The organism is Streptomyces sp. NPDC006235, from assembly GCF_040613735.1.
Lineage (GTDB): Bacteria > Actinomycetota > Actinomycetes > Streptomycetales > Streptomycetaceae > Streptomyces.
Genome location: NZ_JBEXSR010000022.1, coordinates 1 through 56757, shown reverse-complemented (window position 1 = coordinate 56757; position 56757 = coordinate 1). Strand labels below are relative to the sequence as shown.

54 protein-coding genes (1 of these 54 only partly in view) are annotated in these 56757 nt (G+C 71.5%); 27 read left to right on the top strand and 27 right to left on the bottom strand.

Annotated elements, in window-relative coordinates; translation table 11 throughout:
• On the top strand, positions 1-1466 hold the 3' portion of the coding sequence (locus tag ABZ192_RS24625) for a response regulator (RefSeq protein ID WP_356926609.1). The gene continues 244 nt to the left of window position 1, outside the view; the window shows 1466 of its 1710 coding nt (coding positions 245-1710); its start codon lies off the left edge, out of view; the stop codon is at positions 1464-1466.
• Here ABZ192_RS24625 and ABZ192_RS24620 read toward each other — a convergent pair.
• The 22 genes from ABZ192_RS24620 to ABZ192_RS24515 form a co-directional block, all read right to left on the bottom strand.
• Complete coding sequence (locus ABZ192_RS24620; protein WP_356926608.1) at positions 1425-2423, bottom strand: beta-ketoacyl-ACP synthase III; 999 nt, start codon at positions 2421-2423, stop codon at positions 1425-1427. The genes ABZ192_RS24625 and ABZ192_RS24620 overlap by 42 nt on opposite strands.
• Positions 2420-3712, bottom strand: coding sequence for a cytochrome P450 (locus ABZ192_RS24615; protein WP_356926607.1), 1293 nt, complete (start codon positions 3710-3712; stop codon positions 2420-2422). The genes ABZ192_RS24620 and ABZ192_RS24615 overlap by 4 nt, the downstream gene beginning before the upstream one ends.
• On the bottom strand, positions 3709-4953 hold the full coding sequence (locus ABZ192_RS24610; protein ID WP_356926606.1) for a nucleotide sugar dehydrogenase: 1245 nt from the start codon (positions 4951-4953) through the stop codon (positions 3709-3711). Before ABZ192_RS24610 ends, ABZ192_RS24615 begins: the two co-directional genes overlap by 4 nt.
• An 11-nt stretch (positions 4954-4964) precedes the next feature.
• A complete protein-coding gene (locus ABZ192_RS24605; protein WP_356926605.1) occupies positions 4965-6752 on the bottom strand; it encodes a cobalamin-dependent protein in 1788 nt (595 codons plus the stop codon).
• A 3-nt stretch (positions 6753-6755) separates the two neighbouring features.
• Entirely contained in the window at positions 6756-8324 is a 1569-nt protein-coding gene (locus ABZ192_RS24600) for a class I adenylate-forming enzyme family protein (RefSeq protein WP_356926604.1), read from the bottom strand.
• A gap of 26 nt (positions 8325-8350) precedes the next feature.
• Positions 8351-9313, bottom strand: coding sequence for a pseudouridine-5'-phosphate glycosidase (locus tag ABZ192_RS24595; RefSeq protein ID WP_356926603.1), 963 nt, complete (start codon positions 9311-9313; stop codon positions 8351-8353).
• Positions 9310-9720 (bottom strand): PaaI family thioesterase, encoded by a 411-nt coding sequence (locus ABZ192_RS24590; RefSeq protein ID WP_356926602.1) that lies wholly within the window; start codon positions 9718-9720, stop codon positions 9310-9312. The genes ABZ192_RS24595 and ABZ192_RS24590 overlap by 4 nt, the downstream gene beginning before the upstream one ends.
• 47 nt (positions 9721-9767) lie before the next feature.
• Positions 9768-10409: a 4'-phosphopantetheinyl transferase superfamily protein gene (locus ABZ192_RS24585; protein WP_356926601.1), complete on the bottom strand. Its 642-nt coding sequence runs from the start codon at positions 10407-10409 to the stop codon at positions 9768-9770.
• 46 nt (positions 10410-10455) lie between these two features.
• Complete coding sequence (locus ABZ192_RS24580) at positions 10456-11928, bottom strand: MFS transporter (RefSeq protein ID WP_356926600.1); 1473 nt, start codon at positions 11926-11928, stop codon at positions 10456-10458.
• 96 nt (positions 11929-12024) lie between these two features.
• Entirely contained in the window at positions 12025-13554 is a 1530-nt protein-coding gene (locus tag ABZ192_RS24575; RefSeq protein ID WP_356926599.1) for an AMP-binding protein, read from the bottom strand.
• 1 nt (position 13555) lies between these two features.
• Positions 13556-13780 carry a hypothetical protein gene (locus ABZ192_RS24570; protein WP_356926598.1) on the bottom strand — a complete coding sequence of 75 codons (225 nt, stop codon included), beginning with the start codon at positions 13778-13780 and terminating at the stop codon, positions 13556-13558.
• A complete protein-coding gene (locus ABZ192_RS24565; protein ID WP_356926597.1) occupies positions 13777-14796 on the bottom strand; it encodes a transglutaminase domain-containing protein in 1020 nt (339 codons plus the stop codon). The genes ABZ192_RS24570 and ABZ192_RS24565 overlap by 4 nt, the downstream gene beginning before the upstream one ends.
• 5 nt (positions 14797-14801) lie before the next feature.
• Positions 14802-15077, bottom strand: a complete 276-nt coding sequence (locus ABZ192_RS24560) for an acyl carrier protein (RefSeq protein WP_356926596.1) — start codon at positions 15075-15077, stop codon at positions 14802-14804.
• On the bottom strand, positions 15074-16780 hold the full coding sequence (locus ABZ192_RS24555) for an AMP-binding protein (RefSeq protein WP_356926595.1): 1707 nt from the start codon (positions 16778-16780) through the stop codon (positions 15074-15076). The genes ABZ192_RS24560 and ABZ192_RS24555 overlap by 4 nt, the downstream gene beginning before the upstream one ends.
• Positions 16777-18108 (bottom strand): Gfo/Idh/MocA family oxidoreductase, encoded by a 1332-nt coding sequence (locus ABZ192_RS24550; protein WP_356926594.1) that lies wholly within the window; start codon positions 18106-18108, stop codon positions 16777-16779. The genes ABZ192_RS24555 and ABZ192_RS24550 overlap by 4 nt, the downstream gene beginning before the upstream one ends.
• 5 nt (positions 18109-18113) lie before the next feature.
• Entirely contained in the window at positions 18114-19217 is a 1104-nt protein-coding gene (locus tag ABZ192_RS24545) for an Ldh family oxidoreductase (RefSeq protein ID WP_356926593.1), read from the bottom strand.
• Complete coding sequence (locus tag ABZ192_RS24540) at positions 19217-20551, bottom strand: M20/M25/M40 family metallo-hydrolase (RefSeq protein ID WP_356926592.1); 1335 nt, start codon at positions 20549-20551, stop codon at positions 19217-19219. The genes ABZ192_RS24545 and ABZ192_RS24540 overlap by 1 nt, the downstream gene beginning before the upstream one ends.
• Positions 20548-21426, bottom strand: a complete 879-nt coding sequence (locus tag ABZ192_RS24535) for a sugar phosphate isomerase/epimerase family protein (RefSeq protein ID WP_356926591.1) — start codon at positions 21424-21426, stop codon at positions 20548-20550. Before ABZ192_RS24535 ends, ABZ192_RS24540 begins: the two co-directional genes overlap by 4 nt.
• The gene (locus tag ABZ192_RS24530; protein ID WP_356926590.1) at positions 21423-22562 is read right to left on the bottom strand and encodes a DegT/DnrJ/EryC1/StrS family aminotransferase; all 1140 of its coding nucleotides are present in this window, start codon (positions 22560-22562) and stop codon (positions 21423-21425) included. Before ABZ192_RS24530 ends, ABZ192_RS24535 begins: the two co-directional genes overlap by 4 nt.
• Positions 22559-23698 carry a DegT/DnrJ/EryC1/StrS family aminotransferase gene (locus ABZ192_RS24525; RefSeq protein ID WP_356926589.1) on the bottom strand — a complete coding sequence of 380 codons (1140 nt, stop codon included), beginning with the start codon at positions 23696-23698 and terminating at the stop codon, positions 22559-22561. The genes ABZ192_RS24530 and ABZ192_RS24525 overlap by 4 nt, the downstream gene beginning before the upstream one ends.
• Complete coding sequence (locus tag ABZ192_RS24520; RefSeq protein ID WP_356926588.1) at positions 23695-24801, bottom strand: Gfo/Idh/MocA family oxidoreductase; 1107 nt, start codon at positions 24799-24801, stop codon at positions 23695-23697. The genes ABZ192_RS24525 and ABZ192_RS24520 overlap by 4 nt, the downstream gene beginning before the upstream one ends.
• A 264-nt stretch (positions 24802-25065) precedes the next feature.
• The gene (locus ABZ192_RS24515) at positions 25066-25713 is read right to left on the bottom strand and encodes a ScbR family autoregulator-binding transcription factor (protein WP_356926587.1); all 648 of its coding nucleotides are present in this window, start codon (positions 25711-25713) and stop codon (positions 25066-25068) included.
• A 107-nt stretch (positions 25714-25820) separates the two neighbouring features.
• On the opposite strand from ABZ192_RS24515, the gene ABZ192_RS24510 reads away from it, so the two are divergent.
• Complete coding sequence (locus ABZ192_RS24510; RefSeq protein WP_356926586.1) at positions 25821-26804, top strand: ScbA/BarX family gamma-butyrolactone biosynthesis protein; 984 nt, start codon at positions 25821-25823, stop codon at positions 26802-26804.
• Positions 26801-27643 carry an NAD(P)H-binding protein gene (locus tag ABZ192_RS24505; protein ID WP_356926585.1) on the top strand — a complete coding sequence of 281 codons (843 nt, stop codon included), beginning with the start codon at positions 26801-26803 and terminating at the stop codon, positions 27641-27643. The genes ABZ192_RS24510 and ABZ192_RS24505 overlap by 4 nt, the downstream gene beginning before the upstream one ends.
• A 67-nt stretch (positions 27644-27710) precedes the next feature.
• On the opposite strand, the gene ABZ192_RS24500 is transcribed toward ABZ192_RS24505, so the two are convergent.
• Positions 27711-28874 carry a cytochrome P450 gene (locus tag ABZ192_RS24500; RefSeq protein WP_356926584.1) on the bottom strand — a complete coding sequence of 388 codons (1164 nt, stop codon included), beginning with the start codon at positions 28872-28874 and terminating at the stop codon, positions 27711-27713.
• A gap of 615 nt (positions 28875-29489) precedes the next feature.
• Here ABZ192_RS24500 and ABZ192_RS24495 point away from each other — a divergent pair.
• The 11 genes from ABZ192_RS24495 (at position 29490) to ABZ192_RS24445 (ending at position 41328) form a co-directional block, all read left to right on the top strand.
• Positions 29490-30242 carry a DsbA family protein gene (locus ABZ192_RS24495; RefSeq protein ID WP_356926583.1) on the top strand — a complete coding sequence of 251 codons (753 nt, stop codon included), beginning with the start codon at positions 29490-29492 and terminating at the stop codon, positions 30240-30242.
• Positions 30243-30540: 298 nt separating this feature from the next.
• Positions 30541-32010 carry an amidase gene (locus tag ABZ192_RS24490; RefSeq protein WP_356926582.1) on the top strand — a complete coding sequence of 490 codons (1470 nt, stop codon included), beginning with the start codon at positions 30541-30543 and terminating at the stop codon, positions 32008-32010.
• On the top strand, positions 32004-32663 hold the full coding sequence (locus ABZ192_RS24485; RefSeq protein WP_356926581.1) for a thermostable hemolysin: 660 nt from the start codon (positions 32004-32006) through the stop codon (positions 32661-32663). The genes ABZ192_RS24490 and ABZ192_RS24485 overlap by 7 nt, the downstream gene beginning before the upstream one ends.
• Positions 32650-34191: an AMP-binding protein gene (locus ABZ192_RS24480; RefSeq protein ID WP_356926580.1), complete on the top strand. Its 1542-nt coding sequence runs from the start codon at positions 32650-32652 to the stop codon at positions 34189-34191. Before ABZ192_RS24485 ends, ABZ192_RS24480 begins: the two co-directional genes overlap by 14 nt.
• 21 nt (positions 34192-34212) lie before the next feature.
• The gene (locus ABZ192_RS24475) at positions 34213-35142 is read left to right on the top strand and encodes a TauD/TfdA family dioxygenase (RefSeq protein ID WP_356926579.1); all 930 of its coding nucleotides are present in this window, start codon (positions 34213-34215) and stop codon (positions 35140-35142) included.
• Between the two features lie 89 nt (positions 35143-35231).
• Positions 35232-35873 carry a class I SAM-dependent methyltransferase gene (locus tag ABZ192_RS24470; protein WP_356926578.1) on the top strand — a complete coding sequence of 214 codons (642 nt, stop codon included), beginning with the start codon at positions 35232-35234 and terminating at the stop codon, positions 35871-35873.
• On the top strand, positions 35870-36013 hold the full coding sequence (locus tag ABZ192_RS24465; RefSeq protein ID WP_356926577.1) for a hypothetical protein: 144 nt from the start codon (positions 35870-35872) through the stop codon (positions 36011-36013). The genes ABZ192_RS24470 and ABZ192_RS24465 overlap by 4 nt, the downstream gene beginning before the upstream one ends.
• A gap of 66 nt (positions 36014-36079) precedes the next feature.
• The gene (locus tag ABZ192_RS24460) at positions 36080-37159 is read left to right on the top strand and encodes an alkene reductase (protein ID WP_356926576.1); all 1080 of its coding nucleotides are present in this window, start codon (positions 36080-36082) and stop codon (positions 37157-37159) included.
• 27 nt (positions 37160-37186) lie between these two features.
• Entirely contained in the window at positions 37187-38266 is a 1080-nt protein-coding gene (locus ABZ192_RS24455) for a class I SAM-dependent methyltransferase (RefSeq protein WP_356926575.1), read from the top strand.
• A gap of 175 nt (positions 38267-38441) precedes the next feature.
• Positions 38442-39977 (top strand): FAD-dependent oxidoreductase, encoded by a 1536-nt coding sequence (locus ABZ192_RS24450; RefSeq protein WP_356926574.1) that lies wholly within the window; start codon positions 38442-38444, stop codon positions 39975-39977.
• 202 nt (positions 39978-40179) lie between these two features.
• Positions 40180-41328: a transposase gene (locus tag ABZ192_RS24445; protein ID WP_356926573.1), complete on the top strand. Its 1149-nt coding sequence runs from the start codon at positions 40180-40182 to the stop codon at positions 41326-41328.
• A gap of 46 nt (positions 41329-41374) precedes the next feature.
• On the opposite strand, the gene ABZ192_RS24440 is transcribed toward ABZ192_RS24445, so the two are convergent.
• Positions 41375-42034 carry an HD domain-containing protein gene (locus ABZ192_RS24440; protein ID WP_356926572.1) on the bottom strand — a complete coding sequence of 220 codons (660 nt, stop codon included), beginning with the start codon at positions 42032-42034 and terminating at the stop codon, positions 41375-41377.
• Positions 42035-42247: 213 nt separating this feature from the next.
• On the opposite strand from ABZ192_RS24440, the gene ABZ192_RS24435 reads away from it, so the two are divergent.
• From ABZ192_RS24435 to ABZ192_RS24425, 3 genes are read left to right on the top strand one after another with little or no spacing between them, the layout of a single operon-like run.
• A complete protein-coding gene (locus ABZ192_RS24435; protein ID WP_356926571.1) occupies positions 42248-42967 on the top strand; it encodes an MOSC domain-containing protein in 720 nt (239 codons plus the stop codon).
• Positions 42948-44138 (top strand): cytochrome P450, encoded by a 1191-nt coding sequence (locus ABZ192_RS24430; protein WP_356926570.1) that lies wholly within the window; start codon positions 42948-42950, stop codon positions 44136-44138. Before ABZ192_RS24435 ends, ABZ192_RS24430 begins: the two co-directional genes overlap by 20 nt.
• Before the next feature lie 21 nt (positions 44139-44159).
• Complete coding sequence (locus tag ABZ192_RS24425; protein ID WP_356926676.1) at positions 44160-45098, top strand: nucleoside hydrolase; 939 nt, start codon at positions 44160-44162, stop codon at positions 45096-45098.
• An 82-nt stretch (positions 45099-45180) separates the two neighbouring features.
• On the opposite strand, the gene ABZ192_RS24420 is transcribed toward ABZ192_RS24425, so the two are convergent.
• Positions 45181-45897: a class I SAM-dependent methyltransferase gene (locus ABZ192_RS24420; protein ID WP_356926569.1), complete on the bottom strand. Its 717-nt coding sequence runs from the start codon at positions 45895-45897 to the stop codon at positions 45181-45183.
• 233 nt (positions 45898-46130) lie between these two features.
• Positions 46131-46808 carry a TetR/AcrR family transcriptional regulator gene (locus ABZ192_RS24415; protein WP_356926568.1) on the bottom strand — a complete coding sequence of 226 codons (678 nt, stop codon included), beginning with the start codon at positions 46806-46808 and terminating at the stop codon, positions 46131-46133.
• A 255-nt stretch (positions 46809-47063) separates the two neighbouring features.
• On the opposite strand from ABZ192_RS24415, the gene ABZ192_RS24410 reads away from it, so the two are divergent.
• From ABZ192_RS24410 to ABZ192_RS24395, 4 genes are all read left to right on the top strand, one after another.
• Positions 47064-47786: a M50 family metallopeptidase gene (locus tag ABZ192_RS24410; RefSeq protein ID WP_356926567.1), complete on the top strand. Its 723-nt coding sequence runs from the start codon at positions 47064-47066 to the stop codon at positions 47784-47786.
• Between the two features lie 93 nt (positions 47787-47879).
• Positions 47880-49196: a 3-phosphoshikimate 1-carboxyvinyltransferase gene (gene aroA / locus ABZ192_RS24405; protein WP_356926566.1), complete on the top strand. Its 1317-nt coding sequence runs from the start codon at positions 47880-47882 to the stop codon at positions 49194-49196.
• Positions 49197-49213: 17 nt separating this feature from the next.
• Positions 49214-50224: a ribosome small subunit-dependent GTPase A gene (gene rsgA, locus ABZ192_RS24400; protein WP_356926565.1), complete on the top strand. Its 1011-nt coding sequence runs from the start codon at positions 49214-49216 to the stop codon at positions 50222-50224.
• Between the two features lie 148 nt (positions 50225-50372).
• Complete coding sequence (locus tag ABZ192_RS24395; protein WP_020275082.1) at positions 50373-50696, top strand: multidrug efflux SMR transporter; 324 nt, start codon at positions 50373-50375, stop codon at positions 50694-50696.
• A 7-nt stretch (positions 50697-50703) separates the two neighbouring features.
• On the opposite strand, the gene ABZ192_RS24390 is transcribed toward ABZ192_RS24395, so the two are convergent.
• Entirely contained in the window at positions 50704-51312 is a 609-nt protein-coding gene (locus ABZ192_RS24390; RefSeq protein ID WP_356926564.1) for a TetR/AcrR family transcriptional regulator, read from the bottom strand.
• Between the two features lie 466 nt (positions 51313-51778).
• On the opposite strand from ABZ192_RS24390, the gene hisN reads away from it, so the two are divergent.
• The 6 genes from hisN to ABZ192_RS24360 all read left to right on the top strand — a co-directional run bounded on the left by hisN (position 51779) and on the right by ABZ192_RS24360 (position 56658).
• Positions 51779-52579 carry a histidinol-phosphatase gene (gene hisN / locus ABZ192_RS24385; protein WP_356926563.1) on the top strand — a complete coding sequence of 267 codons (801 nt, stop codon included), beginning with the start codon at positions 51779-51781 and terminating at the stop codon, positions 52577-52579.
• 198 nt (positions 52580-52777) lie between these two features.
• Positions 52778-53170: a CBS domain-containing protein gene (locus ABZ192_RS24380; protein WP_356926562.1), complete on the top strand. Its 393-nt coding sequence runs from the start codon at positions 52778-52780 to the stop codon at positions 53168-53170.
• 142 nt (positions 53171-53312) lie between these two features.
• On the top strand, positions 53313-53729 hold the full coding sequence (locus tag ABZ192_RS24375) for a Fur family transcriptional regulator (protein ID WP_010047623.1): 417 nt from the start codon (positions 53313-53315) through the stop codon (positions 53727-53729).
• Between the two features lie 141 nt (positions 53730-53870).
• Entirely contained in the window at positions 53871-54638 is a 768-nt protein-coding gene (locus ABZ192_RS24370; RefSeq protein WP_356926561.1) for an ABC transporter ATP-binding protein, read from the top strand.
• Entirely contained in the window at positions 54635-55498 is an 864-nt protein-coding gene (locus ABZ192_RS24365; protein WP_356926560.1) for an ABC transporter permease, read from the top strand. Before ABZ192_RS24370 ends, ABZ192_RS24365 begins: the two co-directional genes overlap by 4 nt.
• Positions 55495-56658, top strand: coding sequence for an ABC transporter substrate-binding protein (locus tag ABZ192_RS24360; RefSeq protein WP_356926559.1), 1164 nt, complete (start codon positions 55495-55497; stop codon positions 56656-56658). The genes ABZ192_RS24365 and ABZ192_RS24360 overlap by 4 nt, the downstream gene beginning before the upstream one ends.
• Positions 56659-56757: the final 99 nt, after the last annotated feature.

Genomic DNA, 56757 nt, shown 5'->3' with positions numbered 1-56757 from the left:
CCGTCTCCGACGAGGAGGCGGACGCCGTCTGGGTCATCAGATGCATGACGGCGCTGGAGGACGCGGTCTGGGAGCGCATCGAGGTCAGCTCCGCCGGCTACGACAGCTATCTCCTGCGGGAAGTGCGCACGGTCGACTCCGCATCCCGGCGTGCGATGGTCCGCGAGGTGCAGGACCGGCTCGACGACCATCTCAGCGCCGCACTGCGGCAGGTGGAGGTGTGCGCCGCCATGGCCACGGAGGGGTCGTACGGTCTCCAGGCAGAGTTGTCACTGGCGCAGAAAGCCCTCAGCGAGACCCTCGACTCCGTGCGCCACATGGCCACCGGGCTGCGGCAGCCGGCCGCGACCTCGCTCGAGAGCGCCATCAACGCGCTGGTCCAGGCCATGGAGCTCACCCAGGCCACGGTCCGCGTACAGATCACCGGCGATGAGACATGGGTCTCGCCCACGGCGCTGGACGAAACCCTTCTGGTCGTCCGCGAGTGCCTGCGCAACTCGCTGCTGCACGCCCGGGCACGCACCCTCGTCATCTCGATCGACATCGCTCCGCTGGAGATCGGGGGACACGTCGAGGACGACGGGATGGGCTTCGACGTGGAGCACGTCCTGGTCGACGGGGATGCCAGCGGCCTGGCCTCCGTCACGGAGCGGGTCGAGCGCCTCGGCGGGCGCCTGCTGGTCAACAGCACCCCCGGGGGCGGCACGCGGACCAGCTTCCGCCTGCCCAACAGGATCGCGCCGGCGGCGTCCGGCGAACGGGACCTCACCCGCGTGATGCTGGCGGACGACCACACCCTCCTCCGGTCGGCGATCGGCAAGATCCTCGGTTCCGCCGACGGGATCTCCGTGGTCGCGGAGACCGGTTCGGGACGGCACATCGTCGACCTGGCGGAACGTCATCGGCCGCAGGTCCTCCTGCTGGACGTCGACATGCCGGACTGCGACGCCCCCTCCGTCATCGCCCGGCTGCGCGAGCGCATGCCCGAGCTGCGGGTTCTGATCCTGAGCATGAACGACGACCCGCACCTGATTCAGGAGCTGCTCGGGCTCGGCGCACACGGCTATCTGCACAAGGGAGTGCGCAACCAGTCGCTGGTGTCGGCGATCCAGGACGCGGTCGCTCACCCCACCCTCGTGACCGTGGCGGTTCCCAGCCAGAGCCTCAGCCTGTTCCCGCCCACCGAGGCCCCGGTGTCCGGGAGCCTGTCGCCGCGGGAGGTCGAACTGCTCACCCGCGTGGCGTCCGGCCTGACCAACCGCCAGATCGCGCATCGGCTCGGCATCACCGAGGGAACCGTGAAGCGCCACTTGCGCAACATCTTCAAGAAGCTCGATGTCACCTCCCGGATCGAGGCGGTCAACCGGGCCACGGAGAGGGGGCTGTTGCGGCCCCCCTCTCCGGGCGGCCTGCGCGCCGCGCGTTCACGGCAGCCGGATCACCTGGGCCGCGTAACTGAGACCTGATCCGAAGCCCAGCAGCAGGGCAGGCCCACCCCCCTCCGCTCCCTCCGCCCGCAGCCGTTCGAGGGCCAGCGGAATGGAGGCCGCGCTGGTATTGCCCATGTCCACCACGTCGCGGGCGACCGCGACATGGGCGGGCAGTTCCAGCGCGGACGCGACCGTGTCGACGATCCGCAGGTTCGCCTGGTGGGGCACGAACGCGACGAGTTCGTCGGGGGTCACCTGCGCCCGCTCCAGTGCCTCCCGGGCCACCGCCGGGACCTGTGTGACGGCCCACCGGTACACGCGGGGGCCGTCCATGCGCATGAAGGGACGGTTCACCGCCGGATCGGCGCTCTCCAGCCAGGACTCGTGCTGCGCGATCAGTCCGGTCTGTGATCCGTCGCTGCCCCAGACCACCGGCCCGATCCCCGAGGCGTCCTCCGCCGGCCCGACCACCGCGGCTCCCGCACCGTCCCCGAACAGGAATGCCGTGGAGCGGTCCTTGGGATCGATCAGGTCCGACATCCTCTCGGCCCCGATGACCAGCGCGTACTCGGCCGAGCCAGAGCGGACCAGGTCCCTCGCCAGCGCCAGGCCGGTGCTGAACCCGGCGCAGGCGGACATCACGTCGAAGGCGGCGGCGTCCGTGCCCAGGGCGTGCGCGACGTGTGCCGCCGCGGCCGGTGTCTGGTACAGGTACGACATGGTCGCCAGCACCACGACGGACACCTGCCGCGCCTCGACCCCCGCCTCGACCAGCGCCTTCGCCGCCGCCTGCTGCGCCATGTAGGGGATGGTCTCGGCGGGGTCCGCGAACCGGCGGCTGCGGATCCCCGAATGGCGCTGGATCCACGCGTCACTGGAGTCGATCGCCTCGCAGATGTCGGCGTTGCCGACGACGGTGGCGGGCCGGTAGGCGCCCACGCTCAGGATGCGCGCGCCGGTACGCGCGCTCCCACCGGAACGTCCGTGTGTCATGCCTGCCGCCCTCCTGTCCGGGCGACCGGCACGTGGCGCGGGGCCCGGAAGGCCAGCGACGCCAGGTACGGGGGACGGGGCGGACCCGCCCACCGCAGGTCGGGGAACCTGCGCACGGCCTGGCGCAGCACGGCGGCGCCTTCCGCACGGGCCAGTTCCGCGCCCGGGCAGCGGTGCACCCCGATACCGAAGGCCAGGTGACCGCGGAGGTTGGGGCGTTCCGGACACAGCCGCTCCGGCTCGGGGAACACCTCCGTGTCCAGTCCCGTGCTGGTGAGGAGCAGCAGCAGCTCCGCCCCGGCGGGCAGGTCGACACCGCCCAGCGTCACCGGGCGGGCGACCACCCGCCGCCAGGCGGTCAGGGGGGCGTCGTAGCGGAGCACCTCCTCCAGCCAGGCGGGGACCCGCTCCACGTCCTCGGCCAGCCACTGCCAGGTGCCCTCACCCTGGAGGGCGCGCAGGAAGGCGGAGCAGGTGAAGAAGCCCGTCGTCGCGTGGCCGGCCACCAGGACGGTGTAGAGGACCGAGGCCGCCTGATCGGTGCCGAGCGGGGACCCGTCGGGCAGGCGGTGTCGGCGCAGGGCCATGAGCAGGGAGCCCTCGGGCACGTCGGTGCGCTGGACGATCTCGGTGAGCCAGCCGAAGAACGCCGCCACGGTGTCCGCGAGATCACGCTGCCGGTCGGGGTCGGGCCGGCCCCAGAACAGTTCGATGGACGCGGCCGTCCACTCGTACAGGGTCTCCACGTCCAGCGTGTTCCTGATGCCCAGAACGTGGAGCACCACCCGGATCGGGACACTGCGGGCGACGGTCTGCGCGATGTCGGCCCGGCCCGTGCGCGCCAGTTCTTCGTCCAGTGCGTCGAGTTCCTCGGAGACGATCCGCTCGATGTCCGGCAGGGCGGACCGTACCCGTGCGGCGCTCAGCAGCCGCATGGCGAGGGCACGCAGCCCGGCGTGGCTCGCCTCGCTGTTGTTGAACAGGGCCGGCGGGAGGTCGAAGTCGGCCTTGGCCAGCCTGCGCAGGGCCGGGAGGCGCAACTGGGTGATGGCGTCGAGGGTGTTGTCGTTGCGGAAGGTCTCGGGCTCCAGGAGCACGCGTCGTACATCCGCGTAGCGGCTCACCAGCCACAGGCCGGTGATCTCGTCGTAGTGGACCGGGTGGTCCTCGCGCAGGGCCTGGTAGGTGGCGTAGGGGCAGGCGGCGAACCCCTCGTCGAGGAGGTCCGTCCGGGTCGGGGGTGGGGTCGGGGCCGGGGTCGGGGTCGGCGGGTATACGGACGGCTTCATATGGACTCCACGGTTTCGCCGCGCTTGAGCCGGTTTCGGCAGTCCAGTACGTAGGGGGCTTCGGCGTGCAGCAGGTCGTAGTCGATCCCCTGGTGGTCGGTGAGCAGGATCACCGCGTCCGCGTTCCGGAACTCCTCCGCGGTCGCCTCCACGCGCTTCACCGCAGGGATCAGCGGGAACGCGTCGGAGACGTACGGGTCGACGGCGCGGACCTCGGCCCCGAGGGGCAGCAGGAGTTCGGCGACGCGGAGCGCCGGGGACTCCCGGTAGTCGGAGATGTTCGCCTTGTACGCCAGTCCGAGCAGCAGCACCGTCGATCCGTTGACGGCCCTGCCGCGGCGGTTGAGCCCGTCGGTCAGCCGCTGGACGACCTGGGCCGGACGCCGGTTGTTGACCTTCTGGGCCAGTGCCCAGAACTGCAGTTCCTCACCGGTCTGCTGCTTCAGGCGCCAGGACAGGTACTCCGGGTCGATGGGCAGACAGTGCCCGCCCACGCCCGGCCCGGGGGTGAACTTCATGAAACCGAAGGGCTTGGTGGCGGCGGCCTCCAGCGACTCCCACACGTCGATCCCCAGGACGTGGGCGGCATCGGCCAGTTCGTTGACGAGGGCGATGTTGACCGCCCGGAAGGTGTTCTCGATGAGCTTGGTGAACTCGCCCTCCTTCGTCCCCGACAGGGGGACGATCGTGTCCACCAGCCCGGCGTAGAAGTCCTGCACGGCACACAGCGACCGGGGGCCGATGCCCGTCACGACCTTGGGAGTGTTGGCGAAGTTCCACTGCGGGTTGCCGGGATCGATGCGCTCCGGGCTGAAGCCGAGGAAGAAGTCCTCCTCTCCCCTCAGGCCCGAGCCCTTCTCGAGGAGCGCGAGCACGACGTCCTCGGTCGTCCCGGGGTACGTGGTGGACTCCAGGATGACCGTCGCTCCGCGGCTGAGGTGCGCGGCGATCGTGGTGGCCGCCTGCTCGACATGGCTCAGGTCCGGAGCGCCCGCCCGTAACGGGGTGGGCACCGTGATGACCGCGACGTCGAAATCCTCCAGTGCGGCGGGGTCGCCGGTGGGCACATAGCGCCCGGTCCGCAGCACCGCTCGCAACTGCTGCGAGTCGATGTCCTCCACGTACGACTGTGCCGCGCTGAGCTTCTCCAGACGTTCACCGTCGATGTCCAGCCCGATGACCGTGTGGCCCGCCTCAGCGGCTCTGACTGCCAGGGGAAGCCCCACGTACCCCTGACCCATGACAACGACCTTCACGATGACCTCACAGACTCGAGTGAAGTGAAGGAATCGAGCACATCGACCGGCCACCCCGTTTCGTCGAACCAGCGGCCGCCGATGTCCCGGTTGATGGGGAACGCCTGGTTACGCACCCCGGAGAAGAGAACCTGGTTGTTGCGGCGCAGAATGTCGTCGCCGAGCTCGTCGAGTGCCGCGGCGCGCGCCTTGGCGTCAGTGATGCAGTCGGCCTCGTGCACGACGTCGATGAATTCCAGCGCATCGTCGATGGAAGCGTTGTAGTTGCGCACCCAGGCGCCCGGCAGGAAGCGCAGTTCGGCCTTCGCTTCCATCAGCCGGCGCACCGCCTTGAATCCGACGTGCACAAGGTCCCGGCGGCTGAGCCAGCGCGTCTCGTAGTTGATCCGGTTGATGAGAGAAGCCCGCTCCATCCCCCGGCGGTGTTCCTCGGCCGTCCGGTAGAAGATTCGGTAACCGTGCTGGTCGGGGTTCTCGAAGAACGTCGACGCCGGGTCGAGGAACGGAATCATGGGACAGAGCATCGGGTTCACCCGCAGGCCCTGGAACTTGGTCAGGAGGTGATGGCAGTAGTCCACCGTCTCCATGACCGAGCGTTCGTCCTGTTCCGGCATTCCGATGAAGTACCAGACGTCGATCTGGTGGATCCCGATGTCCAGTGCGCGGTAGATCCACTCCTCCATCTCCTCATTGCTGAACACCCCGCGTCCGGCCAGTTTGGCCACCCGCGGGTCGTGGCTTTCCGGGGAGAGGGTGATGGAGGTGTGCGCGTTGGCCTCGGCCATCCGCTTGAGGGTGTGGTCCGAGGTGAGCCGGAACTGCTCGTAGCTGATGGACTTGAAGCGTGATTCGGCGACCCGGTCGAGGAAGAACTCCATTCCCTGCCTGGTCTCGTTGTACGAACCCACCGAATAGAAGTGGTAGTTGTCCGCGCCCTCGACACGGCCCATGGTCTCGAACTCGTACGCGACCTCCTCGGGCACCTTGCGGGCCATCGACGGCTTCTTCTTGAAGATCCGGCGGAACGCCTCCCGGGAACCGCCGCACCAGCCGCAGTTGTAGGCACAGCCCGCGTTCTGGGTGGAGAGGACCTCCCGGATGCCCGACCCGACCGACGTGTCGGGCCCCGTCGTCCAGTCCACCCCGCAGGAGAAGGTGGCGGGCAGGTGCGAGAAGTCGTTGTCGTGCACGTCCCCGTCGCGTGACTTCCACAGCAGGTTCGGGATTCCGCGGTAGTCGCTGCGGCCGTGCCGGACCGCCTCCATGAGCGCCGCCATGGGCTCGTGCGTGTCGTAGCCGCGCATCACCATGTCGATCTGCGGCATGCGGATCAGCTCGTCCGCGTAGTACGTGGACGACGTCCCGCCGAAGAGGATCGCGATGTCGGGGCGCAGGGCCTTGATGCGCCGGGCCACCTCGAGGCTGCCCTGGACGTGCACCATCCAGTGCAGGTCGATGCCCACCACCGGGGCGTCCAGCGCCTCGATGACGCTGTCCATCGGAAGGTGCGGGTAACGCAGCAGCAGGGAGCTGAGGTTGAGCAGCTTGACGTCGCTGCCGCGGTCGCCGAGGAAGCGCTGGAGGGTCTTGAAACCGATCGGGAAGTACTCGTACAGCGGAGTGATCGGTACGTCGCCCGACGTGCCCAGGAACGGGAAATAGATGTCCCTGCGGTCCCGGAAGTCGAAGACGGCCGGCGCGTGCAGGAAGAGGATGTCGGCCCGCAGCGGCGGAAGCGTGCCGGGGCGGGAAGCCGGCGCGGTGCCCTGGACGGAAGCAGGCATCGGTCACTGCTTCCCGGAGGCTGTGCCGGGCGAGACCGCGGTGCGTTCGGCGAGCGACTGGGCGAGGAGCAGGCGCCGCACCTTCCACGAGCCGGTGAAGGGGATCTCCTCCCAGCGCAGTTCGTGGACGGGCGCCGAGGCGACCCCCAGCTCGCCGGCGGCCCGGTCCCAGGCGGCCCGGTCGAGCGGTGAGCCGTCGCGCACGCACACGGCGGCGGCCAGGGTGTCCGGGGTCGGCTTGACCAGGACCACCTCGCACAGCTCCGGAAGCGCCTCGAGCAGGGTGTCCTCCGCCTCCAGCAGGCTGGTCACTCCGTCGGCCCGGTCCACGACGCGGTCGAGCAGCTCCAGCTCGCCGTTGTCGAGGAGGCGGCCCACGTCCTGCATGGCCCACCAGGCCTCGCGGTCCGGCGCCGCGGTGTCCACGTAGCCCCGGCTGAGCCCTTCGGTGCGCACCTCGATGCTGCCGGCCGTGCCGGGCGGCACCGGCTCGCCGTCCTCGCCGACCACCCGCACCTCGGACACGCCGGGGATCGGCGCGCCGACGTTGCGGCTGGAGATCTCGTTCAGGTCGGCCCGCGTGATCACGCGCAGCGTGGTGGGACCGGTCTCCGTCTGGCCGTAGCCCTGGAGGTAGACGGCGTCCGGCTGGTCCGAGGCGTTCAGCAGGGCCCGGACGGTGCGCGGGTGGATCGCGTCGAAGGTGCTCACGAACCGCTTCACCTGGGCGAAGGGGCGGCCGGGGTCGTCCGTGAGCGGCTCCCAGCGCAGGAGGAGATTGGGATGGGACTCCACGCTCACCGGCCGGTGGGCCAGCAGGAGGTCCCGGATCCGGTCCATGTCGGGGTCGGCGGCGGCCACCAGCGGGGTGCCGGTGATCAGGTTGCCGAGCAGCGCGGAGGACGCCCGGATGTGCGTCGGCGAGATGCACCGGAAGGAGAACTCGGTCTGCCGGCCCGTCTGCTGGGCGACGCGCAGGGTGGGTGCGGCGTGCGCGTACAGCGAGGCGGTGGACTGCGCGATCAGTTTGGGCAGGCCGGTCGTACCGGAGGAGTGGGTGATGATCACCTCGTCGCCGTCCGCGGGGCGGTGCGGGCGATGGGTCCGGCCGCCGGTCAGCGGCCGTATCCACGCCGCCTCGGTCCCGTCGACCGACCAGGCCGACGCGGTGAGCCGTGCGGCCTCCTCCCCGACGGGGGCGAGGCGGTCGGCGCCGTACGCGTCGGTGAGGAGCACCGGTTCGCCCAGCCGCTCCAGGAGCGCGAGCAGTTCCCGGACGCCCATGCGCGCCGACAGCAGCGCCGGGACCGCGCCGATGCGGATCGCGGCCGCGGCCAGCGCCTGGACGTCGATGTGGTCGCGCTTCACCACCGCGACCCGGGTCCCCGGCCGGACCCCGGCGGTCCACAGCCGGTCGGCGAAGTCACCGACGAACTCGGCGAGTGCGGCGTGGTCGAGGGCCTCCTTGCCGGTTCCCGCCCACGGCGAGTCGGCGATCAGCGGAGTGTCGGGGTGCTGGTCGGCGGCGAGGAACACGGCCTCGCTGAGGTTGATCGGTGTCGTGAGGTTCACGCTGTTGCCCCTTCGATGGGGAGACGTCAGGACGAGGTCTGTTCCTTTGCCGCACCGGCCGCGCGTCGGCCGGCCAGGGCTGCGGCGACCTGGCCGGCCAGCCCCGCGGAGTTCAGCAGCACCGCGCGGTTGGCGGTGGCGCTGCGCCCGCCTGTGGCGGCACCGACGTGCTTCATGAGGTAGGGCGTCAGGGAGGGGCCGCGTACGCCGTCCCGCTCGGCGGAATCCAGGGCCTGACGGATCACCCGGTCGTGTTCGGCGGGGTCCAGGGCGTCCGCGGCGGGGATCGGCGAGGCCACCAGCAGGCTTCCGCCCCGGCCCAGCCGCCAGTGGTACTCGGCAGCGGCGGCGATCCGGTCCGCCTGGTCCAGACGGTGCGGCACGGGGAAACCGCTGGACGGGCAGTAGAAGGCCGGGAATTCGGAGCAGGCGTGCCCGATGACCGGGACGCCCTGGGTCTCGAGGTACTCCAGGGTGGCGCCGATGTCCAGGATGCTCTTCACCCCGCCGCACACGACGACGGCACGGCTGCGGGCCAGTTCGACCAGGTCCCCGGAGACGTCGAACGACTCTCCGGCGCCCCGGTGCACCCCGCCGAGTCCGCCGCAGGCGACCACGCCGATGCCGACCCGGTCGGCCACGGCGAGGGTGGAGGCGAACGTCGTCGCGCCGAGGCCCCCGCCGGCCAGGACCGGGCCGAGGTCGCGGTTGCCCACCTTGGACACCCGCTCGGCCGTCGCCAGGCGCTCGGCGGTGTCCGGCTCCAGGCCGACCCGGACGGTTCCGTCCAGGACGGCGACCATGGCGGGAACGGCACCGGACTGCCGTATCGCCTTCTCCACCTCGGCCGCCGCCTCCAGGTTCTGCGGGTGCGGCAGACCGTGGGCGATGACCGAGGACTCCAGAGCGACGACCGGGGTGCCCGCCGCCAGGGCTTCGCGCACCTCGGGCGCCAGGACGAGCAGGTCCGAGGGGGCCGCGGTGCTCATGGGTTCACCTTTCGCATGATCTGGGTGGCCGCTCCCCGGCAGCACACGGTGCCGTTCTGGAGCACCCGTACCGCGACGGACGCGTGGCGGTGGGTCAGTTGCGTCGCCTCGGCCTCGATACGGGCGGGGCCGGGCATGAGCGGGGCGAGGAACTCCAGGGTGAGCTCGCCGGTGAGGAAGTCCCGGTCGTCCGGCAGGATGGTGAGCATGACCAGGCCGGCGTACTGGTCGACGAGCGCGGCGGTGTACCCGCCGAAGATCATGTTCTCCTTGACGGCGAACTCCTCGGAGCACGAGAAGTCGACGGCGACCCAGCCCGGTCCCCACTGGTCGCAGTTGGGCAGCCGGAGCTTCTCGATCCAGGGGGGACCCTGCGCGGTGCCCGCCACGATGTGGTCCAACAGCACACGGCGGGCGGTTTTCCGGTCAGCTTCGGGAAACCCCGCGGGGGGCTTCACGCCAAGGCCAAGGACAGTGCTGTCCACCATTCACCTACCTGTGTCGAGACCACACACACAGTGCGGTCGGTGGTGGTGCCGGGCGTCGCCGCCGACGGCGAGCACGCCGCGGCACGCGGTCCCAGGGGCACCAGGGGCAGGGCCCGGGGCCTGAAGCTCCGGCCCGATCGAGCCGAGGTCGCCTTGTACGCCGCCTCCTTGGCGGCGAACACCCGCGTCGGGTCGAGCCACGACGGCTCCCTGCGCAGAGCCGCCAGTTCCTCCTCGGTGCACAGCAACCGCATCGCCCGGGGCGGCAGCTGATCGTGGAGCTCCAGGTCCACCCCCAGGCCCGCGAGCCGGGGGGCGGTGGCTCCCCCGCGCCACGCGACGCCGACGGCGTACCGGCCGCGGTGCGTGAGGGACACCACCGTTCCCGCGGGCGCCCGGGGGGCTCCGGAGACGGTTCTCGCCAGGTCTCCGGGGGCCACTCCCAGCGCCCGCAGGGCGGTGCTCAACGCCCTGCGGCCGCCGGCCCGTTCGGCGGCGCGGGGCCAGGTGGGGACGGCTTCCGCACGGCTGCCGGCCGGTGCCTTCAGCGGGGGCCCGCCGAAGGGGAGGACACAGACGGCGAGCCGTCCCCCTGCGAGCTCGCACACCCGCACGCCAGGTCCTCGGCTCCGGCGGGGTCCCGCGCTCACGGGCTCATCCGGCCTTGGCCGACTCGGGCTTGGGCAGCTTGGCGATGAGGCCGGCCGACACCAGGAACACGACGACCATGACCACCAGGCCGATCGAGAAGCCGTTGGCGAGCTGCTCGGTGGTCGCCTCCTCCAGGGAGTCCCCGGGGACCGCGGCCAGCATGGCCAGGCCGATCACCGCGATGCCGACGGCACCGCCGATCTGCTGGCCCGTGGACAGCAGCCCCGAGGCGGCCCCGGCCTGCGAGGAACGGATGCCGGCCAGCACCGTCGACAGCAGCGGCGCCAGTACGAGCCCGAGGCCGCAGCCGGTGACGAACAGCGGCGGGATGATCCACAGCGACAGCGTCCAGTCCTGGACCAGCAGCACCGGAATGATCATGAGGGCGCTACCGACGGCGGATGCCAGCGCTCCGTACAGGGCGACCTTCCGGCCTCCGTGCCGCGCGATCAAGCCCTTGGACCGGGTGGAGGTCAGGAAGGAGCCGAGGGAGTACGTCACCATGGTCAGCCCCGTGTACAGCGCGGACTCCCCGATCCCGTACTGCAGCAGGTAGGAGAAGTAGAGGAAGAACGAGTACAGGGCGCTGAAGAAGACGAAGTACAGCGTCACGCCCAGCCGGAAGACGCGGTCCCGCCACAGCTCCGGCGGCAGCAGGGGCGTTCCCCCGCGCCCGGCGATCCGGCCCTGCTGGACCAGGAAGGCCCAGCCCAGCGGCACGGTCGCGGCGAGGAGCACCCAGGACCACACCGGCCAGCCGTGGTCCTGTCCCACGGTCAGCGGCGTCATCAGCGCCACGAGCAGCGCGCTGAGCAGGATGATGCTCGAGACGCTGACGCGGCCGGCGTCGGCGTTGCGGGCGACCGGTACCAGCTTCGGGGCGAGCAGCAGAGCGACCAGCCCGACCGGCACGTTGATCAGGAACACCGCACGCCAGCTCGTTCCCGCGATGTCGAGAGCCACCAGCAGACCGGACAGGATGGGCCCGACGATCGTCGCCATGCTGATCACGGCGCCCAGCGCGGCGAAGCCACCGGGCCGGCGCTCCGGTGTCAGTACGGTCTGGATCGTGGCGATCACCTGCGGGTACAGCACCCCGGCGCTGAGTCCCTGCACGATGCGCGCACCGATCAGCAGCTCCGGTGAGGGCGCGAGGCCGCAGGCCAGCGAGCTCAGAGTGAACAGGAGCAGACCGGTCATGAACATCGCGCGGCGTCCGGCGATGTCGCCGAGCCTGCCGCCGGTCACGAGGAGCGTCGCGTAACCGATCTGGTAGCCGGCGACGACGAGCTGGATGTCGGCGAGGTTCGCGCCCAGGTCGTCCTGGATGGCGGGGGCGGCGGTGTTCACGATGGACACGTCGGCCAGCACCATGAAAGCCGCGGTCAGCACGAGAGCCACGGCGCGGCTCGCGGACTTGTCCGCGTCTGGTGGCGGTGAGGGCACCGGTGTGGGGGAGGTAACCCTTTCGGACATGGATTCTCCTCGTGGAGCGGATGTGCGTGGAGCGGAAGTGCTCGCGGAGAGCTGTGCGGAGCGGAAGCCCCTGAGGGACCGCGGGTGGTCGGGCTGTTACACGGGCGTCCCCGCCCTTCGTCCCTCGTCCTCGGCGAGGATCTCGGCGGCCCGGTCGCGCAGCTGACGCCGCAGCAGCTTGCCCGCCGGGTTGCGCGGAATGCGCTCGACGGTCAGGAAGCGGCTGGGCCGCTTGTAGCTGGCGAGTTCGCGCACGGCCAGGTCGAGGAGCTCCCGCTCGTCGTAGGCCTCCGGATCGGCCGGCTGCACGAACGCCCAGGGGGTGTGCCCCCAGGCCTCCGAGGGAGCGGCGACCACGGCGACGTCGGCGACGTTCGGCGACGTCCGCAGGACGCGCTCGATCTCGGCCGGGTAGACGTTCTGGCCGCCCCGCAGGATGAGGTCGGTGCGCCGGTCGACGGTCCAGATCCGCCCGTCCTCCTCCAGGTAGCCGAGGTCGCCGGTGTGCAGCCAGCCGTTCCTCAGCGTCTCGGCGGTGGCGTCGGGGCGGCGCCAGTACTCGCGCATGGTGCCCTCGCCGCGCAGGCAGATCTCGCCCACCTCGCCGACCGCCGCCGGCCTGCCGTCCTTGGTGCGGACCACCGCGTCCACGCCGAGCATCGGCACCCCGGCACACCGGGCCCCGGGGTGGCGCGGGGGCGTGGCGGGGCCGTCGGAGCGGCTGGTGATGACGGGACCGCCGGCCTCCGTGAGCCCGTAGACGTTCAGCAGCGGGCGCCCCAGTTTCCCGACCGCCTGGTGGTGCAGACGCTCCGGCATGGGCTCGGCGGTGTGGACGATGAGGCGGACACTGCTCAGGTCCGCGGTCTGGAGGTCCTTCGTCTGCACCAGGAGCCGGATCATGCTCGGCACCATGAGGACGTGTTCCACCCGCCACTCGGCGAGCGCCGTCAGACACGCCCGGGGCGTGAAGCGGTCGAGCACGCAGACGGTCCCGCCGGCCGCGAGGTAGTCCAGGGCCATGACCATGCTGCCGTGGAAGAGCGGGCTGGCGTTGAGGTACACCGTCCCGACGGCCGGCCGGACGTCCCCGAGCCAGGACAGCGCCTGCGCCTGGAGCGACCGGTGCGTGGTCAGCACGCCCTTGGGGTGGCCGGTGGTGGCCGAGGTGTGCAGGATGGCGAACGGATCGTCGAGTCCGACCGGGGCGAGCCGCGGCGTGCCGCCGAGCTCCGCGGCCATGGCGGGCACGTCCTCGATCGGCCAGGCCGGCAGATCCGGAGCGAGCCCGGCCAGACGGTCGAGACTCGACTTCTGGGCGACGGCCAGGCTCGGCTCGACGTAGTCGACGATGTACGAGACCTCGGCGTCGGCGAGATCGGCGTTGACGGGGACCACCACGACGCCCGCCGCGGCACAGGCGAGGTAGGTCACCAGGACCTCCAGCCGGTTCTGGCTCATGACCAGCACGCGGGCGCCGCGGGGTAACCGGGCGGCCATGCGGTCGGCCAGGCCGTGCACCTCGGCCCTCAGCTCCCGCCAGGTCAGCTCACGGCGGATGTCGCGCAGTGCGACGGCGTCGGGGGCCAGGCTCGCCTGGCGGGTGAGGATCCTGTCCAGCCACATGTCAGCCGACCTCCTTGGCCAGGAGCCGGTCGATGCCCTGGAGGGTGCCGGCCAGGGCGAGTTCGTCGTCGTCGAGGGGACGCCCGACCTCTTCCTCGCACCGCAGGGCGATCCGGATCACCTCGCCGGAGTTGATGCCCGCCGTGTGGAACTCCTCGGCGTCGCCGATCCGGTCCAGCATCAGCGGGTTGTCGAGACAGCTCGCCACCAGTTCGCGTGCGTTCACGTGCCTTCCTTCCACGGTCGTGCGCTGACACCGGCCAGGGCCCACAGCGGAACCGGCTCTCCGTCCGCGCGGACGATCAGCGGCGCCGCCTCGTCAACGGCACAGGGCAGCAGCCGGTTGAAGCGGCTGCCGCGGCAGGCCTCGCGGAAGGCGTCACTCCCGCCGGCCCGGCCGACCAGATGGGAGAAGACGGGGTCCAGCACCTTCCAGCGCCCGTCCTCCTCGACCTCGCACCACGTGTGGTCGCCGCCCACGAGCCCGAGGATGTAACCGCGCCGGGTGCGCGCGGTCAGCCCCGACGCTCGCAGCTGCGCGGTGATCCGGCGGCTGGCGACCACGCAGTCGGCCATGCCGAGCGTCCATGCCCGGTCCTGGTCCGAGCGCAGCGCCTCGGCGACCGCCTGGTACGTGACGGCCCCGCTGTCCAGGGCGTCGAGTACGGCGTCGTAGGCGGAGCGGATGCGCGGGTCCCGTACCCGGTCCTCGGCCCCGGTCAGCCGTACGACGATCCGGTAGCCGCCGTCCTGGTATCCCTCGGCCGCCGGCTGTGTCCCGTCCCGCTGCGAGCCGTCCGGTGCCCCGAGGACCTCGAGGAGTTCCGTGCCGGGGGCGCCGGCGTCCGGCACCGCGAGGCGCAGCTCCCCCAGTTCCCTGGCCACCGGGCCGGTCATGGTGGGCGGCTGGACGGTCACGTTCCAGGTCTGCGGCCGGAACCAGGTGTCCGGGGACGACTGGCCGAAGCGGAGCAGGAACCGCCAGGCCATTTCCGGAACGGAGGTGGCGCTGCCCGAGAGCAGGGCCGCGTTGGTCAGGTCGGTGTAGTCGAACAGCACGCCCCGCCCGGCGTCCCGCACGTGCGGGAGACCCGATTCGGCCAGCCCTGTCAGGAGCTCGGCCGCGATGCCCAGATGGACGGCGGCGTCCGCGACGTCCGTGTCGTAGCGGGCCAGGTCCTGCGGCACCGGGCGGAAGCCCGTGGTCGCCGGCGCACCGGCCGCGGTGTCGGTCGAGGCCATGCCGGTCACCCCTCTGCCGACTTCGCGATGTTCCCGGCCAGTTCCCGTGCCGTGCCGGCCTCGAAGAGCATCTCGTCGGGGACCGCGATGCCGCAGGACTCCTCCACGCGCACCACGGCGCGCAGCAGCTTCACGGACTCCATGCCCGGCAGGGAGTTGAGCGGCGCGTCGGGGTCGATGCTGTCGGGGGTGACGGCCAGGACCTGTGCCAGCGCCTCCACGACGGCCTTCTCGACCTCTGCCTGCCTGTCCACGCCCGCCTTGTCGGCCTGTCGGTTCATGCCTTCGCTCCTTCTGTCCCCGCACGCTGCGGGTCGGTGATCCGGCCCTGGAGGTACATCTGTTTCGCCTGCTGCCGCTTGACCTTTCCGGAACTGGTGAACGGGATGGACCGGGGGGCGACAGAGACGACGTCGACGGAGTCGAAGCCCAGCCGGGTCACGATCTCCTTCTTGATCCGCGCGACCAGCTCGGCGGCTTCGTCGCCTTCGAGTGACGTTTCGAGCAGGACGGCGATGCGCTCGTCGCCGGCGGTCCCGGCCGGGTCCGTCACGCCCATGGCGGCGCAGTGCCGTCGGTCGACGCCGGGGATCTGCCGGACGATCTCCTCGACGTCCTCCGGGTAGTAGTTCTGGCCGCGGATGACGATCATGTCCTTGAGCCGGCCGACGATGTAGAACTCGCCGTCCAGGGCGAAGGCGAGGTCACCGGTGCGCAGCCACCCGTCGGTGGTGAACGGCTGCTCCTCGGCAGGCAGGTTGAGGTAGCCGCCCATGACCGCCGGGCCGTGCAGCTGCACCTCGCCGACCGTTCCGTCGGGCACCGGGCGGTCGCCGTCGCCGACCCGGACCCGCAGCCCGGGAACGGCCCGTCCGACGCACACCACCGCCCGGGCCTCGGTGGCCTCCGGCCCGACCTGCCGGATCGACTCCCCCGTGCCCAGGGCGTACCGGTCGACCAGCACGCTCTTGGGGCGGCTGTGCAGGTCCGAGTACGTGGCCACGAGCGTCGCCTCGGCCATCCCGTACGAGGGCAGCATCGTCTCCGGGCGGAAACCGTAGGGGGTGAACGCCGCCTCGAAGCGGTCGATCGTGCGCTGGTGCACCGGTTCCGCGGCGTTGTAGGCCACCCGCCACTTCGACAGGTCCAGCCCCTCGGGGGCGCCGTCGGCGATGGCGTCGACCATGTAGTCGAAGGCGAAGTTGGGCGCGGGCATCGCGGTGGCGGGGGACGCCGAGAAGCCGGCCAGCCAGCCCTTGGTGTCGCGGACGAAGTCCGAGGGCCGCCACAGGCAGACGGAGGAGCCGCGGGCGAACGCGCTCAGCATGAGGAACAGGCCCATGTCGTGGAACAGGGGGACCCACTGGCCCATCACGTCGTCCTCGGCGCTCCAGTCGACGCCGTCCGCGAGCGAGGCCAGCCCCGCCGCCACGTTGGCGTTGGTCAGCGCCACCCCCTTGGGCGCGGAGGTGCTGCCCGAGGTGTACTGGATGACGGCCAGGTCGTCGCTGCTACCGGGTCCGCCGAGGTCCCGGGACACCGGCCCGGCCGGCACCTCGGTGATGTCCACGAAGGGCACGTCGGGCAGGGCGTCGGCCAGCCGGGAGGCGAAGCGGTCCGTCGTCCGGTCGACCAGCACCGCGGCAAGACCGGCGTCGGCGGCGATCTTGCGGACGTGGGCCTGGTAGGTGTCGAAGCCGGGGAACGCCACGGGCAGGGCGATGGGGACTGCGGCCCCGCCCAGCCGGGCGGCCGCCAGCAGCCCGCGGACCCACGGCTCGCCGTTGGCCATGAGGAGACCGATCCGGGGCCTGTCCGTCCGGCTGAGCCGGGGCAGCAGTCCGCCCGCCGTGCGCTCGGCGTCGGCGAGCACCCGCTCGAAGGGGTGGTGCGTCACCTCCCGCATCGGGGTGTGCAACACGGTGTCCGGCCGCACGACTTCACTCAGATCGGTCCACAGCGACCTCGCCGGCATCGACGTCATGACGCCCCTTCCTTCTCCCTGAATTCGACCCGGCTGCCGACGCGCAGGCCGAGCTCCGCGGCCGTCAGCTGCCGCTCCGTGCGGATGAGGATGTTGTAGTGATTCGGTGCGTGGCACTCGTCGAAGCCGACGACGGTGCCCACGGCCCGGCCCTCCACGAAGAAGGCGTCGCCCTGTTCGACGACACCCGACCTGTCGAACACCGCGAAGCCCAGGAAGCCCACCCGGTTCACCTTCTCGCCGGGCCGCTGCGGGCTCTCGACCGTCGTCACCAGCTCGTGGACCTCGCCGGCCGGCACACACCGCGAGCCCCACTGCGCGAGGTGCATCCCGCGGTCGTCCCGGGAGTGGTACATCAGCTTCACCATCCGCCCGGCGAACGGGTCCTTGCTGGGACCCGGCATCCGGGGGCGGGCCTCCTTGCGCCGCGCGATGCGGTAGGCCTCCTCGACGAGGGCGACGACAGCGGTCCCGTCCTCCCCGTGCGCCGTGCCGCCGTCGACAGCGGCGCGGAAGGCGGCGAGGATCCCCTCGTACTCGTGGGCCAGCGAGGACTTGAAGCCCGTGAACCCCTCCAGCATGTCCGCCCTGAGGACGCTGCCGTCCTTCAGGCTCACCTCGACGTCCTTGGCCTCTCCCCCGGGCAGCGCCCAGTCCAGTTCCACGGTGACGGGCACGCCGCCGTCGATGGCACGCAGCCGCAGTTCGCCCCAGTACTCCACTCCGGAGCGCAGGTCCCCGATCGTCGCGTCCTCCGTGACGAGGTCGCCGAGGAGGAAGCGGGCGGTGTCGAGGGCGTTGGGCCCGTTGTCGATGACGCAGCCACCGCCGCAGCGCTCGGCGTCCAGATACCACTGGTCGGAGCCCATGTGCTCCTCGATCTTCTCGTGGTAGCGCAGCCGCACGGACCCGATGGCCGACGCCTCGGGCAACTGCTCCTTCAGCCGCCCCACATGGCGGTTGTAACGCCGGTGGAAGGCGGTGAAGAGGACCGCTCCGGTCCGCCGCGAGACCTGCTGGAGCCTGCGCGCGTCCTCCAGAGCGACGGTGAGGGGCTTCTCGCAGCACACGTGCACTCGGCGTTCCAGCGCCGCCGCAATGACCGGCGCGTGGAGGTCGTTCGGGAGGGTGACGACCACCGCGTCGACGGTGCCGGAGCCGATCAGCTCCTCGTACGAGGCGAAGGCGGCCACCCCGGTGCCGGCGTACGGTGCCAGCTTGTCCTCGTCGAGGTCGCACACGGCGGTCAGGTCCCACGCGGGATCGGCCGCCACGGCTTCGAGGAAGAAGGGGGCGATGCTGCCGAGCCCTATCACGCCCAGACGCATCGTGGTCACCCCTCGCCGCCCGCGGGAGCCCGGAACGGCAGCGCGGGAACGGCCAGTTCCGTGGTGATCTCCCCCAGTTCGGCGACCAGGTCGGCGGCGACGGGGACGCCGTCGGCCTCGGCTCCGGCCGCCCGCTCGGCCTCGGGAAGACCCGGATAGGCCACCCGGTCCGCGTAGGCGGCCGGCGGGCAGGCGACCACGGTGCCGAGCAGTTCGTCGACGGACCGTTCGAAGTCGGCGCGGTGGCCGAAGGCCTCCGGGGACACCGCGATCAGGACGTGCCCGATGTCGTCGTCCTCCTGCGGCCCGTCGAACGCCGCCGGGCGCGGTCCGTAGCCGGCGCCGGCCAGCGGGCCGCACAACAGGTCCACCAGCAGCCCCAGTCCGAACCCCTTGGCGCCGCCGGTCTCCCGCAGGCCGCCGAGCCACAGCACGTCGGCGGTCCCGTCCGCGTACTCCGCGGGGTCGGTGGTGCCCGTGCCGTCCGGGCGGATCAGCCAGCCTTCAGGTACCCGTTCACCGCGCTTGCGGGCCTGGTTGACCTTGCCGGTGGCGGCCACGGTGGCGCTCATGTCCAGCACGAAGGGATCGCGCTCCCCGCCCGGCACGGCCGCGCCCAGCGGGTTGGTGCCGAGCATCCTGACCGTGCCGCCCAGCGGTGGGATCACGCCCTGGCGGCCGCAGTTGGTCATCGCCAGGCCGATCATGCCGACCCGCGCGGCACGATGGGCGTACGCTCCCGCGGCGCCGAAGTGGGTGCTGTTGCGCACGGTGACGAATCCGACTCCGGACTCGGCGGCGATCCCGCAAGCGAGGTCCATCGCCTCGGCGGCGCTCACCAGCCCCAGCGCCCGGTTCCCGTCCGCCGCCGCCACCGCGCCGGTGCGCCGGACGATCTCCAGTTTGGCCGCCGGGTCGATGCGGCCGCTGCGCAGTCCGGGTACGTAGGAGCGGACGAGCGCGTTCAGGCCGTGGGTCGGGTAGCCGCGGGTCTCGGCGTACACCACGACGTCGGCAGCGGCCGACGCGGCGGCCTCGGACAGGCCGCAGGCGCGCAGGACCGACACGCACCCCGTGTGCAGTTCCTGCACACCGATGGTGGGAAGCATCAGGTGGTCTCCTCTGAAAGGACGCGGTCAGTGGCGGGTGAGGGGCGGGGGCCGACGGTTTCGGCGAACCGCAGGACGATGCGGCGCACCGCGTCGGCGTAGGCGGCCAGATCCGCGAGTGCGACGTGCTCGCGGTCCGTGTGGGCGCCGTTGCGGTCCAGTCGGCCGGGACCGCACACCGCGACGTAGCGGCCGGCGGCGCCCGCCCAGATCGCGTCGCAGGTGAACGGCGCCCCGTCGGCCTCCAGGGAGTGCCGGCGCAGGCCCGCGTGGCGCAGCACGGCCTCCATGGCCGGGTCCCGGTTGGCCAGGGTCGGCAGCCCCTGTTTGAGCCAGTCGGCGCGCACCACCCGGTCCCAGTCGGCGGCCAGCCGCCGGGTGAGCGGGTTGTCGGCGTGGCCGGCGCGGAAGGCCGCTCCGGCCGCGCCGAGGATCTCGGTGACGCGCTGGTGCATGAGGGCGCCGGTCCCGGAGTCCGGGTAGGCGATGTTGAGCAGTAACTGCCCGGTTCCGTAGACGCGGTTGTGGCTGCTGCCCGTGTGCAGTCCCGCGACGGTGGCGCGGGCGCCGTGGACGGTGGCGAAGCGGCCCAGTTCCCCGGCGAGCCGTGTGGCGAGGAAGCCGAGCGCGACCGTGGCGTTGTGCCCCTGCTCGGGATGGTCGTCGGTGGAGTCCTCCCCGTCGACGGTGACGCGCAGCGTCATCGTCGCCGTCGACAAGTCCATGAACGTCTGCCCGGTGGGCTCGGCGAACAGCATCAGCCGTCCCACGTGCCCCAGGGAGGTGAGCCAGCGGGTCCCGAAGCTGCCCATGGCCCCGCCCTCCTCGCCGGGCACGGAGCACACCCGCACCTCGATGGCCTCGGCGATCCGCGGTTCCTGGGCGAAGGCGGCGGCCACCCCGCACAGCGCCGCCACACCGGGGCCTTTGTCGTCGACGGCTCCCCGTCCGGACAGCACGCCGTCCGCGATCCGGGGCGGCACGTGCGGTCCGACGGTGTCCATGTGGAAGTTGACGACGAGCCGCCGGTTCGCCGGAGCGTCCGGGGCGCCCATGGCCACCACGACGGACGGCTGGGTGGCGAGCAGGCCGGGGTCACCGCCGAGGAGGTCCCGGACGGCGGCGGGCACTTCGGGCCCGTCCAGCACTTCGGCCCCGGGTGGTCCGGCGAGCAGCAGCCGGAAGCCCCGTGCCTGTGCCCCCTCCGCGAACAGGCGCTGCGCGCGGGCGGTCTGCCGTGCCTCACCGCCCTCCAGCGGCGAGACCGAGGGCACGTCCATGAGCCGGTACAGGAACTCCACGTCCGGGGTGCCGAAGAGGTCCGTCTCGGTCATCGGCCCGCGACCTCCTGCCGCGTCAGGTGCGGCCAGGACGTGCGCAGGTCGGCGACGTAGTCGCGGTAGGACGCCTCCAGGGCCGCGTCGTCCCCGGTGACGGCGAGGTGCGGCATGTGGACCAGGTGCGGTTCGAGGCTGTACCAGCCGCGGTAGCCGTACGCCCGGAGTTCGGTGAGGCTCTCCGCGAGGCGTGCCCGGCCGGCGCCCGGGGCGGTGGCCGACACCTCTCCGGCCGCGTCGCGCACGGCGTCCTTCAGATGGACGTGGTCGACGTGGGGCAGCACCCGCCGCAGGAAGTCCGGGCCCTCGTAGCCGTACCAGACGCCGTTGCCCGCGTCGAACAGCAGGCGCAGCCGGTCGCTGTCCACCCGTTCCAGCATCCGCAGGGTCCGCTCGGCGCTCCGCGAGGCCCAGCCGTGGCAGTTCTCGTGCAGCAGCGTGACGCCCAGCTGCTCGGCCTCGCGCGCGAGCAGGCGCATCCGCCGCAGGGCCTCCTGCTCCCACTCGGGGTCGCCGCGGCCGTCGTCGGGGTAGGACATGCAGCGCAGCCGCGCGCAGCCCAGGCGCAGCGCCCGGGCGGCGGAGACCCGGAGCACCGCCAGCTCGTCCTCGACGGGGGTGGCGATGGTGGTCGACCAGCCGCCGAGCGGCGTGTCGACGACGGGCACGGTCAGCCCCGAGGCACGGATCTCGGCCGCCGCCCGCTCCATCGCCGGCTCGTCCAGCTCGTGTATCCACCGGCCGTCGACCGTGCGTAACTCCAGGCCGCGCAACCCGAGTTCGCTGTGGATGCGCACCTGGTCGGGCAGGCTGTGGGCCGCCTCGTCGCCGATTCCGCACAGCGGCTCCGGCAGGGCGTCCGCCGCGGTCACGGCCGTCCCCCGTAGAAGCGGGTGATCTCCTCGGCGACGTGGTCCACGGTGCCCTCGTCCATCTCCTCGTGGAGCGGCAGGGCGAGCACCGATCCGGCGAGCCGTTCGGCCACCGGGAAGTCCCCGGCGCCGTGGCCCAGGTGCCGGAACACGGGCTGGAGGTGCAGCGGGTGCGGGTAGTGCACCATCGTCTCTATCCCGCGTTCGAGGAGGTAGGCCCGCAGGGCGTCCCGTTCCTCCGCCCGGACGGCGTAGGTGTACACGCTGCGCTCGGCGAAGCCGTCCGGCGGGGTCTTCAGGGCGGGGGCCAGCGGCCTCAGCCGCTCCCCGTAGCTCCGGGCGAGTTCGCGGCGGCGTCGGAGCACGCTCTGGAAGTGGTCCAGGCGCCGCAGCAGGAAGGCCGCTGTCACCTCGTCCATCCGGGAGTTGATGCCGACACGGTGATAGAGGAAGCGCACGGAGCGGTCCTGGCCGTGGTTGCGCAGCTCGCGCAGCACCCCGGCCACCTCGTCGTCCTGGGTGAGGACGACTCCCGCGTCCCCGATGCCGCCGAGCGGCTTGCCCGGGAAGAAGGAGTAGACACCGAGGTCGCCCGCGCTGCCCGCGGGGCGGCCGTCGACCACCGCGCCCAGGGATATCGCGCTGTCCTCGATCAGCAGGGCCCCGTGGCCGGTGGCCAGCCGGCGCAGCGCCGCCATGTCCGCGAGGTTGCAGAAGAGGTGGGCGGGGAGCAGGGCGCGCACCGGCCGGTCGTCGGCGCTCAGCACGGAGGCGACGGCGGCGGGGTCGAGCGTGGCCGTCTCCTCCTCCACGTCGGCGAAGACCGGTTCCGCGCCGACGAGCGCGATCGTGCTGGCGGACGCGATGAAGGAGTACGCGGGGGTGATCACCCGGTCGCCCGGGCCGATCCCGTGGGCGAGAAGACCGAGGTGCAGCGCCCCGGTGCCGCTGGCGCAGGCGACGGCGTGCCGCACTCCGGCCTCGGCGGCGATCCGCTCCTCCAGCCGGGCCACCCGGTCCTTGAGGATGAACGCGTCGCTGCGGCTCACCTCTGCGAGCGCGTCGAGCACGTCGTCGCGCCACGGTCGGGTGCGGGTGGCCCAGCCGTGGTAGGGCACGCGGAGGTGGTTGCTCATGACGCTCCCCCGTAGAAGGCGCGCACAGCATCGACGACGTGGTCGACCTGCGCCTCGCTGAGATCCGGATACAACGGCAGCCCCACGGCACGCCGGGCGCTCGCCTCCGCCACCGGAACCGGGTGTTTGGCTCCCGGGCGGTGGGCCAGAGCGGGCTGGTGGGTCAGGGGGCGCGGGTAGTAGACCTCGGTGCCCACGCCGCGCTGTTCGAGGAAGGCGACCAGTTCGTCGCGGCGTTCGCACTCGATGAGGTAGACGTACCAGACCTGGTTGCCGGGCTGCGCGACGGGACGCATCCACGGGACCTGGACCTCCGCGATCCCGGACAGCCCCGCGGTGTACCGCGCGGCGAGCACGGCCCGTCGCTCGATCTCTTCCTCCAGGCGCTCCAGCCGGGTCAGCAGGACACACGCCTGCACCTCGTCCAGCCGGCTGTTCCACCCGATGAGTTCGTGGATCCCGGATCCGTCGAGGCGTTTGCCGTGGACCGTCAGCATGCGGGCCCGCTCGGCGAGTTCCTCGTCGTCGGTGAGCAGCATTCCGGCGTCCCCGACGGCGCCCAGTGTCTTGGTCGGGAAGAAGGAGAGGATGCCCGCCCTGCCCCACAGGCCGGCGTGCCGCCCCTGGATGCGCATGCCGATGGCCTCCGCGCTGTCCTCGAGCACGGTCAGGCCGTGGTCGGCGGCGATCTTGGTGAGGGTGACCATGTCGGCCATCTGGCTGAAGAGGTGGACGGGCATGATGGCCCGGGTACGCGGGGTGATCGCCCGGAGCACCGCCTCGGGGTCCATCGCGTACGACCCCGGCTGCACGTCGACCATGACCGGCTCGGCGCCGACGTGAAGCACCGCGGAGGCGGAGGCGAAGAAGGTGTACGCGGGGACGACGACCTCGTCGCCCGAGCCGATTCCCGCGGCGCGCAGCATGATCGCAAGCGCGTCGCTCCCGCTGTTGCAGCCCACGGCGAAACGCGCACCGGTGAAACCGGCGATGGCCGCCTCCAGTTCGGCGACCGCCTGCCCGGCGGTGAAGACACCGCCGTCCAGCACCGGGCCGAGCCGTTCCGCCAGGCGCGGCCAGTCACGTTGCGCCGTGCGCGCCCAACTGTAGAAGGGGACCGTGGTCTCCGTGCTCACGCGCTGGCCTCCTCGGGTGTCCTGGGTGTGGTGTCCTGGGTGGTGGGCCCGGCTTCGACGCCGGCCATGCGCGCGGCGGATTCCAGCAGGGCCGTCGCATGGATGTGCAGATCGACGCAGGTGCCGGGGGGCCGCTGGTCCGACCGGCCCGTGAGGAAGCTGTAGGCGTCGGCCAGGAACCGCGTCAGGGGCCGGTCGGGCAGGGACACCGCGGCCGGCCGGCGGGACGACTCGAAGGTGCCGCGGGGGTGCGCCGCGCTGAGCGGGTAGCCGGCCCGGCCCCAGCCCCGGGCGGCGAGGGCCGTCAGGCTCCGGTACCGCTGCGAGACGGTGAAGTCCGAGAGCAGCTCGCTGACGACGCCGGAGCGGTGCTTGAGCACCAGCCGGGCGCCGCCGAGCGCGGGCAGTTCCCGTCCCCGCAGGGGCAGCGCCTCGACCACGGCGGAGACGATGTGTTCCACCTCGCCCGCGAGGTGGAGCGCCAGCACCAGTTGGTGCGGCATCTCGACGTCGAAGGTGCTGCGGTGTCCGTCGCCCGTTCCGTCGGCGCGCGGCACGCGCGGCTTGCTCTGCTCCATCCACAGGCCCTGGAGCGGACCGAGCCCGCTGAGCTCCTCCTCCAGCCGGCGGGTGACCTCACTCGAAGGCCAGACCGCCACGGGTATGAGGTGGGCACCGGCCGACGCGGCGGCCGCCGCGATGTGCCGGGCCTCCTGGTGCGTGACCGCGAACGGCTTCTCGACTATGACGGCCCGGGCGCCGAGGTCCAGGAGCTCCCGCAGCACGGACAGGCGGCCGGCGGGGGGCGTCGTGAGGTGGAAGACCGTCCGGTCGGGATCGAGCGCGGCGAGCCGTGACAGTCGGTCCGTCCCCTCCACCCAGCGTGTGCCCTCGGGCAGGTCGGCGGGACGCCGCGGGTCCACCGCGATCACCTCGGCGCTGCGTATCCCGGACGGTCCGACGGCGGCCGCCTCGCGGAGCGCCGCATGGTGCAGTTCCCGGCCGGCCCGCCCGTATCCGACGATGACGGTGGACAGGGGACCGCTGTGCAGGAGGGGTGGCGCCGGCGCGGCTTTGGGCTGCGAGCCCCATTCGCTTCGCATAGGAACGTATGCCTCCCCCGACGCCGAAGACGGCCGGCAGCGCGTCGGAGACGACCGGACACGCCGCAAGATCGCTGAAACCATAAGGCGGACCGAGAGGTACCCGTCCATGCCTCATAGGAGGTACGGGGGGCGCCTGCGGGGAGGAGGCAGGCAGCCGCGTGGCAGGCGGCAGCGTCCGCCGGCTCGGGCTTCGACCGGGGGTTCCATGGAGTTCTCGGGACGGCGGCCGTCACCGCGACCGCAGGTCCGAACGCGCCGCGGTCAGGCCGGGCCGTCGGCGCCCCGGCGCCCTTCGGCCAGCCGTGCGCTGCGGTCGGGGCCGAGTTCGAGCTGACCCAGGACCGAGGGCGTGGCGATGCTCGGGAAGACATGGCGGAGCAGCACGCTGACGCGCTGCGGAAGGTCGCTGTAGTCGCTCATGGCATGGGACATCGCCTGTATCCCGGCGAAGGCTCCGACCAGGAGCTGTCCCACCTCGTCGATGTCGACGTGGGGCAGAACCTCGCCCCGTTCCTGGGCCAGCTGCAGCACCTGCCGGTTCTGCCGGCTCCAGGTGTGGAAGGACAGGTGGTGATTCAGCTGCACGGCGTGCTGCTGGAGCGTGAGGTGGACGCCGGCCCGGACCAGGGGGTCGGTCTGCAGGAGGTGGGCGAGCAGCAGGCCGCTGTCGGCCAGTTCCTGGAGCTTGATGCGGTGCGACGGCACGGCGATGTCGGTCTGTGCGTCCAGGATGGCCTGGGCGAGCTCTTCCTTTGACTTGAAGTGAAAGTAGAGCGAACCCTTGGTGAGGCCGACCAGGGCGAGGATCTCGGTGATCGTCGCGGCTTGGTAGCCCTGTTGTTCAAAAACCGTGGCCGCGGCTTCCAGGATCTTCCGACGGGTGCGAATCGCACGCTCCTGGATCGCCATCCGCTTTGCGCCCCAACCTTGAGAGAAAAACCGGCACGCCAGTATGTTACCAGCGCCCTATCGCAGTACCGCTGGCTCCATCCATGCCGAAACGGGGAGACAAAGCCATGCTCGTGAGATCTACTGCGACCAGACCGGAGCAGTCCTGCGCGCAGCTCGGGATCCAGGACGGGGACAGGCACCCCGTCGTCGCGGTGACCAAGGAATCAGCCCATCGGGCCAGGGACCTCGACGTGTTCCCCACGCGGTGGGCCAGGGCGGGTGACGACCGTTTCTCGGTGACCGTGGAACTGCCGCCCGACCACCCCTTCTTCACCCCCGTCGGGACGGGCAGCGTGGATCCGCTGATGTTCGTCGAGGCGATGCGGCAGTGCGTGCTGGTCGTCTCGCACGGCGCCTACGGCGTGCCGCTGGGGCATCACTTCCTGCTGAAGACCCTGGAGTTCGACTGTGACGCGCGACGCCTGAGGGCATCGGGGGAGCCCACCCGGCTGGATGTCGACGTCACCTTCCGCGACCTGAAGTTCCGGGCGGGACGGCTCGTCTCCCTGCGCAGCCGCTTATCGGCGCGGCGGGGAGGCCACCGGGTCGGCGGGGCCACCGGACACATCACCCTCATCAGCCCGGAGGTGTACCGCCGCATACGGCGCGAGCCCCTCGAAGCCCCGGTCGTCCCCGACCTCTCACCCCCCGTCCTGCCCGTCGAGTCGGTGGGCAGGACCAGCGTCCCGGACGTCGTGCTGTCGCCGACGCCGCAGCCCGGCGTGTGGCAGCTGCGTGTCGATGTCACCCACCCCACTCTCTTCCAGCGACCCAACGACCATGTGCCCGGGATGCTCCTGCTGGAGGCCGCGCGGCAGGCCGGTGCCGGTCTGTCGGCACCGCGGCCGTTCGTCCCCGCCTCCGGCCGCATCGAGTTCCAGCGGTACGCGGAGTTCGGCAGCCCGTGCCTGGTGGCGGCACGACGTACGGCTCCGGACCTTCCCGGCGGGCCATCCGTCGAGGTCACCGGCCACCAGGACGGAGAACTGGTCTTCCACTGCTCCGTGACGGCCGCCGCCGAAGGCAGCGGCGACGGAGACGTCCGGTGATCGTCGTCACCGGAGCCACCGGAACGGTGGGACGGGTCGTGGCCCGCCTGCTCGCACGGGATCATCCGGTCCGGCTCTTCGTCCGGAGCCCGGACAAGGCCGGCACCCTCGACGGCCGCGTCGAGGTGGTGCGCGGGCAGTACGACGACCGCGACGCGCTGCGCCGGGCACTGGAGGGCGCGCGAGCGGCCTTCCTGGTGACCAACCACCCCACCGAGCCCGACGACGCCCGGTTCGCCGAGGCCGCTGCGGCCGTCGGTCTGCGGCACGTGGTGAAGCTCTCGGGGTTCTCGGTCGGCGACCCGGAAGCGGACGACTTCATCACGCGCCGGCAGCAGGAGAACGAGGAGATCATCCGCGCCTCGGGCCTCGACTGGACCTTCCTGCGTCCCCGGGCGTTCATGTCGAACACGCTGTCCTGGGCCGCGTCCGTCCGGAACGAGGGCGTGGTGAGGGCGCTGCACGGCGGGGCCGGGCATTCGGTGATCGACCCGCGGGACGTCGCGGAGGCGGCCGTACGAGCACTGACCGAACCCGGCCATGCGGGCCGCGCCTACGCGCTCACCGGACCGGAGGCCATCACGGCGGCCGAACAGGCCGAGCAGCTGGGCAAGGTGCTGGGACGGCCCCTGGAGTTCCGGGAACTGACGGTCGACCAGGCAAGGGAGTCCCTCCTGCGCCGTTACCCTCCGGTCCTGGCCGAGGCACTGCTGCGCAGCGCCGAGCACCTGGCGGCCGGCCGCAAGGCGCACGTCACCCGGACGTTCGAGGAGCTCGTCGGACGCAGGCCGGCGTCCTTCGGCCAGTGGGCGGCCGACCACAGGACGGCGTTCTGCTGAGTCCGCGCGGCCGCGCGACGGCCGGGTGCCCGTCCCAGGACGGGGACGGGCACCCGGCCGTGCCGCGCTACGCGTTCAGCACGACGGGCAGCGTCCTGTGGCCGTTGGACAGGAAGGAGCCGAGCGGCTCCAGCGGCTTGTCCGGCTCGGCCAGGGCGAGGCGGGGGAAGCGCTCGAACAGCGCGGAGAGGGCCAGCGCCGCCTCCATGCGGGCCAGCGGGGCCCCCAGGCAGTGGTGGACCCCGTGGCCGAAGGCCACGTGCTCGCGTCGCCTGGGGCGGGTGACATCGAACCGGTCGGCGGTGTCGCCGTGGATCAGCGGGTCGCGTCCGGCACCCGCGATGGAGATGAGGATCGGGGAGCCCTTGGCGATGACGTGACCGCCGGCTTCGATGTCCTCGACCGCGTAGCGCAGGGGTATGTGGGCCCCGGGCGGCTCGACGCGCAGCGTCTCCTCGACGACGTCCTCCCAGGAGGCCCTCCCCTGTCTCACCAGGTCGAGCTGCCCGGGATGCGTCAGCAGGGCATGGATGGACTGGTCGATGAGGTTGACGGTGGTCTCGTATCCGGCCGAGATCATCAGCAGCAGCGTGTCGACGAGCTCCTGGTGGCTCAGTCCGCCGTCCTGGTGGTCGTGGACGGAGATCAGGGCGCTGGCCAGATCGGCCCCCGGCCGGGTCCGCTTGAGGGCGACCATGTCGTTCAGCGCCGCGTACAGCTGGGCGCCGTTGGCCTGCGCCTCCTCCGCCGAGACGTTGGTGAGGAAGGTGATGTCGATGGTCTTCCGCAGCCGCCCCTGGATCTCCCCGGGCACCCCCAGCAGCTCACAGATGACGCGTACGGGCACCTCGGTGGCGAAGGCGGCGCGCAGGTCCACGGGGCGACCGGGCGGGGTGTCGGCCGCGATGCCCGTCAGCAGCTCGTCGACGATCTCCCTGACCCGGGGTTCCAGAGCGGCGGTGCGGTGTGCGGTGAACGCGCGGGAGACCAGCCTGCGCAGGCGGCGGTGCTCCTCCCCGTAAGCGGTGATCATGCTGCGTACGGAGACCCATATGGCCAACGGCCAGTCCGGCGGTATCCGGCCCTCGACCCAGTCGGGCCAGTGCAGTTCCGCGTCCTTGGACACCCTCGGGTCGGCCATCAGCTGTTTGATCAGGGTCGCGCCGGTCACGGCCCAGGCGCGCACGCCCCCGGGTAACTCGACCGGCGCAAGCGGCCCGTGCTCCCTCAAGCGGGCGATCTCTCCATGGATGTCCCCTCCTTCGGGATCAAGGGCAACTGGGCAGGAACGGTGCAGCACAACGGTCTCCCCCCGGGACAGTCGAAGCCTGTCGTGACGTGGCACGCCGAACGTGCGGCCCCCGGACAGGCATGGCGGTCAGCAAAGAAACCGTGCGTCCGGCGGCTTGTCAACGAACAACCGGTCGAACGGGGCATGGCCCTGGCACCCCGACGAGCCGGAAAGAGGCAACCCGGTATTTTTATGGGGTTCAACTCCCTGCAGAGCAACCCGACGTCTGGGCTCAGAGAGACCCAAAGAAGCTATTTCGGACACAGAGTCACACGGGGCTAACCGTGCGACCTGCGACTTTTGACGTTTCAATGGAGAGCGATTGAAAACCGCTAAGTAGGTATGTTTTTATGGCCGCGTACTTGCGGGTCGGGGAATGTGCTCTCGGAGGCGGCATCAGCGGTCTTCGCGCTTCCCTCCCGACCCACAGGTGCAACGGGCCCGACACCCTGCGATGACGTGTCACTGTCCGCGAGCGCCAGGGCGCGACATGCCGCGAGCAAGGGGCAACTCGCGTGCGCATGAACGCTTGGCACAGATGGGGGACTCCTTGCGATGATCGACGCCTGGTTCGACTACACCTCTCCGCTCAGCATGCTCACCCGGCACCTCCTGAGCACGAAGCTCGGGAGCTCCGGGACACGGATCCGGTGGCATCCCACCGACGGCGGGGACGAGGCCTTGGATCCCGTCTGGTTCACGCAGGCCTGGGACCGCAGCGTGCGGCCACTGGCCGAACGGCTGGGCGTGCGGGTGAACGCGGTGCCACCTCGGCCGACCTCCGCCCGGCTCGCCCTTCAGGGCTATCAGTACGCGCTGGACCAGGGCCTCGCGGAGGCCTACAGCGATCAGGTCTTCCACGCCTACTTCGTGCAGCGTGCGGACATCGGTGAGCCACAGGCACTCGGGATGGCCGCCCACCGGGCCGGCCTCGATCCGGAACGATTCCGCTCCGCCGCCACCTCGGCGCACTACGCCGAGCGGCACCGCGCGGCGGTCACCCAGTCACCCCCGGTCCGGGTGACACCGACCGTGATGTGCGGCGGTTACCGGATCGAGGGCGTTCCCAACGACGCCCAGCTGGCGAAGCTGGTGGCCGCGTCCGCGACGTCGCGGGCGAGGGTGGCTTCTCCCCGGGCGGCAGCCGATCGGACCGGGGGCACGCGGTCCCGAAAGGAAGGCCCGGTATGGTGCGCGGCCGTCGGGGCAGTCGGGGCAGTCGACGGCGACTTTCCCGAGTTCCTCGGACGCGGCGGCCGCACTCTCGGCAAGCCGGTCGAGCAGTCAGGTGTGTGCGGGGCCAACTGAGCCGCGGACAACCGGGACAGCACCGAGCCGCAGCCGCGACCGCCTGACGTGAGCAACCGCTCGGGCCGAGCCGCGTGTCCGCGGGCCGGTCCACGGGATCACGTGCGCAGGCGGCTTCGTCATGCCTCCCCGCGGCGTGGAAGACCTGATCGCGGCGGTCCGCCACCTCCCCCAGCGCCGCCGCGCCGCGCACCACCGGCAGGCGGGGCGACGCATAACCGGTTGATGGACACCGGTTCGAGAGCTAATGTCTCACGAGAAAGCTTTACTAAAAGCTATCGAGGGGGAGAGAAGAGGCATGACCTCCTTAGAGGGCCTGCGCCAGCTGGACGGGCACGCCCAGTCGGAGCTCGTGCGCAGCGGGCATCTGACGGAGAAGGAGCTGCTCCGCGCAGCCGCCGAGCGCATCGAGGAGCTCGACCCCCGGCTGGGGGCGGTCGTCGTCACCGATTTCGAGCGGGCACTGGCCGAGCCGGAGCGGACCGGCCCGGAGCTCGCGGAGCGCGGGCCTCTCCACGGAGTGCCGTTTCTGCTGAAAGATCTCGGGCCGACCGTCGCCGGCCTGGAGGCGACCATGGGCTCGCGCTTCCTGAGCGGCTTCGTCCCCGAGCAGAGCGGTGAGCTGGTCGACCGGTTCCAGGCCGCGGGGCTGCGGGTGCTGGGCAAGACGAAGACCGCCGAGTTCGGGGTACTGCCCACCACCGAGCCGCAGTTCCAGGGCCCGACCGTCAACCCGTGGGATCCCCGGCTCAGCCCGGGTGGTTCGAGCGGCGGTTCCGCGGCCGCCGTGGCCGCCGGGCTGGTGCCCGTGGCACACGCCAACGACGCCGGTGGCTCGATCCGTGTCCCCGCCTCGAACTGCGGCGTGTTCGGACTCAAGCCCACCCGCGCCCGCACTCCGCTCGGCCCCGCCGTCGGTGACCTGATGAGCGGCCTGGCCTGCGAACACGTCATCAGCCGCTCCGTCCGGGACAGCGCCGCGCTCCTCGACGCCATCGCCGGGCCCGCCCCCGGCGACCCCTACTGGGCACCGCCCAGCTCCCCGGGCTCGTTCCGTCAGGCCGTGGCCGAGGGCCCCGGCCGTCCGCTGCGGATCGCCTTCTCCGTCCGCCCCGGCGCCGGCGGCACACTCGACCCCGCATGCGAAGCAGCGGTCCGCGACGCCGCGAAACTCTGCGCCGACCTGGGGCACCAGGTCACCGAGAGCGAATCCCCCATCTCCTTCGCCGACCTCGTGGAGCCGTTCCTGGTGCTGTGGGCCGCCGGAGTCTCCTCCGCGATCAGCTCGTACGCACAGGCCGGCGGCCGGGTCCCGGAGCCGGGCCTGTTCGAGGAACTGACCTGGGACCTCTATGAGCGGGGGCGCGCACTGAGCGCCGCCGGGTACCTGCTGGCCGTCTCCACGCTCCAGCGGGCCGCTCGCGCGCTGGCCGCCTTCCAGCAGGACTACGACGTACTGCTCGGGCCGGTCACGTCCCGGCCGGCGCCCGCCCTCGGCACCTTCTCCGTCGGCACCCCGGAGCAACAGATCATGCGCGCCGTGGAGTTCTGCCACGAGACACCCCTGGCCAACCTCACGGGGCAGCCCGCCATGTCGGTCCCCCTGCACTGGACCGACGCGGGAGTCCCCGTCGGTGTACACGCCACCGGACGATTCGGCGACGAGGCGACCCTGTTCGCCCTCGCCGCACAGCTCGAACAGGCCCGTCCCTGGGCGCATCGCCTGCCCGACCTCGAGCACCTGCGATCGGAGACCCAGTCTTGCTGAAGATATCCATGGCGCCGCGGGGGACGGACGCATGGCACGACGCCCGCGAATTCGCCCGCGCCACCTACGCGGAGGTCCACCAAGCGGCCATCAAGCCCGACCCCGACGCCTTCATCATCGCGGCCGGGCCGGACGCCGAGGGCGCCCGCACCGTTCAGGGCTGCGCAGGCTGTACGTACGCCTCGCAGGAACCGTTCTTCTCCGAGCGCTACCTCGACACGACCGCCGAGCAGGCCATCGGGAAACACACCGGTGCGCCGGTGGACCGCAGCCGCATCGTCGAGATCGGGGCTCTGGCCGGCCCCGGCGGTGCCGGCCAGGAGATGGTCCGGCTCATCCCGATCATCGCCTGGTGCACGGGGATGGAGTACATCCTGTGCACCGTCACGGCCCGGCTTCGCGATCTGCTGCAACAGCTCGACATCACGCTGACCGTGCTCGGCGACGCCGACCCGGAGCGCCTCGAAACGGGCGAGCGCGCCGCATGGGGCACCTACTACGACCAGCTCCCCCAGGTCGGCTTCATCGAACTGCGGGTCCTGGCGCCCCTGTTCGCCGGGGCGACCGGCCGATACGCCTTCCTCGAACCGGTGGTGGAGCTCCTCACCGGCACCACGACCCCCCAGGAGGTGGCCACCCGTGCGAGCCGTTGAAAGCGCCCTCACCCGCCACGCGGAAACCGACCGTACGCTGGTCCAGGTCCTGGACGCGGGCGGCGGCATCGCCGCCGCGTACAGCTACCGGGAGATCACCCGGGCCGCCCAGGCACTGGCCGTGACCCTCGCGCCCAGCGCCCCCGCGGCGGAACAGGGCCGGCGCATCGGTGTCCTGTGCGGCAACACGCCCGAGTTCATCGTCGCGGACCTGGCACTGCTCGCCCTGCGCCGCACCGAGGTACCCGTCCCACTGGCCTTCTCCCGCGAGCAGGCCATGGGCCTCCTCCAGGACACCGACGTCTGTCTGGTGGACGCCCACGGTGCCGCACGGCTCGACGAGTGGGGCCGCGACGCCGTGCTTCCCGCCGGCTGCCGGGTGGTCGAGATCCGGCTGGGCGAACTCCTGCGGAGCACCACCCCGTACACGGTACCGACGGCTGACGAGGACTGGATCTGCAAGATCATCCACACCTCGGGGACCACATCGCTCCCCAAGGGCGTGCGGATCCGCTCCCACGGCATCGGCGCTCTGATCGACTCCCTGCACGCGGCCATGCCCTCGGAAGCCTTCGCGCGCTATGTGTCGTGTGTCCCTTTCAGCCTCCTCATCGAGCAGGTGACAGGGCTGTACCTGGTCCTCCTGGACGGCGGTCACGTGACACTGCTGCCGCCCGGATCCCCGCTGGTCGGCACCAGCGGCGCGGCCGTAGAGGCCACGCTTCCGCTGCTGGCAGCCGCACGCCCGACCGCCGTCGTCGCCACCCCCGCCCTGGTCACCGCCGTGCTCGGGGCCGCGCGCCGGGCGTCGGCGGCGGGGGAGGACATCAGCCGGTCGCTCTTCGGCACCGAGCAGGCTCCCCTGATCTGCTGTGGCGGCGCTCCGGTGCACCCCGACACGCTGCGCGCACTGGACGGGTTCGGGATCGCCGTCCACGAGGGATACGGGCTGTCCGAGAACAGCTCCGTGGTCAGCTGGAACACCCCCGGCGCCCGTCGGATCGGCACGGTGGGACGTCCACTGCGACATGTCCGCGTCCGGCTCGGCAAGGACGGTGAACTCCTCGTCGGCGGTGCCTCGTTGTTCGCCGGATACACCCGCGAGGACCCCTCCAGCTGCGCCGTCGTCGACGGCTGGCTGCACACCGGTGACGTCGCGCATATCGACGAGGACGGCTACATCACCATCACCGGGCGCAAGAAGAACATCATCATCACCGCCGCCGGGCGCAACGTGGCGCCCGAATGGGTGGAGGCCCAGTACGCGAGGCTGCCCTTCGTCCGCGCCGTGGGTGTGGTGGGCAACGGTCTGCCCGCCCTGAACGGTCTGTTCGTCATCGACCCGGCCGTCGATCCGGCCGAGGCGGAGCGTTCCATCACCGCGTTCGGCACCGAACACCTCTCGGAGGTGGAGCGGGTCGAAGAGGTGCATCTGATGAGCGCCGACGACGACTCCTACCGCCGGTTGTTCACGGTCACCGGCCGCCCCGTGCGCAAGGCCATCACCGAGCAACTCCGCTCACTGTAACCACGACGATCGAGGTCGAACATGTCTGTGAGTCAGCCAGAGATCCAGCCCTTCGGTAAGGGAACGGGCAAGCTGCTCCTCGCCACCGAGGGCTGTGCCGCGCTGAGTGACCTGGAGCCCCAGGCCGTGGTGGAACTGCTGGCGGAGGCGGGGTTTCTCGTCCTGCGCGGCTTCCGCCCCTCACTCGAGGACTTCTCCGGCTTCGTCAAGGCGCACTCCGACCGTGTGACGCTGGACCCCGCCCGTTCCTTCCACGGCGGGGATGTCGCGCAGAAGGTGGACGCCGGCACCCAGGCGGTCGGTCTGCACCTGGAGAACGGCAACAGCCCGTTCGTCCCCGACCTGACCTGGTTCCTGTGCGAGCGGGCGGCGTCCAGCGGTTCGCAGACCACGGTGTGCGACGGATACCGGGTGTGGGACGCGGCCACCGAGGAGGACCGGGCGGCCTTCGCCCAGGACATCACCTACTCCCGCCGGGTCGAGGAAGCCAAGTGGAAGCAGTTCGTGATGCACCAGAGCGGCGGGGTGAAGAAGGTCGAGGACATCACCTTCGAGGACTTCCGGGCCCTGGTCTCCGACGCGGACAGCACCACACTCGTCCACCTGCCGGACGGGGCCGCCCACTACACGTACCGGACCCCGGCCGCCCGCACCACGCTCTTCGGTGAGCGGCTGTCCTGGGCCAACAGCATCTTCGGCCCCTCCTACAACTACGAGAAGCCGGTCATCGCCTTCGCGGACGGCACCCCGCTCTCCGCCGGGCTGACCGACCGCATGAAGCGCCTCACCGACGACCTCACCGAGGACATCGACTGGCAGGACGGTGATGTCGCGCTCATCGACAACACCCGTGTGATGCACGGGCGCCGGGCGATCACCGACACCAACCGCACCATCTACAACGCGCAGAGCTACATCCGCCGCGACCTGCTGGAAGCCGTCGCTTCCTGACCGCCGCCAAGGAACTCGACCACAAACGGGAGTTCACCGTGTCTGTCCTGCCTGTCCGATCGGGTTCCCCAGGGCTCGACGATCCCGCGGTGCGTGCCGTCCTCACCAGGCTCTACGCCCAGGCCGAGCGTGAGGACAAGAACGTCATGGAGCGCGCGTACGCCAGCGCCGCCCAGCTGCCCGCACCGCCCACCCCCGCCGAGGCGAGCGCCCTGTGCGCCGACGCCCTGCTACCGGTCGATCCGCACACCGGCCGGCTGCTCTACACCCTGATCCGCATGCTGCGGCCGCGCAACGCCGTGGAGTTCGGCACCTCGTTCGGTACGTCGGCCGTCCAGATCGCCGCCGCTCTGCGGGACAACGGCAGCGGCCGTCTCACCACCTGTGAGCTGGACGGCGGCAAGGTGGGCAAGGCGCGGGACAACCTCGCCGAGGCGGGGCTCGCCGACCTGGTCACCGTGCTGGAGGGCGACGCCCGCGAGACGCTGCGCGACTTGGCGGAGCCCGTCGACTTCATCCTGCTCGACGGCTGGAAGGAGCTGTACCTGCCGGTCCTGGAGGTGCTCGAGCCCGCCATGGCGGTCGGGGCCGTGATCGTCTCCGACAACCTCTCGATGCTCCCGGAGGAGTACCTGCGGCACATCCGCGACCCGCGGCGCGGCTACGTCTCGCTCGACCTGCCCCTGGGCGACGGCATCGAGGTCACGACCTGGACGGGAACCACGCCGTGAGCAAGGGCCGGCACCGGCTCCGCGTCGCGGGTGCCGGCCCCGGCGCCGTCGGGAGGCCCGGCCCGTACGAGTGGGTCCGCTTCCCGTCCCTGACAGGACTCGGCGAGGACCTCACCGGCGCCCTGGCCTCCACGCCCTGACCACCGACGACCCGCCGTCGTCCGACGGCCCTGTCTGATCCATCGTTCCACTCCCCCGGAGATTCCATGTCTTCTCTGTTCGGCCCACTCTCCGCAGGTGCTCTGTCACTGCCCAACCGTGTGGTCATGGCGCCCATGACGCGCAACCGCGCGGGTGCCGACGGCGTGCCCGGCCCGCTGATGGCCGAGTACTACGCCCAGCGTGCCTCCGCCGGCCTGATCATCACCGAGGGGGTTCGCGTGAGTGCCGCCGGGCACGGGCCGGTCGGTCAGCCCGGGCTGCACACCCGGGCCCAGATCGAGGGCTGGTCGCGGGTGACCGACGCGGTGCACCGGGCGGGCGGCCGCATCGTGGCGCAGCTGACCCACCACGGGCGCATCGCCCATCCCGACCTGTTGCCGCAGGGCGTGCAGCCGGTGGCACCGTCGGCCGTGACCGCGCGGAGCGACGCCCGTACCGCGAAAGGGCTGGTGCCGACGGTGCCGCCGCGCGCGATGGAGGTCGCGGACATCTCCGAGACCCTGAACGACTTCGCGGCGGCCGCCATGGCGGCGGTCGCCGCGGGCTTCGACGGCGTCGAACTGCAGGGCGGCAACGGGTATCTGATCCACCAGTTCCTCTCGGACGGAACCAACCTGCGCGACGACGCCTACGGCGGCGACGCCGCCGGCCGGGTCAGGTTCGCGGTCGATGCCGTCCGTGCGGTGGCCGGTGTGATCGGTGCGGACCGAACGGGTCTGCGGATCTCCCCGGGCACCGGGTACAACGACACGGCCGAGCACGACCCCGCGCTCACCTACGGCTTGCTCGCCGAGGCGCTGGAGCCCGAGAACCTCGCCTATCTGCACGTGGTGGAGGGCCCGGACCAGGGGCTGCCGCGGCTGCTGCGGGAACGCTGGACCGGGGTGATCATCAGCAGCCCGTTCACCGGCGACGACCCCACGGACCCGGACACCGCCCGTGACGTGCTCGACTCCGGGCGCGCCGACGCGGTCAGCTTCGCGCGGTACTTCGCCGCCAACCCCGACCTGCCCGAGCGGATCCGCGCCGGCGCTCCGCTCACCGAGCCGGACCCGGACACGTTCCACGACGGGGATGCCGAGGGCTACACCGACTACGCCGCCCACCGCCCCGCAGTCGCCTGACCGCCCGTACACAGGGAGTTCGCCATCATGACCGAGCAGGACGACCAGTACGCCGAGATCGGCGACCGGTACTCCGACTTCAAGGACACGGCCCCGCTGGCCGGTCCCGAGCAGTACAACGTGCTGAAGCACCTGGGCGACCTCACCGGGGCCCGGGTGCTCGACTTGGCCTGCGGACACGGCCACTACAGCCGACTGATCAAGGCCGCCGGAGCCGCCGAGGTGGTGGGCGTCGACCAGTCGCCCGTCATGGTGGAACTGGCACGGAAGTCGGAGCAGGAGCAGCCGCAGGGCATCACCTATCACGTGGGCGACGCCGCCCGCCTTCCCCGGTTGGGCGCCTTCGACCTGGTGAGCGCCGTGTGGCTGCTCAACTACGCCACCACCAAGGACGAGTTGACGGCGATGCTGCGCGGCATCCACGACAACCTGGTGCCGGGCGGCAGGTTCGTGGCGGTCGCCGTCTGGCCGGACTTCGATCCGTTCGGGCCGAAGTGGGACGACTACGGGCTGCGCGTGGTCTCCGAGACGCCGGCCGAGGATCGGGGCATTCTCGTCACCGACCTCATCGGCACGGAGACGTCGACCATCACCACCTCGCGCTGGAGCCGCGAGGCGTTCGCCCAGTGCCTGGCCGCGGCCGGCTTCGAGTCGTACAGCTGGCAGGTGCCGGAGGTGCCGGCCGAGTCCGTGGCACGGTTCGGAGACTCCTTCTGGGACAACTACCGCGCCAACCCGGTCCCGGGCTTCCTCATCGGCACCCGCCCCGCGCAGGAGTCGGCCCCGGCCGGCCGGTCGCAGTCCGCGGCCGAGGTGCGCGCGGCGGCCGGGACACTCGCCGACGACCTTGCCGCGGGCCGCTGGTCCCCCGTCACACTCGAACGGGTCCTCAGCCGGCAGCTGCTGATCTCCGCGCCGGGCGACGGGGACCTCACCCCGGCGATCGTACGGAGCGTGTTCTGGGAGGGCTCGGAAGCCTTCCTCAGGGAGAACGACGGCCGGCTGGCGGCGCTCCTCGCCGACCTGCTGCCGGTGCTGGAGGCCGGCGGCGAGGAAGCCGCCGAGACGTCGCGGGCGGTCACGGCGCTGCTGCGCTCCATCCTCTGACAGCCCTCGGGCCGGGCAGCCGCGCGGTGTCGTGGTTGCCCGGCCGCACGCCCCGGGTGCAGGGGCCGGCCGTCAGCCGGCCGGAGGGCCGGACGTCACCACGGCCGGAGGGCCGGACGTCACCCCAGCCCGCAAGCCGCACATGTCATGAGCAACTCAACGAAGGACTCGGGACATGATCAACCGCAGAACCCTGCTCACCGCCGGCGCGGGCCTGACCGCCACGGTCGGCGCACTCGCCACCGTCGGCACCGCCCAGGCCGGTCCGCGGCGCCGCCGCGCCGCCGACGCGCCCTGGGACCGGCTGCGCGCCTCGCTCACCGGTGACCTGGTCCTCCCGGGCGACACCGAGTACGACCGTGCCCGGCAGCTGACCAACGCCCAGTTCGACACCATCCACCCGCAGGCCGTCGTCTACGCCGAGACACCGGGGGACGTCGCCACCTCGATGCTCTTCGCGCAGGACCACGCCCTGCACACCGCGGTGCGCAGCGGTGGCCACAGCTACGGCGGCTGGTCCACCACCGAGGGTCTCGTCATCAACCTCACCCGCCTCAACCAGGTGCGGGTCGGGGAGAACCTGGTCGGCATCGGCTCCGGCGCCCTGGCCGTGGACACGCTGGCGCAGCTCAGCCCGCGCGGCCTGACCGTCCCGGCCGGCTTCTGCCCGACGGTGAGCCCCGGCGGCTTTGTCAGCGGGGGCGGTATCGGCTGGCAGTACCGCAAGTTCGGGCCCGCCTCCGACCGCCTGGTCTCGGCCCAGGTGGTGCTGGCCGACGGCCGCGTCGTCACGGCGGACAAGGAGCAGAACGCCGATCTGCTCTGGGCCCTGCGCGGTGGCGGTGGCGGCAACTTCGGTGTGGTGACGGAGTTCAGGATGGCGCCCACCGCGATCACCCGGGTCGTCCGCTACGTCCTCACCTGGTCCTGGGACCACGCTCCACGGGCCGTCTCGGGCTTCCTGCAGTGGGCGAAGCAGGCTTCCGCCGACCTGGCCTGCGGCGGGACCGTGGTCCTGCCCGACGCGAAGCCCGGTGCGGTCCCGACCTTCATCGTCTCGGGTGTGCACTTCGGCACCGTGCAGCAGTTGGAGACCGAACTGGCCGGGCTCACCTCGCTGGTCGGCACCGCGCCCGCCACTCGCGCGGTGGAGGAGATGACGTACGAACGGGCGATGATGCGCCTGTTCGGCTGCGAGGGCAAGACGGTCGACGCCTGCCGCACGGCCGGCAGCAACCCCGAGGCCGTGCTGCCGCGGCAGAACTGGGTCAAGAACCGTGACCGGATGTTCAGCCGCGTGATGCCGCAGAGCGCGGTGGACGGTTTCCTCGCCGCCTTCGAGGCGGACCGCCGGGCCGGACAGAACCGGGTCGTCAGCATGCTCGGCCTGGGCAAGAACGCCAACCTCCCCGCAGTCGGCGCCGCGGCATGGCCGCACCGCGACTCGATCCACAGCGCGACGCTCACGGTCAGTCTGGGTTCGGCCGCCCCGCCCGCCGAGGAGAGGGCGGCCGCCGAGAGCTGGCTCAACCGCCTGCACGCCGCCATCGACCCGTACTCCAACGGGCGCACCTACGTGAACTTCCCCGACACCGAGCTCACCGACCACGCGCGCGCCTACTACGGCCCCAACCTGACACGGCTGAGCGAGGTCAAGCGGAAGTACGACCCGCACCGCTTCTTCACCTTCCCGCACGCGGTTCCCTCGTAGCCGCGTGCCCCAGCCGTGCTCCCACGGCCCGGCCGTGCGGGGAGTTCCGCGGGGCTTCCCGCACGGCCGGTGATCGGCGAGACAGAGCTGCCGCAGCCGCAGCGGGCTGCCTGATCACAGGACGGAAACCGTGATGACATCTGCGTCCGTCGTTCCGCTTCCGACATCGCTCTCCCGCACGACCGATCCCACGTGCAGCACCGTGCCCTCCGACGTGGTCGAAGAGCTCTGCGCGACCCTGTTCTCCTCGTTCCGCAGGAAAGACCAACGTCAGAAAGCCACGCAGTACCTCCGCGGCCTGCTCACGACCCAGGGCCGCAAGTCGATACGCAACATCGCCGCGACCACCGGTGGACCGGCGGCGGTACAGAGCCTGCACCACTTCATCGCCAGCTCGACCTGGGACTGGCAGCCGTTACGGGCGGCACTCGCCGCCTATGCCGAGAGCGTCGCCCCGCCCCAGGCCTGGGTGGTGCGGCCGATGTCCGTGTCCAAGGCCGGAACCCGTTCGGTCGGCGTGGACGAGATCGTCGACCCGTGTCTCGGGCAGACGTTCTGGGGTCAGCAGTCCTTCGGTGTGTGGTCGGTCTCCCCCCGGTTGAGCGTGCCGATCAACTGGCGCCTGTTCCTGCCCGGTCGCCGGGGGCGCGCCGACCTCCGCAGCCACCGGGACGAGGCCGCGCAGCACCCAGGAGAGACGCTCCAGGACTGTGCGGTCGCCGCCGCCCTGACCACCCCGTACCGGGGCGAGGCCTGCCACACGCCGGTCGTGCTGAACATCCGGGGCAGTGCCACCCCTGCGACCATGGCCCGGTTCGCCGCCGCTTCCGTTCCGGTCCTCGCCCGGGCCACGGCGTCGTCCCGCCTGGTCGTCGCCGACCGTGCGGTGCCCGGCTCCGGGCGGAGAGTGCTCCCGGCGCAGGCGATCCTCGGATCCGTCGGGAACCTGCGCCGGCCGGTGCAGTGGCGCACTCCGGGGCAACCGCACGTGCTCAGGCGCTCGTTGGTCGCGGCCGTTCCGGTGACGCTGCCGCACGTGCCGGCCGGCCGGCAGCGGCCGCTGCTGCTCCTGGGAGTGTGGCGGGACCCCAGGCAGCCACCCGTGCAGTCCTGGCTGACCGACATGGTCATGGTGCCCGAGTCCCGGCTCATGAAGCTGATCGGGCTTTCCCACAAGGTCGATTGGGACGCGACCCGCACCGGGGAGGCCGTCGGACTGCGCGACTTCGTCGGCCGGTCCTTCCGGGGCTGGCACCGCCACATCACACTGGCCTCCGTGGCCCACGCGGTGCGGATGGTGACCGCGGACGCGGATCGTGCGCCGTACGGGGCACTGCCGGCGCCCGCCTGAACCGACGCTCCGGGAAACGCTCACCGCCCCCCCCTGGGCCCGGTCGTCAGCCGCCCTCGATCCAGCCTCGCTGGGCGCCGAGTGCGAGGAGTTTCTCGGTGTAGTCCCAGAGCTCGCGCGATCCCTCACCGATGACGGACGTCCGGTCGCGGACGAGGGCATGGGTGACACCCGGCGTACGCCAGGTGCCTCCCTTGTTGCCGAAGTTCAGCAGCAGCGGCTGCAACCGGTCCATGGCCTTGGCGAACCGGGCCTCCGGTGTCCGCCGCGCCTCGAACTCGTCCCACAGCGCGTGGAACGCGTTCTCCTGGTCCTCGGGCAGCAGGGCGAACAGGCGCCGGGCCGCGGCGCTTTCGCGCTCCGCCTGGTCCTTCTTGGCGACGTCGTCGAACAGGCAGGTGTCGCCCGCGTATATCTCCACCAGGTCGTGCACGAGGACGAGCTTCAACGTTCTGGCCACGTCGATCGGCTCGTTGGCGTACTCCGCCAGGACGAGGACCATCAGCGCCAGGTGCCACGAGTGCTCGGCATCGTTTTCCCGGCGGTCGTCGGCGAGCAGCCGGCTGAGCCGCACCACGGTCTTGAGACGGTCGATCTCGGCGATGAACGCGATCTGTGCCGCCAGCCGCGGCTCGACGTCATGCGGCTGTTCGGCCGGATCGAGCAGCTCCGCCGCCGCTGCGGTGGTCCGAGGTGGGAGCGTCATGTGTGTCCTCTCGTCGCGGGAGAGCGAAGCCCTTGTTCTCAGAAGTACATGACCGGTCGGCGCATTCTTGATCCGGCTGTCACGATAATCATCGCGCCCTCGAACCAGCAAGAGCCAGGGGCCAGTCGGAGAGAATCTCAAATACGCCGTCGACTTGACAAACTTGTCGCAGTCTCATGGACCGGCCATGTGTGCGAAGTTAGCGTCGAAAGCATGGCAAAAGTCATTTCGATCAACACTGGGAAATGTGTGGAATCGGCGTGGGCGACGCGTCGCGGCCGATCGGCGATCGAAAAACTGGCGATCAGCAGCAGCGTTGCCGTGACGAAATTGGGAATCGAGGGGGACGAGCAGGCGGCTGATTTCCACGGCGGGGTACTCCAGGCCGTCTACGCGTATGCGCGTGAGGACCTGGACTGGTGGTCCGGGCAGCTGGCCCGGCCTTTACGCAACGGCATGTTCGGCGAGAACATCGATCTCGTAGGGTTCGATGTGAGCGGCGCTGTGCTCGCCGAACAGTGGCGGGTGGGCGAGGTACTCCTCGAGGTGATGGCGCCGCGCATGGCCTGCGGCACGTTCGGTGCCTGGATGGGGGAAAAGGGCTGGGCCAAGCGCTTCAATGCCGCCCGCAGGCCCGGAGCCTATCTCCGCGTTCTCGAAGAGGGCCGGCTGGCGCCCGGGGATCCGGTCGAAATCGTATGGCGGCCGGCGAAGCGAGTCACGGTGGCGGAAGCCGTCGGCGCCATTCTCGACGATCAGGACGTCCTGCGGCGCATCGTCGACATGGCGGACGACACCCCCGGCTGGGACCGGGCGGCGATGATGTTCCACGTCTCCAACCGGACCAGATCCGCTGTCGGCGAGCGCAAGGGGGATCCCGCCCCGGCCCCGGTCCCGGCTGTGGAGGAAGCCGATGCTCGACGTCTTCGGTGACTTCAGCGCGAACGACCCGGCAGCGGCTCTCGCCGAGGCGGCGAAGGGCTGTCCCTACCAGTGGCAGCCGGAGACCCAGGCCCTCTACGCACTGCGCGCCGGCGACGTCCGGCAGGTCCTCACCAGCAAGGACTTCTGGAGCGAACGCGCACCCGACCGACGGGCCGCCGCCCTGTCCGAAGACGACAGGCAGCGGCGGACCAAGCTCAAGGAGTTCCTCGCCCTGTGGCCGGTCTTCTCCGACGGTGAGCATCACCGTCGGGTCCGGCGGGTCGCCATCCGGCCGCTTCGCCAGGTGGTCACGCCGGCGCTGCTCGGCTCGTGGGAACGGCTGGCCGGCCGCCGGCTCGCCGAGGCCGGGGAGGACGCCTTCGACTGGGTGGACCACATCGCGCGGCCGCTGGCACGCGAGACGATCGCGGCCCTGACGGGCAGCGCCGACGCCGACCGGCTGATCGACCTGGGCGGCCTCGTCATGAACGAACTGGCCACCTCCCGGATAGAAATGGCGCGGATCGACGCCGCCCTCGAAGCGATCGACGAACTGCGTGACTGGCTGCGCACCGCGCTGACCGATCCTCCGTCGGCATTCGTGGCCGGACTGGCAGAACTGTGGGACGACGAGAAATTCGGTCCGGATTCCGCGACGGCCTTGCTCACGCAGATCATCACCGGTGCCCACGATCCCGTCGTGACGGCTTTGTGCGTCGCGGGGGAACGGGTGACCGGTGACATGCTCACCGAGTTGTCGCCCCGCACAGTGCGCGAGGAAGTGTTCCGTATCGCGACGCCCTTTCGGTTCGCCAGTCGTTACGCCCGCCGCCCGGTCACCGTCGGTTCGCACCGTTTGAACACCGGCGACAGGATCGTCCTGTGCCTGGGGACCGCGAATCTGGACCCGGATTTCCACCCGGCACCACTGGAGTTCCGCCGGCGGACGACATCGCCGCGCTCCTTGAGCTTCGGAGCCGGAGAGCACTATTGCCCGGGTGCGCCGCTCGCCCACGCGATCGTCGGAGTCCTCCTCGACTCTCTCGCGGATCTCGGTGTCCATTTCTCCGTCGAAAACGCGGAACGGGAGCCGGAACTCGCCATGCTTCGTTACCGCCGCCTCGTCGGCCGACTGGTTCGCCATGGAAGTTCCCGCGCCGTGCCTCGACCTTCTTCTTGATCTGGGGAGCCCGCCTTGACTGTGCTGGTAATCGACACCGACCCGGGGCTCGACGACGCCCACGCGCTGGCCATGGCTCTGGTTCCGTCCCCCGCGTGCCCACGCTTCCCGGTCGCCGCCGTGTGCACCGTCGCGGGCAACGTCGGCATCGACACGGTGACCGGCAACGCCCGCTGGCTGCTGGGCGCGTTCGGTGGGGCGGCGGCCGAAACCCCCGTCCACCGGGGTGCCGCCGGGCCGATCGCCGGCCCGGGCGCGCACGCCGCCGAGATCCATGGCGCGGACGGGCTCGGTGGCCTGGCCCGCTGGGCCGTACCCGACGTGCCCGAGCGGGACACACCGGCGGCCCTCGCACTGATCGAGGCCGCCCGACGCCATCCGGGCGAGATCACGCTCGTCGCGCTCGGGCCGCTGACGAACATCGCGCTCGCTCTGCGGCTGGAGCCGCGGCTGCCGGAGCTGCTGGACCGGGTGGTGGTGATGGGCGGTGCGATCCACGGCCGCGGAAACCTCACCCTCAACGCCGAGTTCAACATCGGCGCCGACCCGGCGGCGGCCGACCTGGTCTTCGCCACGTTTCCCCGGCTCACCCTCGTCTCGTGGGAGACGACGCTCGCCCACGCGTTCTCCCCGGCCGAGTTCAAGGGATTCTTCGCCGGCGACGGGCCGGCCGCCGGCGTGCTGCGCCGGATCGTCGAGAACCGTTTCGTCACCGACCCCGGCTACGCGCGCCGCTCCGCCTATGTGCGCGCCGATCCGCTGGCCATGGCCGTGGCCCTCGACCCGGCCGTCGTGAAACGCACCGAACACCACCGCGTCCGCGTGGGTTACGGACCCGGTGGCCTCGACCACGGCCTGACGGTCGTCGACTGGCGTGACACCGAGACCGACCGGCCCCCGGTCGAGATCGTGCTCGAGGCCGACCGGGACCGTCTGCTCGCTCTCCTTCAGCTCGCGTGACCGGAGACCTGGGCCGGAGATCCGTCAGGCGCTCGGCCGCCGCGCAGCGGCCGGCCGGGCGCCTGCCCCGCCGCCTCCTGCCCTACCGGGCGCCTTTGGCCCGCGCGACCACGAAGAACGCGGGAACGTTCACCTTGTGCCCACCGGCCAGCACGGTTCCCTGGTAGTCGATGGGGGCCGTGGAGACGATGTCGAATCCGGCGGCGGCCAGTTCCCGCTGCAGGGCGTCCTCCTCCCGGGCTTCGGGCAGCGGAACGCGCTCGAAGACAAATCCGAACTTCTCGGCGGGGGCGCCATTGCCCGCGAGCTGGCCGAGGATGAAGTCCCGGCTGGTCGGCGCGAGTTCGTAGAAGAACGCCCCGCCCGTCTCCCCGGCCAGGTGGGCCAGCGAAGTCACGGCGAGTTTGAGCTCGTCGGGGGTGAAGGCGTGCAGGACCGTGCGGACGTACAGCCCGGCGTCACCGATCCGGTCGTGGAGCGCGGCGGCCTGCTCGGGATGGAGCAGATCCAGCTGCTCGTACTGGATACCGGGACCGGCGTGGTGCTTCCGGGCACGCTCCAGCGCCTGCGGGGCGACATCCACTCCGATCACCCGGTCGAAGTGCTGCGCGATCGCGGCGGTCTGCGCACCGTCCCCGCAGCCGACGTCGATGACCGGCTGCGACGGGTCGAGGACGCTGCCGAACAGGTGCAGGTGAGCATGCGCGACGTAGGTGGGGTCCACGTCCCAGGGCGATGTACCGGGCTTTTCGCTGAGATCGGTCCAGAAACGGTCCCACATTCCCTCGAAGCGGCTCATCCCGGTTCCTCCTCGTCAGGCGGTGGTCACGGTGCTCGTCATCCGCGCGGAAGCGGCTCCTGGTCATCGGCCCCAGGAGCACGGCGGGGTGTGACCGGTGGCACCGCATCGATCGTTCGCCGTCGCCGGTCGAGGCGTAAAGGCGGGCCGAGAGGGTTTGTCAGGTCGGGCCCGGATGCCGGTGAAACAGCGGTGGCCGCCGCTTCACCGGCCCCGTCCGGAACCTGCCGGTCTCAGGCCGCGGGCGCGACCAGGCGAGCGACGAGATTCCGCCAGCCGGCTTCGACCCGTTCCGGCGAGAGACCGCGGTGGTGGACCAGGTACGAGTACAGCGCGACGTCGAGATAGCTGAGAAGCGTTTCGGCGAGCAGTTCCGTGTCGGCGCCGGGGACGGCCTCGTCGAGCAGCGCGAGGAGTTGCTCACGCTTGAACTGCTGCGGGGACGCGCCGTGGCACAGCAGAGGGTCCGGCTGCGCGGCCAGGTACAGCTCGCCGTGGCTGTCCCAGTGGTCGAAGGCGGCAAGCCCCAGGGCTTCGATCCGTTCGACGGCGGGCGCGCCGGGACCGAGCGGCGGCGGGCCTTCGCGGAACGACCGCTGGAAAGTCTCTTCGCTCTCTTCGAGGAGCGCCATGATCAGGCCGGCGCGGTTGCCGAAACGGCGGAAGACGGTGCCTTTGCCGACCTGTGCCCGGGTGGCGACCGCCTCCATGGTCAGGGCGCCCACCCCGCCCTCGGCCACCAGCTCCGAAGCGGCCTGGAGGAGTTTGGCCCGGTTGCGGACGGCGTCGGCGCGTACCGACTCCCGCCGGTCGGCCGAGCACGCGCCGTCGAGGAGCGCGTCGGGGGCCGTAGGGTCACGGAGAACGGCTGGTTCGGGGGCGCAGGGCGGCCCCGGTAAGGAACGTGTCATGGAACCTCACCTTATTGAACGCCCCGCTCTCGGGTGCCGCGTGGCGAGACTGTGGGGCATCGCCTGACGCCGAGCCGGCCGACGGCGCCCCGGCCGGCTCTCTCATCCCGCCTGCGGGCGGCCGCTTCACCTCTGTGACCTGCGCCTTCTCCGAGAGGAACGATCGCTGCCAGGTCCGCGTCTCAGATACCGTCCGCACGTACGTGCCAAACTGCCGGATTCCAGCCGACCGACCACAGGGAGCCACCGCCGCACATGGACAGCACCGCAACCGCCTCGCTCGCCTCCCTCTGGGACGAGGTCTCCGGCACCCAGCCCGACCCCGACCTGTGGGTCGTGATCGCGACCCTGGGGGCCGCGCTCGCCGTGGTGATCCCGCACGGCCTGTGGCGCATCTCCCGTAACGCCATCACCATCGCCCACGAGGGCGGCCACGGCCTCGTGGCCCTGCTCAGCGGCCGCACCCTCACCGGCATACGGCTGCACTCGGACACCAGCGGCCTGACCGTCAGCCGCGGCAAGCCGTACGGCATCGGCATGATCCTCACGGCGGCCTCCGGCTACACCGCCCCTCCCCTGCTGGGCCTCGGCGGTGCGGCCCTGCTGGGCGCCGGCCGCATCACGCTGCTGCTGTGGCTGGCCACGGCCCTGCTGCTCGCCATGCTCGTGATGATCCGCAACGCCTACGGCGCCCTCACCGTGATCGTCACCGGCGGCCTGTTCGTCCTGGTGTCCTGGCTGGCCGGCCCCCAGGTCCAGGCGGCGTTCGCCTACGTGGTGGTGTGGTTCCTGCTGGTCGGCGGGGTGCGTCCGGCGTTCGAGCTCCAGGCCAAGCGGTCGCGCGGCGGGGCGGGCGACTCGGACGCGGACCAGCTGTCGCGGCTGACGCATGTACCGGCGGGATTGTGGCTGTTCCTCTTCCACGCGGTGTCGCTGTGCTCGCTGATCGGCGGGGGCAGGTGGCTCCTGGAGATGTGACGCGCGCGTCGAGGAGCGGGAGGCCGCGCCGCATGGCGCGACCGGCCCCCACGGCGCCGCACCCGAGCCACCGCCTCCTTATAAAGTGAAGCCATGGCCCCGAACACCGCAGACACCGCCCTTTGGCCCGCCCCGCACGCGAGCGGAGCCGTCGACGCGACGGTCCACGTGCCCGGGTCCAAGTCGGTCACGAACCGCGCCCTGGTCCTCGCCTCCCTCGCCTCCGAACCGGGCTGGCTGCGCCGCCCCCTGCGCTCCCGCGACACCCTGCTGATGGCCGGCGCGCTGCGCGCCATGGGCATCGAGATCGAGGAAGGCGTCGGCCCCGACGGCACGGGCGAGGCCTGGCGGGTGCTCCCCACGGGCCTGCGCGGCCCGGCCACGGTCGATGTCGGCAACGCCGGCACGGTGATGCGGTTCCTGCCGCCGGTCGCCGCGCTCGCCGACGGTCCCGTCCGCTTCGACGGCGATCCCCGCTCCTACGAGCGTCCCCTGAACGGAGTCATCGACGCGCTGCGTCTGCTCGGTGCCCGGATCGACGACGACGGCCGTGGGGCGCTGCCGCTGACCGTGCACGGCAGCGGCGCCCTGGACGGCGGTCCGGTGGAGATCGACGCGTCCTCCTCGTCGCAGTTCGTGAGCGCCCTGCTGCTGTCCGGCCCGCGCTTCAACCAGGGCGTCGAGGTTCGCCACACCGGCGCCACGCTGCCCTCCATGCCGCACATCCGCATGACCGTCGACATGCTGCGCGCGGTCGGCGCCCAGGTGGACACGCCCGAGTCGGGCGGCGAGCCGAACGTCTGGCGGGTCACGCCGGGCGCCCTGCTCGGCCGGGACCTGGTCATCGAGCCGGACCTGTCCAACGCCCAGCCGTTCCTGGCGGCGGCGCTGGTGACCGGCGGCAAGGTCGTCATCCCGGACTGGCCGTCCCGCACCACCCAGCCCGGTGACCGGCTGCGCGAGATCTTCACCGAGATGGGCGGTTCCTGCGAACTGACCGAGTTCGGGCTCGTGTTCACCGGCTCCGGCTCGATCCACGGCATCGACGTCGACCTGAGCGAGGTCGGCGAGCTGACGCCGGGCGTCGCGGCGGTCGCGGCCCTCGCGGACTCCCCGTCGACCCTGCGCGGCGTGGCGCACCTGCGGCTGCACGAGACGGACCGCCTGGCCGCGCTGACCAAGGAGATCAACGAACTCGGCGGTGACGTCACGGAGACCGCCGACGGCCTGCACATCCGCCCCCGCCGGCTGCACGGCGGGATCTTCCACACCTACGACGACCACCGCATGGCCACGGCCGGCGCGATCATCGGCCTCGCGGTGGAGGGCGTGCAGATCGAGAACGTGGCGACGACGGCCAAGACCCTGCCCGACTTCCCCGACCTGTGGACCGGGATGCTCGGGGCGTAGGACGCGGGGATCAGGTCATGCGCCGCTACGGCAAGCACACCGACGAGGACGACATCCGCACCCGTCCCGGCCGCCGGAACACCCGGCCCCGGACGAACATCCGGCCCAAGCACGAGGACGCCGCCGAGGGCCTCGTCCTCACCGTCGACCGGGGCCGCCTGACCTGCCTGGTCGAGGACCGCGTGGTCATGGCGATGAAGGCCCGCGAGCTGGGCCGCAAGGCGGCGGTGGTCGGCGACCGCGTGGCGCTCGTCGGCGACCTGTCCGGACGGAAGGACACACTCGCGAGGATCGTCCGCATCGCGGAGCGCACGTCCGTGCTCCGCCGCACGGCGGACGACGACGACCCGTACGAGCGCGTGGTCGTCGCCAACGCCGACCAGCTGGCCGTCGTCACGGCCCTGGCCGACCCGGAGCCCCGCCCGCGGCTGATCGACCGCTGCCTGGTCGCGGCCTACGCCGGCGGCCTGGACCCGCTGCTGGTCCTGACCAAGTCGGACCTCGCCCCGCCCGACAAGCTGCTGGAGCTGTACGGCCACCTCGACATCCCCTACGTCGTCACCAGCCGTGAGGAACTCCAGAACGGCACGGCCGTCGCCCGCGTGCGGGAGCAGCTCGACGGCAAGATCACCGCGTTCGTCGGTCACTCCGGTGTCGGCAAGACGACCCTGGTCAACGCGCTGGTGCCGCAGGAGCAGCGGCGTACGACCGGGCATGTGAACGCGGTGACGGGCCGTGGCCGGCACACCACCACCTCGGCGCTGGCGCTGCCCCTGGCGGGCAGCGACGGCTGGGTGATCGACACGCCGGGCATCCGGTCCTTCGGGCTGAACCACGTGGACCCGTCGCGGGTCATCCACGCCTTCCCCGATCTGGAGCCGGGCACCGAGGGGTGTCCGCGCGCCTGCAGCCATGACGAGCCCGACTGCGCGCTGGACGCGTGGGTGGCCGAGGGGCACGCGGATCCGGCGCGGCTGTACTCGCTGCGGCGGCTGCTGGCCACGCGGGAGCGCAAGGAAGGCGACTGACCTCCGCGTTGTTTGTCATGGCGTGCGGACGGTAAGTGCATAATCGCACCCAAGCCGGATGCAAGACCGACCAGAAGCTGAGGAATCTGGCGAACTTGCTCAAACTGACTAAGCGGTCGCTGAACGTGGGATACGGGAGGAACGACTCATGGCGTGGCTGCTGGTCATTGTGGCGGGGTTGCTGGAGACCGGCTTCGCCGTGTGTCTGAAGCTGTCGCACGGTTTCACCCGGCTCTGGCCGACGGTCGCGTTCTGCATCTTCGCCCTCGGCAGCTTCGGTCTGCTGACCCTGTCGCTGAAGAAACTCGACGTGGGCCCCGCCTACGCCGTGTGGACCGGCATCGGCGCGGCGGGCACGGCGATCTACGGCATGGTGTTCCTGGGCGACCTGGTGTCGACGCTGAAGATCGTGTCGATCAGCCTCGTCATCATCGGCGTGATCGGGCTTCAGTTGTCGGGCTCGGCGCACTGACGTCCCGTCATCCGGCCTGCCGCTGAAGGGCGCTGCGGACGAGCTCGGCGACGCCGCCCTCGCCCGGGGGCGCGGTCACGCAGGACAGGGCGAGCCGGACGGCGAGTTCACAGGAGCGGACCAGGTCGGCGGTGTCGGACTTGGGTGTGCCGGGTCCCGCCAGCGCGGTGACGGCACGGTCGCGGACGAGGGCGACGAAGTCGCCGGGTGAGGGCAGCGGGCCGTCGGCGCGGCGCTGAGCCGGTACGGCGGAGGTGGAGCGCACGGCCGACAGGGCCGGGGACGGCAGGCGTTCGCTCCAACAGCCGGTGAGCATGGCGCGGACGAGGGCGTTCTCCCGGGCCGCCGACGTCGTCCACTCGGCGGTGGCGGTGAGCCGCTCGGGCGGGTCGCTGTGCCCCGTGAGCGCGCGGTCGACGCCGGCGAGGTACCCGTCGGCCTCGCGCCTCACGAGCGCCCGGGCGAGCCCGTCCTTACTGCCGAACTCGTTGTACAGCGTCTGCCGGGACACTCCCGCCGCCGCGGCCACGTCCACCATCCGCACGGCGGACCACGGCCGACGCGCCAGCGCCGCGTAGGCGGCGTCCAGTAGAGATTCCCGCGCTGCAGGCATCATCGCCTCCCCTTGGGGCGAGCGGCTCTGCGCCCAGATTTGACGCGCACGACACCACTGTCAAGGGCCCGCGGGCGCACACGGGGGCGCCTTTGAGCCGACCTGCGCGGGCGCGACCCGCCCAGCTGCGGGCAGTCGTGCCGCCAGGGGCGGGCACGGGTGGACACCCACGCCGCAGACAGCCCCTGCAAAAGCCGTCGCGCACCGCGCCCCTCAACCGCCACCGCCCGCCGCTGCGGGCAGTCGTGCCGCCGGGGCGGCACGGGTGGGCGCAGCGGCACCCCGCTCCGCCGGGCTGCGCGACACCCCGCCCCCAGCACCCACGCCGCAGGCAGCCCCTTCGGGCAGTCGTGCCGCCGGCCTGCGGACCCACCCCGCCCCAGCAGGGACGCCGAGCCCCCACAACACCCCCACCCCCGCCCCAAACCCCCTGTAGCCCCATCGCCACCTCGGCAGATAGGTTCGTTATATGCCCGACTACCTCGACGACCTGCGTCTCGCCCACGTCCTCGCCGACGCCGCCGACGCCGCGACGACGGACCGGTTCAAGGCCCTCGACCTCAAGGTCGAGACCAAACCGGACATGACTCCGGTGAGCGAAGCGGACAAGGCCGCCGAAGAACTCATCCGCGGTCAACTCGCCCGCGCACGCCCCCGGGACGCGATCCTCGGCGAGGAGTACGGCGTCGAGGGCACCGGCCCCCGCCGCTGGGTGATCGACCCCATCGACGGCACCAAGAACTACGTGCGCGGCGTCCCCGTCTGGGCCACGCTCATCTCCCTGATGGAAGCCGGAGAGGGCGGCTTCCAGCCCGTCGTCGGCGTCGTCTCCGCCCCCGCCCTCGGCCGCCGCTGGTGGGCCGCGAAGGGCTACGGCGCGTTCTCGGGCCGCAGCCTCACGAAGGCGTCCCGTCTCCAGGTCTCCCGGGTCGGACAGCTCGCCGACGCCTCCTTCGCGTACTCCTCGCTCAGCGGCTGGGAGGAACAGGGCCGCTTGGACGGCTTCCTGGACCTCACCCGCGAGGTGTGGCGCACGCGCGCGTACGGCGACTTCTGGCCCTACATGATGGTCGCCGAGGGCGCCGTCGACATGTGCGCAGAGCCAGAACTGTCGCTCTGGGACATGGCCGCCAACGCGATCATCGTCACCGAGGCCGGCGGCACCTTCACCGGACTCGACTCCCGCCCGGGCCCGCACAGCGGCAACGCGGCCGCGTCGAACGGCCTGCTGCACGACGAGCTGCTGGGCTACCTCAACCAGCGCTACTGAGCGACCACCACCGCCACCACGTGTGACCACCGCTACTGAGCGACCCCCGCCACCACGCGACCACACCCCCGAGCGCGCCCTCTGTTACCGAGCGCCCCCTTGTTGACCCTCCCTTTACCTGCCACCCTGAGAGTCCACCCGCTTGTGAACTTGTGAAAACATGAACAAACGGCGGGGACACCCCCGGGAGGCCTATCCATGCTCGTCCGTGACGCCATGAGCACCGTCGTCCTCACCATCGGCCCGGCCCACACGCTCCGTCAGGCCGCCGCCCTGATGGCCGCCCGCAAGGTCGGCGCGGCCATCGTCCACGACCCCGACGCCGGCGGCATCGGCATCCTCACCGAACGCGACATCCTCATCTCCGTGGGCCAGGGGCAGGACCCGGACACGGAACTCGTCCACGCCCACACCACCACCGACGTCGTGTTCGCCACTCCCGCCTGGACCCTGGAGGAGGCGGCCGCCGCCATGGCGCACGGCGGTTTCCGTCATCTCATCGTGCTGGACCGCGACGAGCCGGCCGGCGTCGTCTCGGTCCGCGACATCATCCGCTGCTGGGCCCCGGCGCGTCAGCAGGTGCCCGCCTGACAGCAGGAACGGCCCGGGCCCCCGAAGGAGCCCGGGCCACCTCCGCCGCACTCCAGCCCGATTAGATAGCGTCTAAAGCAAGCAGTGATCTAACTCCACACCTGTTCGCGACCTGGTCCCTTTTGCTGTTAGGCTGGTGGCCATGAGTGACCTTCTGGAACGGCTGCGCGGACGCGGATGGCGGATGACCGCGCAGCGGCGCGTCGTGGCCGAGGTCCTCGACGGCGAACACGTCCATCTGACGGCCGACGAGGTCCACGCCCGGGCCGTCGCCAAGCTGCCCGAGATCTCCCGGGCGACCGTCTACAACACGCTCGGCGAGCTCGTGTCCCTCGGCGAGGTGCTCGAGGTCTCCACGGACCAGCGCGCCAAGCGGTACGACCCGAACGCCCACCAGCCGCACCACCACCTGGTCTGCGCCCAGTGCGGCGCGATCCGCGACGTGCACCCGGTCGGCAACCCACTGGCGGACCTCCCCGACTCGGAGCGCTTCGGCTTCACGGTCTCCGACGTCGAGGTGACGTACCGCGGCGTCTGCCCGAACTGCGCGGCCGCCTAGCCTCCCCCGCCTTCCCACGCGAAGCCCCGGCACCGATGAGCGCCGGGGCTTCGCGCTGTCCGCGGACTTCCCGTATCTGACGGTCCGTCATATGGTCAACGTCACCCACCAGTCCGTTCCGCACTCCGCGAGGAGACCGAAGTGGGAGAGCCGTATCCGAAAGTCACCGCCCACGACCTGACGCGCACCTTCGGCCGGGGCCCTCGCGCGGTCGACGCCCTCGGCCCCCTCGACCTGACCGTCGCGCCGGGCGAGTTCGTCTGCCTCGTCGGCCCTTCCGGCTGCGGCAAGTCCACCCTGCTGCGCATCACCGCCGGTCTGCTCCGGCCCAGCACCGGCACGCTGGAGATCCGCACGTCCAGTCCACGCCCGGCGGCCATGATCTTCCAGGACTACGGCATCTACGACTGGAAGACCGTCCAGGCCAACGTCCGCTTCGGTCTCGACGTCCAGCGCGTCCCACGCCGGGAGGCGAACGCCCGGGCCGCCGACTGGCTGGCCCGCACGGGTCTCTCCGACTTCGCGCACGCCTACCCGGCGGCCCTCTCCGGCGGGATGCGGCAACGCGTCGCCCTCGCCCGCGCCCTGGCGGTCGAGCCCGAACTGCTGCTGATGGACGAGCCCTTCGCCGCCCTGGACGCCCAGCTCCGCACGATCCTCCAGGACGAGCTGCTGGAAATCACCCAGGCACTGCGCACGACGACCCTGTTCATCACCCACAGCCTGGAGGAGGCGATCGTCCTCGGCGACCGCGTCCTGGTGATGTCCGCCCGCCCGGGCCGGATCATCGCCGAACACCGCCCGCCCTTCCCGCGCCCGCGCACCGGCGACGTCCGCGCCACCCCCGAGTTCACCGCGCTGAAGAGCGAGCTGTGGGACCTGCTGCGCAAGGAGGCGGTGCCGGCATGACCACGGTCGCTCCCGGGACGAAGCCCTCGGTCCTGGTCCGCCGCCCGGGCCCGGGCGAACTGCGCCCCGCACGCACCCATCGCCGCCGCCGCGCCCTGGAGCTGTCCCTCGCGGCGGCCGTGCCCTTCCTTCTGGTGCTGCTCTGGCAGCTGGCGGCGGTCCGGGGCTGGATCGACGACCGCGTCTACCCGGCACCCTCCACGATCCTCGCCGACGGCTGGGACCGGGCCGCGGCCGGCGACCTGTGGCCGGACGTGTGGGCGACGCTCAGGCGCGTCCTGGCCGGCTACGCCGTCGGCACGGCGGCGGGCTACCTCCTGGGCCTGCTGATGGGCTCCCTGTCGCTGGTCCGGGCCGCCCTGGAACCGCTCCTGGACGCCCTGTATGTCGTACCGAAGCTGGCCCTGCTCCCGGTCTTCCTCAACATGTTCGGCCTGGGCGAGGGTCCGCAGGTGGCCCTGGTCGCGGCCACGGTCTTCTTCTTCGTCTGGATCTCCACGATGTCGGCGGTCATGGCGGTCCCCGACGGCCACCGCGACGCCGGGCGGGTCTTCGGCGCCTCCCCGTGGCAGATGTTCCGTCACGTCCTGCTTCCGGCCTCCCTGCCCGCCGTCCTGGTCGGCGCGCGGATCGCGGCGGGTGTGGCGGTCCTGGTCATCGTCGCCTCGGAACAGATCGCCGCGGCCGACGGCCTCGGCCACCTGATCTTCGACTCCCGCGCCCTCTTCCAGAACGACGTGATGTTCGTCGGCATCGTCTGCGTCGCCATCCTGGGCGTGCTCTTCTCCGAGCTGGTCCGCTTCACGGGCCGGCTGCTCACCCCGTGGGCCCCGCACGACCGGGGACGGGGGCAGTCATGAGGGGAGGTAAGGGTGCAGTCGCGAAGGGACGGGCCTACGGCCTCGCCCTGCTCGCGACCGCGCTGCTGGCCGCGGCGGCCTGCTCGTCGCCGTCCTCCGGGAGCGCGACGCCGGAGGCGGACGCCGCAACGCGCGCCGTCCGCCCCGTCGAGGGCTGCGGCACCGGCTCCTGGACGGACCCCACCGATCTGGCCCCCGACCGCGCCCCCGCCCGCTGTCGCCCGGGCTCCCCGCCCGCCCAGCGGCTCCCCGAGCCCCGCGAGCTGACCATCGCGACGGGCACCCTCGGCGCCGAGTACGTGGCACCCCTGCGCGCCACCCTCGACAAGGGCGAGTTCGCCAAGGAGGGCCTGGACGTCACGCTGAAGGTGCTGCCGACGCCCGAGGCCCTCCCGCTGCTGGCCAAAGGCGAGGTCGACGCGCTGTGGGCGGCCCCGGAGGCAGCCGTCATGAACGGCATCCGCGGCGGCTTCACCATCCGCTGGGTCGCGGGGAATTTCTCGCCCGACCCGAAGTCCAAGAGCGGCCTGTGGGTCCGCCTGAAGGACGGCGAGACGGCGACCGCCGTCCGGATGGCCGGCCGGAAGCTCGGCACGATGATCGGCAAGGGCTCCGTCATCGCCTACCCCATGGAGCAGGCCCTGGAGCAGCACGGCGGCGGCCTCGACCGGATCCGCTACCAGCAACTGGGCTCGGCCGACGTCCTCACGGCCCTGGAGAACGGCGGCGTCGACTCCGCGTGGCTGCTCGACCCGGTGTGGCGCCGGGTCGACGGTGAACCCGGCTACGCCTTCCTGGGCGGCCAGCCGCCCGGCGAGCCCCTGGGCGGCATGCTCTACGGCCCGAGCCTGCTGAACGACGACGTGGACGCGGGCGTGGCCCTTCTGCGCGCGTACATCCGCACGGTGAACACGTACTTCGCGGCCGACTACAAGAAGAACGAGACCTTCGTCACATATCTGGCGAAGCTCCTGAAGACGGACGAGACGATCCTGCGCTCGACACCGTCGCTCCGCATGGACTGGGAAATCCGCACCGGCACGACCGACCGCCTCCAGTCCGCCTACCGCGCCCAGGGCGTGGCGGACGGCGATCCGCTCCCCGAGTCGCGGACGGTGACCCGCTCCCTCTATGAAGAGGCGGTAGGCCACCGCCGGTAAACACACCGAGGGCCGGAACCCTTTCGGATTCCGGCCCTCGGCCTTCAGTAGCGGGGACAGGATTTGAACCTGCGACCTCTGGGTTATGAGCCCAGCGAG

Excerpts from the sequence above, each read along its gene's own strand:
- ABZ192_RS24430 (WP_356926570.1), top strand. The coding sequence starts at position 42,948 with ATGCTCGACGTCTTCGGTGACTTCAGCGCGAACGACCCGGCAGCGGCT.
- ABZ192_RS24515 (WP_356926587.1), bottom strand. The coding sequence starts at position 25,713 with ATGGCGATCCAGGAGCGTGCGATTCGCACCCGTCGGAAGATCCTGGAA.
- ABZ192_RS24540 (WP_356926592.1), bottom strand. The coding sequence starts at position 20,551 with ATGACCGAGACGGACCTCTTCGGCACCCCGGACGTGGAGTTCCTGTAC.
- ABZ192_RS24410 (WP_356926567.1), top strand. The coding sequence starts at position 47,064 with ATGGACAGCACCGCAACCGCCTCGCTCGCCTCCCTCTGGGACGAGGTC.
- ABZ192_RS24435 (WP_356926571.1), top strand. The coding sequence starts at position 42,248 with ATGGCAAAAGTCATTTCGATCAACACTGGGAAATGTGTGGAATCGGCG.
- ABZ192_RS24580 (WP_356926600.1), bottom strand. The coding sequence starts at position 11,928 with ATGTCCGAAAGGGTTACCTCCCCCACACCGGTGCCCTCACCGCCACCA.
- ABZ192_RS24520 (WP_356926588.1), bottom strand. The coding sequence starts at position 24,801 with ATGCGAAGCGAATGGGGCTCGCAGCCCAAAGCCGCGCCGGCGCCACCC.
- ABZ192_RS24575 (WP_356926599.1), bottom strand. The coding sequence starts at position 13,554 with ATGTGGCTGGACAGGATCCTCACCCGCCAGGCGAGCCTGGCCCCCGAC.
- ABZ192_RS24420 (WP_356926569.1), bottom strand. The coding sequence starts at position 45,897 with ATGAGCCGCTTCGAGGGAATGTGGGACCGTTTCTGGACCGATCTCAGC.
- ABZ192_RS24415 (WP_356926568.1), bottom strand. The coding sequence starts at position 46,808 with ATGACACGTTCCTTACCGGGGCCGCCCTGCGCCCCCGAACCAGCCGTT.
- ABZ192_RS24550 (WP_356926594.1), bottom strand. The coding sequence starts at position 18,108 with ATGCGTCTGGGCGTGATAGGGCTCGGCAGCATCGCCCCCTTCTTCCTC.
- ABZ192_RS24495 (WP_356926583.1), top strand. The coding sequence starts at position 29,490 with ATGATCGACGCCTGGTTCGACTACACCTCTCCGCTCAGCATGCTCACC.
- ABZ192_RS24545 (WP_356926593.1), bottom strand. The coding sequence starts at position 19,217 with ATGCTTCCCACCATCGGTGTGCAGGAACTGCACACGGGGTGCGTGTCG.
- ABZ192_RS24510 (WP_356926586.1), top strand. The coding sequence starts at position 25,821 with ATGCTCGTGAGATCTACTGCGACCAGACCGGAGCAGTCCTGCGCGCAG.
- ABZ192_RS24475 (WP_356926579.1), top strand. The coding sequence starts at position 34,213 with ATGTCTGTGAGTCAGCCAGAGATCCAGCCCTTCGGTAAGGGAACGGGC.
- hisN (WP_356926563.1), top strand. The coding sequence starts at position 51,779 with ATGCCCGACTACCTCGACGACCTGCGTCTCGCCCACGTCCTCGCCGAC.
- ABZ192_RS24555 (WP_356926595.1), bottom strand. The coding sequence starts at position 16,780 with ATGACGTCGATGCCGGCGAGGTCGCTGTGGACCGATCTGAGTGAAGTC.
- ABZ192_RS24365 (WP_356926560.1), top strand. The coding sequence starts at position 54,635 with ATGACCACGGTCGCTCCCGGGACGAAGCCCTCGGTCCTGGTCCGCCGC.
- ABZ192_RS24560 (WP_356926596.1), bottom strand. The coding sequence starts at position 15,077 with ATGAACCGACAGGCCGACAAGGCGGGCGTGGACAGGCAGGCAGAGGTC.
- ABZ192_RS24610 (WP_356926606.1), bottom strand. The coding sequence starts at position 4,953 with ATGGGTCAGGGGTACGTGGGGCTTCCCCTGGCAGTCAGAGCCGCTGAG.
- ABZ192_RS24450 (WP_356926574.1), top strand. The coding sequence starts at position 38,442 with ATGATCAACCGCAGAACCCTGCTCACCGCCGGCGCGGGCCTGACCGCC.
- ABZ192_RS24605 (WP_356926605.1), bottom strand. The coding sequence starts at position 6,752 with ATGCCTGCTTCCGTCCAGGGCACCGCGCCGGCTTCCCGCCCCGGCACG.
- ABZ192_RS24455 (WP_356926575.1), top strand. The coding sequence starts at position 37,187 with ATGACCGAGCAGGACGACCAGTACGCCGAGATCGGCGACCGGTACTCC.
- ABZ192_RS24380 (WP_356926562.1), top strand. The coding sequence starts at position 52,778 with ATGCTCGTCCGTGACGCCATGAGCACCGTCGTCCTCACCATCGGCCCG.
- ABZ192_RS24395 (WP_020275082.1), top strand. The coding sequence starts at position 50,373 with ATGGCGTGGCTGCTGGTCATTGTGGCGGGGTTGCTGGAGACCGGCTTC.
- ABZ192_RS24360 (WP_356926559.1), top strand. The coding sequence starts at position 55,495 with ATGAGGGGAGGTAAGGGTGCAGTCGCGAAGGGACGGGCCTACGGCCTC.
- ABZ192_RS24490 (WP_356926582.1), top strand. The coding sequence starts at position 30,541 with ATGACCTCCTTAGAGGGCCTGCGCCAGCTGGACGGGCACGCCCAGTCG.
- ABZ192_RS24390 (WP_356926564.1), bottom strand. The coding sequence starts at position 51,312 with ATGATGCCTGCAGCGCGGGAATCTCTACTGGACGCCGCCTACGCGGCG.
- ABZ192_RS24460 (WP_356926576.1), top strand. The coding sequence starts at position 36,080 with ATGTCTTCTCTGTTCGGCCCACTCTCCGCAGGTGCTCTGTCACTGCCC.
- ABZ192_RS24530 (WP_356926590.1), bottom strand. The coding sequence starts at position 22,562 with ATGAGCAACCACCTCCGCGTGCCCTACCACGGCTGGGCCACCCGCACC.
- ABZ192_RS24615 (WP_356926607.1), bottom strand. The coding sequence starts at position 3,712 with ATGAAGCCGTCCGTATACCCGCCGACCCCGACCCCGGCCCCGACCCCA.
- ABZ192_RS24595 (WP_356926603.1), bottom strand. The coding sequence starts at position 9,313 with ATGAGCACCGCGGCCCCCTCGGACCTGCTCGTCCTGGCGCCCGAGGTG.
- ABZ192_RS24620 (WP_356926608.1), bottom strand. The coding sequence starts at position 2,423 with ATGACACACGGACGTTCCGGTGGGAGCGCGCGTACCGGCGCGCGCATC.
- ABZ192_RS24565 (WP_356926597.1), bottom strand. The coding sequence starts at position 14,796 with ATGGCCTCGACCGACACCGCGGCCGGTGCGCCGGCGACCACGGGCTTC.
- ABZ192_RS24375 (WP_010047623.1), top strand. The coding sequence starts at position 53,313 with ATGAGTGACCTTCTGGAACGGCTGCGCGGACGCGGATGGCGGATGACC.
- ABZ192_RS24440 (WP_356926572.1), bottom strand. The coding sequence starts at position 42,034 with ATGACGCTCCCACCTCGGACCACCGCAGCGGCGGCGGAGCTGCTCGAT.
- rsgA (WP_356926565.1), top strand. The coding sequence starts at position 49,214 with ATGCGCCGCTACGGCAAGCACACCGACGAGGACGACATCCGCACCCGT.
- aroA (WP_356926566.1), top strand. The coding sequence starts at position 47,880 with ATGGCCCCGAACACCGCAGACACCGCCCTTTGGCCCGCCCCGCACGCG.